Genomic DNA, 57671 nt, shown 5'->3' with positions numbered 1-57671 from the left:
GGGATGCGGGTACAGCCCGCGTTTGGCGATGTACTGGACGATACCGTCCGGCACCAGGTACCAGATCGGCTCGGACCGCTGCACCCGGGCACGGCAGTCCGTGGAGGAGATGGCCAACGCCGGCACCTCCAGCAGGGTCACCGCCCCCTCCGGGAGATGGGCGAGATCGTCCTCGGTCATGGGGACCCCGGGCCGGGTCACCCCGACGAAGTGTGCCAGATCGAACAGCTCATCCGCACCGTGCCAGGTGAGGATCTGCCGAACCGCGTCCGCGCCGGTGATGAAGAACAGGTCGACGTCCTCGCCCCGTTCCCGACGCAGATCCTTCAACGTGTCGACGGTGTAGGTGTTCCCCGGCCGGTCGATGTCGACGCGACTGACCGAGAACCGCGGGTTGGAGGCGGTCGCGATGACCGTCATGAGGTAGCGGTCCTCCGCCTGCGAGACCTGCCGATCCGCCTTCTGCCACGGCATGCCGGTGGGGACGAACACCACCTCGTCCAGATCGAACTTCGCCGCGACCTCACTGGCCGCCACCAGGTGGCCGTGGTGGATCGGATCGAAGGTGCCGCCCATCACCCCGAGCCGGTAGCGACGCTCTCTACCCACCCGGGCCGCCGCGAGTTCCGTCGTCGTCATCTGCGTCTCCCCCTCCCGCTGGAGACCCCGAGCCACCACCCGAAGGCGGCCAGCCCCAGCATCAGCGCCATGATGACCACGGCCAGCACCGGGGCGGCGCTGCCGATGGCGGTTTCCAGCACGTTCATGCCGAGCATGCTAGCCGGTCCCGCCCGGACCCACGTCTCAGCAGCCGCCAACCACTTCTTGGTGCCAATCCCTCACCACCATCTGCGTCACCACGTCGGAATCTGAAACGCGTCCCCCGCTCTCGGTGAGGAACAGCAGCTCCCGCTCTCCGGAACGCACGACCGCCACGTCGGCAGCACCGTCGACCAAGGTCTTCCTCTCCACCCGAAGATCGGGATGCAGCGTCCTGACCTCCCCCAAGGTCATGCCGATCCGGGCCCCGGCGTAGGTCACGACTGGGCTCTTCTCGTTGCTGTCCCATGGTTCCTTCACCCAGATCTCAAAAGCGGTGGACGCATCGGGGCGTTCCGTCTGGAAGTCAAGACGCTGGAACGAGATCCCTTTACCCTCATGGCCGGGCGCCTTCAACCATCCCGGACAGAGCTCGGACTCAGGAACCAGTTTTCCCTGCGGGATGAGGTCCTTGTCGCCGATCTTCCACGGCCCCAGACCGTCGAAGGACAACACCAGGGCATCCGACGGCGCGCACCGGCACAGGACGATGGAGCGGATGACGTCGCCGGTGGTGAACACCCGCCAGTACAACCCGACCTGGTTGGCCGGGTACACGTGGATCCGGTACTCCCCCTCGGTGAGCACGGCGATGGCCTGGCCGAGATGCTCCTCGACCTGACTGATCTGCTGCCCGTCCTGGAGCCCGTCGATGGTCGGGGTACCGCTGTCCTCCACCGTCCCGATGCCCACCAGGACGCCGTCCTTGAAGAACCAGTCGCAGTTCAGGAACACCACGACGGTGACCGTCTCACCGTTGATCTGCCGTGTGGTCCCGGTCTCCAGAGCCGGGAAGCCCAACACCTCGGCCTGGATCTCGGCATGGGTGGCGCCCATGACGAGGCCGTCCACCCCCGACGGGGACAGCGTGAACCTCGCCGCGCCCTCATCCAACGCCGCGATGGCTCGCGTGGCGAGCTGCTTCCCGGTGTCCGCCGTCGTGTAGTACCCGTCCGTCACATCCGCGACGCATCTCACATCGTCCTGGTCGGTGCGCAGGCTGACCACGGAGATCGTCAGCTCCGGGTTCTGCTCCTTCAGCTCCTTGGCCACATCGCAGGGCGGCACCTCCGCGCAGGTGTTCCTGCCGTCGGAGACCAGCAGCACCCGACCCGGCCTCCCGCCCAACTGGGCGGCCGCCTCCTTCAGCGCCGGACCGATCGGGGTCCACCCGCCCGCGACGACCCCGTCCACCTTCGCCTGCAACGCCGTCCGGTCGAGCGGAGCCATCGGCGAGAGCACCTCCACGTCGGCGCAGCCCTGCTCCGCGGTGACGTCCTCCCCGTGCATCGTGGTGCCGTACCCGACGAAGGCCGTCGGGGTCCCCTCCGGAAGCGCGGCGAGGACACCCGTCACCGCCTGCTGGGCCGCCACGATCCGGGTCACCCCGGCACCGGCGTCATCGTGCTTCATCGACCCCGAGGCATCCAGGACCACCACCAGCGGCAGGACTGTCCGGTCCTGGAAGGTCAGGGTCGACGACGGCTCGGGTTCCGTGGCCAGGGAGGACGCTGTCACCGACGGTGTCGAGCCGCCCTCGCTCACCTGTGGCGACTGTGTTCCAGCCGAGCACCCCATGAGCACCACCGCCAGAACGGCGCCCAGTCCAGCACGTATCCTCATCGTCGCCCTCCTCAGGGGGTGACCCCATGCCGTCACCCCTACCAGCGACAAGGTAGCGTCACACCACCGCGCTGGGAAAGGTCACGGCCGAATCTGCCCATCGCCTTGCACGATGTACTTCGACGACGTGAGTTCCTGCAGCCCCATGGGGCCCCGAGCATGCAGTTTCTGCGTGGAGATGCCGATCTCCGCCCCGAAACCGAACTGCCCCCCGTCGACGAACCGGCTGGAGGCGTTCACCAGCACGGCAGCGGCGTCCACCTCGGCGACGAAGCGGTCCGCGCTCGCCCTCGACTCGGTCACGATGGTCTCCGAATGTCCCGTGGTGTGACGGCGGATGTGGTCGATGGCCTCGTCCAGATCCGCGACGATCGCCACCGCGAGGTCGAGGGACAGGTACTCGGCGTCGAACTCGTCCTCCCCGGCCGGCACGACCGTGGACGAGAACTGCTGCACCTCCGGGGTGCCGTGGAGGGTCACCCCGGCCGCGGTCAGGGCGTCGATGGCCTTCGGCAGGAACTCAGCAGCTGAGTCCCGGTGTACCAGCAGCGTCTCGACGGCGTTGCACACACTGGGGCGCTGCGCCTTCGCGTTGACCAGGATGGCGAGCGCCTTGTCGTGGTCGGCACTCGCGTCGACGAACAGGTGGCAGTTGCCGGTCCCCGTCTCGATGACCGGGACCTTCGCCTCCTCCACCACCGCATTGATGAGCCCGGCACCGCCTCGCGGGATGAGCACGTCGACGAGTCCGCGCGCCGCCATGAGCTCCGCCGTCACCTCGCGCCCGCCCTCGACCAGGGCCAGCGCGTTCGGGTCGATTCCCACCCGCTCCAGCCCGGAACGCAACGCGCGGATCGTGACCCGGTTCGACTCGATGGCGGTGCTGGATCCCCTGAGCAGGGCGGCGTTGCCCGACTTCAGGCAGAGCCCGGCCGCGTCGGCGGTGACGTTGGGACGGCTCTCGTAGATGATCCCCACCACGCCGAACGGGACCCGCACCTGCCGCACCTCGACCCCGTTGCCGAGTCGCCATCCCCGCTCCACGTCGCCGACGGGGTCGGCCAGGGCCGCGACGTCACGCAGCCCCTGCACCATCCCGGCAACGCGGTCGGCGTCGAGCCGCAACCGGTCGATCATGGCCTCCGACAGACCTGCTGCCCGAGCGGCGGCCACATCCTGCTGGTTGGCGGCCACGAGTTCCGGCTCCACGGCGGCCAGGGCATCGGCCATGGCGTGCAGGGCGCGGTCCTTGGCCTCACGGGTGAGCACGGCGAGCTGACGGCTGGCCTCGCGAGCGGCACGGGCCTGATCGTGGAACTCCATGCCGGGAGTCTAGACGGGTTCGGCCTCCGCAACGGGGCGTCCCACCCGCCACAGGTAGAGGACCAGGTTCGCCCCGGTGAGCAGGGTCATCACAGTCGACGCAGCCGTCACGGCGTACTCACCCATGAGCACCGCCCACACCAACCACAGCGCCTGGACCAGCATGTTGACCGCGAGGAACCCGCCGGAGACCCCGGAGATGTCGACGGAACGACGCAGATCGAGGAACTGGGTGACCTGCCCCACCGCCAACGGCAGCACCGCCACGAGCCCGTAGACCAGCGGACCCAGCAGCAGGTCGATCACCCCGAAGAGGAAGGCGCTCAACAGGAACGCCGGCACCAGCTTCCCCCAGATCGACTGGTTGCGGTCCCGGCAGATCATGACCACGACCGCCGTCGACGTCACCGCCAGCAGCAGGTTGGAGATGAGGAGACTGAACTGGCCGATGTGGAAGCCGTGGCAGCTCCAGGCGTAGAGGGCGGCAACGTTGAGCTGCCACATCGGCAGCGACACGCCCGCGCTGGTTCGTTCCCGCAGCAGCCGCACCAGCTGGGGCAGACCCGAGAGCATCCCCGTGCAGGCCGCGACCCAGCCCAGGACATCGAGCAACATCATGACACCATCTCGATCAACAAATCACGATGCACTGCCAGACCGCCGTCATGCACGCGTCGCCTCAGGACGTCAGCAGCGCAATCCGCCAGCCCGCGGGCCAGCAGATCACCGGACGCAGTGATGATATCGACCGGGTCCCCGGCCTCAAACTCCCCTGTCACCTCCACGACGCCTGCGGCCAGCAGCGACGCCCGCCCCAGCCCCAGGGCCCGGTGCGCGCCGTCGTCGATGCGCAGCACGCCCCGCACCTCCGCGGCGTGGGCCAACCACAGCATCCGGCGGGGTCGACGACGTCCCGTCGCCTCGAAGAAGGTGCCGGTCTCCTCCCCCCTGAGGGCGGCCTCGAGACGGTCGGCGTGGGCCAGCACGACCCCCACCCCACCGGAGGTCGCGATCCGCGCCGCCTCCACCTTGCTGCGCATGCCGCCGGTGCCGACCCTGGAGCCAATGCGTGACGTGTCCGCCCTCAGCTCAGTCACGTCCCGAACCCTGCGGATCAGTTCGGCCCCGGGCTCCTCGGGATGGGTGGTGTACAGACCCTCGACGTCGCTCAGGATGACCAGGGCATCCGCGCGGATGAGGTGCGCGGTGAGGGCGGCGAGCCTGTCGTTGTCGCCGAAGCGGATCTCGTGGGTCGCGACGGTGTCGTTCTCGTTGATGATCGGGACCACCCCGAGCCTGAGCAGTCGCGAGACGGTGTTGAGGGCGTTTCGGTAACTCCGGACGTCCTGCAGGTCGGCTGCCGTGAAGAGCACCTGGGCCACCAGCACACCGTGCCGGGCGAAGGCCTCGGCGTAGCGTTCGATGAGCAGCCCCTGCCCCACCGCGGCCGCCGCCTGCTGGGTCTCGAGGTCCCTGGGTCGCCGGTCCAGCCCGAGCGGCCCCAGCGCCGCGGCGATGGCTCCCGAGGAGACGAGCACCACCTTCCTGCCATCGGCCCGGAGCGCCGACAGGTGGGCGGCGAGGTCGGCGATGCGGTCAGGGCGCAGGTGCCCCGTCGCATCCGTCAACGACGAGGAGCCGATCTTGACGACGATGCGGTCCGCCCGGGCCACCTCATCCCTCATGGTCGCCTCGGCCCTCCTGCTCGGCGCGCCACGCGTGGTACTCGGCGTCGATCCGGCGACGACGGGTCGCGGCGGGACGCTCCGTCTCGAGCCGCTGATCCTCACCCCGTCGGGCAAGGATCTCGGCCCCCGCCTCGATCTGCGGCCGGAAGTCGAAGATGACGGCGTCCTCGCCGCCGATCGCGACGGCATCCCCCTCCTGGGCGCCGAGCCGCAGCAGCTCCTCCTCGACGCCGAGCCGGTTGAGCCGATCCGCGAGATAGCCGACGGCCTCGGCGTTGTTGAAGTCGGTCTGCCGGATCCAGCGCTCCGGCTTGGCGCCACGGACCCGCCACAGGAACCCGCCCTCGCCGTCGCCCTTCTTCGCGATGGTGAACGAATCATCGCTGGCAGCGGCACGTCCCACCGGCTTGGGCCGGAGGACGGGACGGGGTTCGTCGCTCTCCTCCTCGGCGATGAGGGCCCGCCGGGCGGTGACGATGTCGGCCATGGCGAACTTCAGCTCGTTCAGCCCCTCCCCGGTCTTCGTGGAGATCTCGAACACCCTGAGGCCACGCTCCTCCAGGTCGGGGCGGACCATCGCCGCCAGCTCCGGCGCGTCGGGCAGATCCATCTTGTTGAGGGCCACGAGTCGCACCCGATCCTCCAGCCCACCGTGCGCGGCGAGCTCTCCCTCGATCACGTCAAGGTCGCCGAGCGGTTCCCTGCCCGGCTCCCACGTGCCGAGATCGATGACGTGCACGATCGCCTGGCATCGTTCGATGTGGCGCAGGAAGTCGAACCCCAGCCCCTTGCCCTGCGAGGCCCCCTCGATGAGCCCGGGCACGTCGGCGACGGTGTAGGTCACGTCCCCCGCGACGACGACGCCGAGGTTCGGCACCAGCGTGGTGAAGGGGTAGTCGGCGATCTTCGGCCTGGCCCGGGAGATCGCGGCGATGAGCGAGGACTTCCCCGCGGAGGGGAAACCGACCAGCCCCACGTCGGCCAGGACCTTCAGCTCCATCTGGATGAGGCGGGACTCCCCCTCCTCGCCGAGCAGGGCGAAGCCGGGCGCCTTCCTCGCCGCGGAGGCGAGGGCCTCGTTGCCGAGGCCGCCCTTGCCTCCGACGGCGGCGACGAACTCGTCCCCCACCGCCACGAGGTCGGCGAGGTGTTCCCCCGTCGTCGCGTCGGAGACCACCGTCCCGGCCGGGACGGCGAGCACGACGTCCTCCCCCTTCGCGCCGTGCTGATGGTCGCCCCGCCCCGGCTGACCGTTGGTCGCCCTGCGCACGGACTGCCGGTGGTACTCGACCAGCGAGTTGAGGTTCTCGGTGACCCGGAGGATCACCGATCCCCCGTCACCCCCGTTGCCGCCGTCCGGGCCGCCCAGCGGCTTGAACTTCTCGCGGTGGACGGAGGCGCAGCCGTGGCCGCCGTTGCCCGCCTGGACCGTCAGTTTCACACGGTCGACGAAGGAAGGGATGGCCATGGGGTTCTCCTGTCAGGGGTGGATAGACGAAACGACGGGCCCAACCGTCCGGTGGGCCCGTCGCGCGTTCCTGGGGTCGAGGATCAGGCCTCGACCGGGGCAACGCTGACGACTCGACGTCCGCGCTTGACCCCGAAGGTCACGTGACCGGGGGCCAGGGCGAACAGGGTGTCGTCGCCACCGCGACCCACGTTGTCACCGGGGTGGAAGTGGGTGCCGTGCTGGCGGACGATGATCTCACCCGCACCGACGAGCTGCCCGCCGAAGCGCTTCACACCGAGACGCTGGGCGTTCGAGTCACGACCGTTGCGCGTCGAGGACGCGCCCTTCTTGTGTGCCATCTGGTGCTACCTCAGTTCTTGATTCCGGTGACCTTGACCTGGGTGTACCGCTGACGGTGTCCCTGGCGCTTCTTGTAGCCGGTCTTGTTCTTGTACTTGAGGATCCGGATCTTCGGACCCTTGGACAGACCGAGGACCTCGGCCGTCACGGACACCTTGCCGAGAGCCTTGGCGTCAGAGGTCACGGTGTCGCCATCGACCAGCAGCAGCGGCTGCAGGTTGACAGTCTCGCCGACGCCTTCAGACACCAGGTCGATGTCGAGGATGTCGCCAACAGCCACCTTGTGCTGGCGTCCGCCACTGCGCACGATCGCGTACACGCCTGACCTACCTTCTTGGTTTCTCACGTCGATCCCTGAACCTGTCAGGTCAGGGGCTGGCACCTGGCCGCGCGCACAGGCGCAGCCCAAAAGTACCGGGGAGCAACTTTACGTTGCCCATGACCGTCGGTCAAACCAACGGCGTGCGTGTCGATGCCGTCATCCCTTCTTCCTCCGACGGCCACCCGACTTGCGCTCCCCACCGTCCGCGGGGGCCTGCGAGTCGACCGGATCCTCGGACTTGAGGTAGCCGGCACCGTGGCAGTGTGTGCACTCCTCGGTGAAGGCCTCGGCCAGCCCGGTGCCGATCCGCTTGCGGGTCAGCTGGACCAGGCCCAGGCTCGTCACCTCGGCCACCTGGTGACGGGTCCGGTCACGTCCGAGGCACTCCACGAGGCGACGCAGCAGCAGTTCGCGGTTGCTCGGCAGGACCATGTCGATGAAGTCGATGACGATGATGCCGCCCAGGTCCCGCAGCCGCAGCTGCCGGACGATCTCCTCGGCCGCCTCCAGGTTGTTGCTGGTGACGGTGGCCTCGAGGTTGCCCCCCGAACCGGTGAACCGGCCCGTGTTGACGTCGATGACGGTCATCGCCTCGGTCCGGTCGATGACGAGCGAACCACCCGAGGGAAGGAACACCTTGCGTTCCAGCGCCTTCGCGATCTGCTCGTCGATACGGTGCTGGGCGAAGATGTCACGTCCGTCCTCGCCCGGCTCGAAGCGCTGCACGCGGTCGGCCAGGTGCGGGGCGACGTGGCTGACGTAGGCGGTGATCGCCTCGTGCGCGTCGTCGCCCTGGACCGTGAGCTGCCGGAAGTCCTCGGTGTAGAGGTCGCGGACGATCCGCAGGGTCAGGTCCGGTTCGGAGTACAGCGCCTCGGGGGCCTTCCCGGCCGCGACCTTCTTCTCGATGACCTCCCACTGCGCCTTGAGGCGGTTGACGTCGCGGATGAGTTCCTCCGAGGAGACGCCCTCCGCGGCGGTGCGCACGATCACGGACTCCTCGTCGGTGATGAGTTCACCGAGGATCTGCCGCAGCCTCGCCCGCTCGTTGTCGGGGAGCTTGCGGGAGATCCCGGAGAGGTGACCGCCCGGCGAGTAGACGATGTAGCGGCCGGGGAGCGAGATGTGGCCGGTGAGCCTCGCACCCTTGGCGCCGACGGGGTCCTTCGTCACCTGGACGAGGACGGTCTGGCCGGACTTGAAGACCTTCTCCACCTTGCGGTCCTCGGCGGTGACGCCGAAGGAGTCCCAGTCCACCTCGCCGGCGTAGAGCACGGCGTTGCGGCCCCGGCCGATGTCGATGAAGGCCGCCTCCATGCTGGGCAGCACGTTCTGGACCCGGCCGAGGTAGACGTTGCCGATGAGGGAGGTCGCGGAGGCGCGGTCGACGTAGTGCTCGACCAGCACACCGTCCTCCAGGACCGCCAGCTGGGTGTAATCCTCCCGCTGGCGGATCACCATCTGCCGGTCCACCGACTCCCGGCGCGCGAGGAACTCCGCCTCGCTCAGGATCGGGGCGCGACGACGACCGGCGGCACGGTTCTCCTTGCGGCGCTGGCGCTTGGCCTCCATCCGGGTGGAGCCCTCGATGCCGGTCACCTCGTCGTCGGTGCTGGTCTTGCTCTCCGAGGAGCGACGGCGGCGACGGCGACGACGACGGGTGCCGGTCTCCTCCTCCTGCTCGCCGTTCTCCTCCGGATCGGCCTCGGACTCGTCGTTCTCCTCGGTGGTGGTGTCGCCGGACTCCTCCGGTTCCTCGCCCTCCTCGGTGGCCTCGTCCTCGGCGTCACGCCCGGCACCGCGGCGGCGACGGCGGCCCCCACGGCGACGGCGACGCCTCCCGGGACGCTCCTCCTCGCCCGAGTCACCGTCCTCGGCCTCCGCGTCGTCGCTCTCCTCCGTCGGCTCGGCCTCGTCCGGGTCACGGTCGTCGGCGATCGCGTCGGCGAGCTTGGCGAGGGTCTCGGTGCGCCCCTCGGCGGTCACCGCGAACGGGTCCTGCATGGTGGGACGACGGTTCCTGGCGGCCTCCTCGGCCATCCGGAGCGCGGCCGCGATCCCGTCCTCCTCGACCTCACTCGCCTCCTCGGACCGCTCGCCCGCCTCGGCGGGTGCGGTCTGCTCGGCGGCGACCTCGTCGCTCCGGCCGCGACCGCGACCGGAACGTCGGCGGCGGCCCCGTGCGGGCTTCTCCTCCTCGGACCCGGCCTCGACCTTCACCTCGGCAACGGGTGCGGGGCTTTCCTCGACAGCGGGTTCCCCGACGGGGCGCTGCCCCTCCTTGGGGCCACCGGCCGCCCGGGTGGCGCGACGGCGACGCTGCCTGGGCGCCGGCTTCGACTGCTCCTCCTCGGCGGGGGTCGACTCGACCTCAGCGGCGGGGGCGGCGATCGTGGTCACCGGCACCTCGGCGGCGGGTGCCGCAACCTCGACCGGCGGGCCGGCTGGGCGCGAGGCGGCGCGACGACGACGCGGCTTCGCCTCGGGCGCGGGCTCGGGAGTCACCTCCTGCTCGGGGAGCTCCCGGGGCGGCTCCACAGCGGCCTCCTCGGTACCGACCGTCTCGGGTTCGGGGGCGTGCTGGGCGAGGACGAGGGTCACCGCCTCGGCGGGCACCGAGGACGAGGGGCTGCCGACCTGGTGGCCGAGCGCCGCGAGCTCGCCGATGAGTTCCTTGCTGGTGATTCCGAGGTGCTTGGCCAACTGATGGACGCGGGGGCGTTCCGGCAGGGCGGCATCGGTGTGGGTGGGTTCAGTCATCCTGACTCCTTCAGGCGCGGTGCGCCGGGATCGGGCGCAGCGAACTGCGCCACTCAAGCCTTCAGGTCAACCGGGGAGTCCCGGAGTCGCCGCGGTCGATTCATCTCGTCGCGGTTGCCAACTCCTGGGCCCCTCTCGGGAGCACCGGCGGTGCGAGACCTGCGCCTATTGTTCCACAGGTTTGTCCCGGAGCGGGTCCCCGATGCCCGTGTCGGTCAACGGACCCTGTCGCAGCCGGGTGAGCAGGGCCGGGGAATCGGGGATGGCGGGCTCGATCCTCCGCAGCACCGTCATGACGTCGTCGGGGCGCACGAGCGGGGTCAGATGACGCAGCCTCATGGTGATCCGGTACCCGTCGGCGGCCTCGATCCCCAGGACCGCCGCGCGGACGTCGAAGGTGCGTTTCCCGTTCTTGGTCATCCGCTCCACCACCTCACTGTCCGAGGCGAGCAGGGCGGCGCAGGCCCGTTCCAGCACCCCTTCGGGGCACTCGGCGAGCTGCGCCTCCCAGTCGGAGACCTGGAGGAGATCGCTCAGCGACTCCGGCAGCGCATCGGCGGACTCCAACAGGACGAAGCCCTGCGGCATGACGGCATTGAGGGCGGCCAGGATCTTCAACGGATCGCATTCCGCCGACAGCGCGAGCTCGACGTACTCCGCCTCGCTCGCCGCCGAGGTCGGCGCCGAGTTGGCATACGAGATGCGCGGGTGCGGGGAGAACCCGGAGGAATAGGCCATCGGGATCGACGCGCGGCGCAGGGCCCGTTCCAGGATGCGCCCGAAGTCACGGTGCGAGGTGAACCGCGCCGCGCCCCGTCGGGCATAGCGCAGCCGCACCCGCTGCACGGGTGGGGCCTGCTGGATCGGAGGTTGCCGCTTCGCCACGGGTCACGATCGTACGCTGCGGACGTGGACTCCTGAGCCGGGACGCGCAAGGATGAGCCCATGTCGAACTGGCTCTCCTCCCCCGATCATCTCCTCTGGCTGCGCACCCGGACCCGACAGCTCCTCGACTTCGGGCGACGGTGCCCGATCCCTGGGGAGGGCGCCGCGTGGCTGGATGCCGCAGGGGCCCCCGAGCCCGGCCGTCCGACCGCGACGTGGATCACCTGCCGCATGATCCACTGCTACGCCCTGGGGCACCTGCTGGGCATCCCCGGCTCCCGCCCCGTCGCGGAGACCGCCATGACCGGGTTGTCCGGGGCGTTGCGCGACGACGAGCACGGCGGCTGGTTCAACGACTCGTCGGCGGATCCGGAGGCCGGGAAGCAGGCCTATGCCCACGCGTTCGTGGTCCTGGCGGCCAGTTCCGCGGTGGCGGCGGGCCTCGACGGGGCCACGGAGCTGCTCGAGGAGGCCCTGACCGTCTTCGAGTCCCGGTTCCTCGACGACCACGGCCTGGTCATCGACTCCTGGGATCTCGCCTTCACCGAACCGCGGGACTATCGCGGCATCAACTCGACGATGCACAGCGTCGAGGCGCTGCTCGCCGCCGCCGACGCCACCGGCGACCCGCACTGGCTGCGTCGCGCGGCCCGCCTCGCCGCCTTCGCCGCCCACCAGGCCGCCGGGAACGGGTGGCGCATGCCCGAGCACTTCTCCTCCGCCTGGGAGTTCCTCCCCGACTACAACGAGGACCGCAAGGACGACCAGTTCCGCCCCTACGGCGCCACCGTCGGGCACGGCCTCGAATGGGCCCGGCTCCTCCTCCATGTCGAGGCGGCCCTCGATGCCGCCGGACTGACTGACGTCCCCGCACCCGCGAAGGGCTGGGCGAAGGCCGCCCGTCGCCTGTACAAGCGGGCCGTGGCCGATGGTTGGGCGCGCAACGGCCGTCCCGGATTCCTCTACACCACCGACTGGGACGGCTCCCCGGTCACGGAGGACCGCCTCCACTGGGTCACCGCCGAGGCGATCGGCGCCGCCGCGGCGCTGTGGCAGCGCACCGGAAAGCAGCGCTACCTGAGGGACTGCACCCTGTGGTGGGACTTCGCCGCCACCCATCTCATCGACGCGGAGGACGGTTCGTGGCGTCACGAGCTCGACCCCGACAACCAGCCCGGCGGGAAGGTGTGGCCCGGCAAACCCGACCTCTACCACGCCCTCCAGGCCACCTTGATCCCCCGGCTGCCCCTCACTCCCGTGATGGCCTTCGCCCTGCGCGACAACGAGGCAGCCCTTTGAGTCCCGAGGCGGCACGGCGGGTCTCCCCCACCCTGACCCTGATCGGCATCCTGCTGCTCGCCTTCAACCTACGTCCCGTCGCGGTGGCCGTGGGGCCCGCGATGGCCCAGATCCAGGCCGACCTCGGGCTCGGCCCCACCCTGGCCGGGGTCCTGACGGCCCTGCCCTCACTGTGCTTCGCGGTCATCGGCGCGGCCGCCCCGTGGTTGGCGCACCGCATCGGGGCGCACCGCGCCATCGGCGCCGCCTACGCGCTGCTCATCGGCGGCCAGCTGGGGCGCGCCTGGGTGGACGGCCCCTGGCTGTTCCTCGGCGGCTCCGTCGTCGCCCTGGCCGGGATGGCGCTGGCCAACGTGCTGTTGCCCTCGCTGGTCAGGCTGCACTTCCCGCACCGGATCGGACTGGTGACGAGCCTCTACTCGCTGTCCCTGTCGATCGGCCTCACGCTGGCCAGCGCCGCGACGGTGCCGCTCGCCGCAGCACTCGGCGGGTGGCGGGCCGCCTTCACCGCGGGAACCCTGCTCGCGGTGGCCGCCGCCGTCGTGTGGCTTCCGATGCTCCGGCTCGGCCGCCCCCACCTCCACTCCGGCCACGGCCCCGTCTCGGTGCGGATGGTCGCCCAGAGCCGGTCGGCCTGGGCAATGGCACTGTTCTTCGCACTCCAGTCCGCCGTCGCCTACACCATCTTCGGGTGGATGCCGAGCATCTACCGGGCAGCCGGGATGGGTGAGACGGAAGCGGGTTTCATGCTGGCCATCACCACCGGCGCCGGTATCATCCCCGCCTTCATCATCCCCGCCTACGTGGCACGTCGTCCGCAACCCATCGGCATGATGCTCGCCCTGTCCGCAGCGATGGCCCTGTCCTTCGTGGGCCTCCTTCTCGCTCCACTGACGGTGCCCTGGCTGTGGGCGCTGCTGGCTGCAGCGGGGCTGTCGACCTTCCCCCTCTTCTTGGCGCTGCTCGGTATGCGTGCCACGACGGCGACAGGCACTGCGGCACTGTCCGGGTTCGTGCAGAGCATCGGATACCTGCTCGCCTCCGTCGCCCCGTTCGCGTTCGGCGTCCTGCAGGAGGTGACCGGGGGCTGGACGTGGCCGCTGGTGATGCTGCTGGTGCTCACCGTGCCCATGACGATCACGGGTGTCATCACCTGCCGGGACTGGATCATCGAGGACCAGCTCGTCATGACCTCCCGAGATCCGGCCTGAGGGTGGGCAGCGGCAGCAGCGTGCCCCCCGTCGGACCGATCTGGATGTCGGTGTTCATCTGGGGGCACACCCCGCAGTCGAAGCACGGCGTCCAGCGGCAGTCCTCCACGGGCACCTCGTCGAGGGCGTCCTGCCAGTCCTCCCACAGCCAGTCACGGTCGAGCCCCGCGTCGAGGTGATCCCAGGGAAGCACCTCCTCGTAGTCACGCTCCCGCGTCGTGTACCACGCCAGATCGACGCCGAAACGAGCCAACTCCTCGTTGGCGACCCGCTCCCAGCGGTCGAAGTCGAAGTACTCGCTCCATCCGTCGAAACGACCGCCCTCACGCCAGACCCGCTCGATGACGGCGCCGACACGGCGGTCGCCACGGCTCAGCAGCCCCTCGACGACCCCGGGTTTGCCGTCGTGGTAGCGCAGCCCAATGGCCCTTCCGTAGTTCTTGTCCTGACGGATCCTGTCCCGCAGCAGTTGCAGCCGGTGGTCGATCGTCTCGTGGCTGGCCTGCGCCGCCCACTGGAACGGGGTGTGCGGCTTGGGGATGAATCCACCGATCGAGACGGTGCAGCGGATGTCCTTCGTCCCGGAGGCCTTGCGACCGGTCTCGATGACCCGTGAGGCCAGTTCGGCGATCTGGAGGACATCCTCGTCCGTCTCCGTGGGCAGTCCGCACATGAAGTACAACTTCACCTGACGCCAGCCGTTGCTGAACGCGGTGGCGACCGTGGTGATGAGGTCCTCCTCGCTCACCAGTTTGTTGATGACCTTGCGCATCCGCTCGGAGCCGCCCTCCGGGGCGAAGGTGAGCCCGGAGCGCCGTCCGTTGCGGGACAGCTCGTTGGCGAGATCGATGTTGAACGCATCGACACGGGTGCTCGGCAGGGACAACGAGACGTTGCTGCCCTCGTAGCGATCGGCCAGCTGCTTGGTCACCTCGGCGATCTCCGAGTGGTCCGCTGAGCTGAGGGACAACAGTCCGATCTCCTCCAGCCCGGTGGCCTCGAGTCCCTGCTGCACCATCGACCCGATGGTGGTGAGGCTGCGTTCCCTGACCGGTCGGGTGATCATGCCGGCCTGGCAGAACCGGCAGCCACGGGTGCAGCCGCGGAAGATCTCCACCGAGTAGCGCTCGTGCACCGTCTCCGCCACCGGCACGATCGGGCGTGCCGGGTAGGGCCATTCGTCGAGGTCCATGAGGGTGTGCTTGCGGACCTGGAACGGCACGCCCTCCCGGTTCGGGGCCACCCGCTGGATCCTGCCGTCATCGAGGTAGTCGACGTCGTAGAACGCCGGGACGTAGAAGGCCCCCGTCGAGGCGAGCCGCATGAGCAGCCCCTCCCGGCCACCGTCGCGACCCTCGGCCTTCCACTCACGGATGATCTCGCTGATGAGCAGGCTCGCCTCCTCACCGTCGCCGAGGACCGCCACGTCGATGAAGTCGGCGATCGGTTCGGGGTTGAAGGCGGCATGGCCACCCGCCAGCACGATGGGATGCTCCAGGGTGCGCTCCGCCGCCCGGACGGGGATCCCGGCGAGGTCCAGGATGCACAGCAGATTCGTGTACCCCAGTTCGGTGGAGAAGCTGAAACCGAGCACGTCGAAGGCCGCGACGGGGCGGTGGGCGTCGAGGGTGAACTGCGGCACGCCCGCCGCACGCATGGCCGCATCCATGTCGGGCCAGACGGTGTAGGTGCGTTCGGCCAGGATCCAGTCCCGCTCGTTGAGCACCTCGTAGAGGATCGCGATGCCCTGGTTCGGCTGCCCCACCTCGTAGGCGTCCGGGTAGGACAGGCACCAGCGCACGTCAACGGAGTCCCATGCCTTGCGAACGCTGTTGTGCTCCCCGCCCACGTACTGGACGGGTTTCGAGACGGTGGCCAGCAACGGCTCGAGCTTCGGGTAGAGGGACAGCTCCGGCAAGGTGTCGGTCATGCGGAGAAGGATAATCAGGGTACGCCGGGAGGCGGAATCACCGCGGCCACCGGCATGGCGGATCCGTCGAGGATCAGGGCTCCTCGTCGAACCACAGGGCGAGTTCGCGCGCCGCGCTCTCCGGGGAGTCCGAGGCATGGACGGCATTGCGACGGATGCTGCTGCCGTAATCCGCACGGATCGTCCCGGGATCAGCGTTGGCCGGGTTCTTCGCCCCGTTGAGGGCCCGAACCCGCTCGATGGCGCCCTCACCCACCAGCTCGCAGGCCACCAGAGGCCCGGAGGTGATGAACTCCCTCAAATCCGCGTAGTAGTCCCGGCCCAGATGTTCGGCGTAGTGTCGGTCAGCCAGCTCAGCCGGGACGTGCCACACCTCGAGCCGTGTCGGCACCAGTCCGGCCTCCTCGTAGCGGCTGAGGATGTGCCCCACGTGACCGGCGGCGTAGGCATCGGGCTTGATGATGACGAAGGTTGACTGTCGCGCCATTGCGATACTCCTGATCGGGGAAGTGCTGGCCAGAATGATAGCTACCCCGTGAGCAGGTCGCGAGCCTCCCCAGCCGCGATGAGCGACCCGGCCACCAGCACACCGGCCGCCGGGCCCGCCGCGTCGGCCAGAAGGGTGGCCAAATCCAACGCGTCCGCCATCGTCGGGGCCTGGTGCACGGCGCCTGCCTGCCAGATCTCCTCCGCCACCTGGGCCAGTTCAGCGACGGGAAGGGCGCGGGGGCTCCCGGCCGCACGGGTGATGACCACCTGGTCCATGACCTCCGCGAAGATCTCCAGCACGCCGGCCGTGTCCTTGTCGGCCATCATCGCCACCACACCGATCGTCGGGGCGAAGGAGTAGGCCTCGCGGCAGGCCTCCACCGTCACCCGGGCGGCCTGCGGGTTGTGGGCGGTGTCCACCACCACGGCCGGTGAGGATCGGACGAGTTCGAGCCGGGCCGGGGCCTTGACCTCCGCAAGCCCCTCCTCGATGATCTCCGGGGCCAGCGCCTTCCCCCCGAGGAAGGACTCGACGGCCGCGACGGCGAGGGCCGCGTTGCGGGCCATGTGGGCCCCGTGCAGCGGCAGGAAGAGGTCACCGACGGTGCCACCCAGCGTCTGGATGCGGATGACCTGCCCGCCGACAGCCGGGCGACGCTCCAGCAGCCCGAAGTCGGGCCCCTCGGCCCGCACCACGGCTCCCACCTCCACGGCCCGGCTGAGGAGCGGCTGCACAGCCGCGGGCTCCTGCCCGGCCAGCACCGCCGTCGATCCCGGCTTGATGATCCCGGCCTTCTCGGTCGCGATCTCTGCCAGTCGTTCCCCCAGGATGTGGGTGTGATCGGCGCCGATCGGGGTCACCACCGCCACCTCGGGGCGGGCGACGGAGGTGGCATCCCAGCCACCACCGAGTCCCACCTCGACGACCGCCACGTCGACAGGGGCGTCAGCGAAGGCGGCGTAGGCCATGCCGGTGATGACCTCGAAGAAGGTCATGGCGATGCCGTCGAGCTGCTGCTCGTCGACCAGCTCCACGAAGGGCTCGACCTCCTTCCAGACCTCGTGGAACCGCTCCCGGGAGATGGGCTCACCGTCGAGACAGATGCGCTCGGTGACATCGCTCAGGTGAGGGCTGGCGAACCGTCCCGTCCGCAGCCCCGCGGCCCGCAGCAGGGAATCGATCATGATGCAGGTCGATCCCTTGCCGTTGGTCCCCGCGACCTGGATCACGGGGGCGCTGTCCTGAGGGCTGCCCAGCAGGTCCATGAGGGCGGAGACACGACTGAGGCTGCGGCCGATCCGATGCTCGGGCCAGCGGGAGGTCAGATGGGAGACAAGGGCGACGTGGTCCATGATGCACTTCAGTTTAGAGGGCGCGCGGATAGGCGAAATCTACTGCGGCCGCCCCGGTGACCCCCTGGCTGCGTTGTCCTCCTCGAACGCACGCTCCAGTGCGCTCTTCGTCGTCCGCCTTGCCAAGAGGCCACCATGACGATCCTCGTCACGATCCCCCTGTCCGCGCACCCTCTCAGGGCTCACCGTTAGGATGTCCGCGTGACTGATTCGTACGCCCCGGCATCCATGTGTTCATGGAAGGACTGGGTTGGCCTCGTTGCCCGCATCATCCCCGGCATCGTCTTCATCTTCGCGGGAGCGGTGAAGGTCGTCGACATGCCGGGCTTCCGCACCAACATCCTCGCGTACCAATTGGTCGGATGGGACGTCGCCGACGTCCTGTCCATGGTCCTGCCGATCGTGGAGATCGTGGCGGGACTTTTCCTCCTGGGGGGCCTGTTCACCCGGTGGTCCGCAGCCGCGATCTTCCTCATGCTGCTCATGTTCATGGGCGGCATCGCATGGGTGTGGAGCCAGGGCATCAACATCGACTGCGGCTGCTTCGGCACCGGTGGCGAGGTGGATGCCTCGCAGACCCAGTACCCGCAGAAGATGCTGGAGAACCTCGGTATGGCCGGCCTCTGCGGCTGGCTGATGCTGCGCCCCAGGTCACTGTTCAGCCTGGATCGGGCACTTTTCGGACTCCCCGCCCGTTCACAGAGTGACGACAACGAACCCGCCGACCTGGCGGCCGAGCAGGAATGAGAATCACACCGAGATGGCCAACAACTCGAATCTGAGCAAGCGCGCCGCCCTGCGCCAGCAGCAGGAGCTGGAGGAACGCCAGCAGCGCAACCGTCGCATGCTGGTGATGGGGCTCAGCGCCCTCACCGTCGTCCTGGTCGCGGTGGTGACGATCGTCGTCGTCTCCGTGTGGAAGAAGCAGTCCGACACCACGGCACCCCCGAATGCCACCGCGGGCCACGGCATCCAGCTCCACTCCAAGGGCACCCAGCCCGCAGCGGACGCGCCGCACGTGGTCATCTACGAGGACTACCAGTGCCCCGCCTGCAAGGTTCGTGAGCACGAGTTCGGTGACGTCGTCACCCAGCTCATCGACGAGGGACGCATCACCGCCGAGATCCGCACCGCCTACTTCCTCGACGACGTGAACCGACAGGACAACTTCAAGTCATCCTCCCGTGCGGCCCTGGCCGCGGCCGCCGCGGACTCCGTGGGCAAGTACCGCGAGTACCACAAGGTGATCTTCGACAACCAGCCCCAAGAGGGTCGGGGATTCACCGACGAGCAGCTCCGGGTGGACTTCGCCGCCCAGGCCGGGATCACGGGCGAGGACCTCACCGCGTTCCAGAAGGCCTACGACGAGAAGACCTACCAGGCCTTCGCCGAGCGCTCCTACCGGGCGATGACCGACAACAAGATCACCGGCACCCCCACCTTCACAGTCGACGGGAAGACGTTGGTCTTCATCGACGAGAAGACCAAGCAGGTCCTCATCGAACCGAACGCCGAGTCCTTCATGGCGGCGATCGAGAGGCTGAAGACCACCTGACCGTCGTGCCTGCGGAACCGCCGGTGCCCACCTCGGGCCCGGCGGTTCTTCATGTCCTGCCGAGTGCATTCGACTGCCGTCGTCGCCCCCAACTACGATGCGGGACCATGACGAACTATGCCTGCGGCCTGCCCACGAAGCCAGCTCTCGAAGGTCTGGAGGACAAGTGGGCGACGGTGTGGCGACAGGACGGCACCTACGCCTTCCAGCGTCCGGAGTCGCGGGAGCAGGTGTTCTCCATCGACACGCCCCCACCGACCGTGTCCGGGTCGCTCCACGTCGGTCACGTGTTCTCCTACACCCACACCGACACCATCGCGCGATACCAGCGGATGCGCGGCAAGCAGGTGTTCTACCCGATGGGCTGGGACGACAACGGTCTGCCGACCGAACGCCGCGTCCAGAACTACTACGGCGTTCGCTGCGACCCGTCGTTGCCGTACGACGAGGACTTCACGCCCCCGGCCAAGCCGGACCCCAAGCGGCAGGTGGCGATCTCGCGCCGCAACTTCGTGGAACTGTGTGAGGAACTCACCGCCATCGACGAGCAGGTCTTCGAGGAACTGTGGCGTCACCTGGGACTCTCCATCGACTGGGACACCCTCTACACCACCATCTCCCCCGCGACGCAGGCCGTCGCCCAGCGGGCATTCCTGCGCAACCTCGCCCGCGGCGAGGCCTACCTGAGCCACGCCCCCACCATGTGGGACGTCACCTTCCAGACCGCGGTCGCGCAGGCGGAGCTGGAGTCCCGGGAGCACCCGGGCGCCTACCACCGGGTCGCCTTCCACGGCGCCGACGGGCCCGTGCACATCGAGACCACCCGACCGGAGCTGCTGCCGAGCGTGTGTGCGCTCATCGCCCATCCCGATGACGAGCGCTATCAGGGTCTGTTCGGCTCCACCGTCACCTCCCCCGTCTTCGGGGTGGAGATCCCCGTGCTCTCCCATCCCGCCGCGGAACCCGACAAGGGTGCCGGCATCGCCATGTGCTGCACCTTCGGCGACCTCACGGACGTCCAGTGGTGGCGGGAACTCGATCTGCCCACCCGCACCGTCATCGGCCGGGATGGTCGGCTGCAGCGGGAGACCCCGGAGTGGCTCGTCAACGCGGAGCCGTACGAGGAGCTCGCCGGGAAGACCGCCTTCTCCGCCCGGGCCGCCATGGTGGAGCTGTTGCGCGCCTCCGGGGATCTCGACGGCGAGCCGAAGCCCATCTCCCGTCCCGTGAACTTCTACGAGAAGGGCGACAAGCCGCTGGAGATCGTCGCGACGCGGCAGTGGTACATCTCCAACGGCGGTCGCGACGAGCAGCTGAAGCAGACGCTGCTGGAGCGGGGTCGGGAACTGGAGTGGACCCCCGACCACATGCGTCACCGTTACGAGAACTGGGTGACGGGTCTCAACGGTGACTGGCTCATCTCGCGGCAGCGCTTCTTCGGCGTGCCGTTCCCGGTGTGGTACCCGCTGGACGCCGACGGCGAGCCCGACCACGAGGCGATGATCGTGGCCGACGAGGCCAGCCTGCCCGTCGACCCCGTCGTCTCCTGCCCTCCCGGCTACGACGAGTCCCAGCGCGGGGTCCCGGGTGGTTTCATCGCCGACCCGGATGTCATGGACACCTGGGCGACGTCGTCGCTCACCCCGCAGATCGCGTGCGGTTGGGAGCGGGACCCGGAGCTGTTCGCGCTCACCTTCCCGATGGACATCGCACCGCAGGCCCACGACATCATCCGGACCTGGTTGTTCTCGCGTGTGGTGCGGGCGAACTCCGAGCACGGGACGCTGCCGTGGCGGCGCGCAACGATCTCTGGCTTCGTCGTGGATCCGGATCGGAAGAAGATGTCGAAGTCGAAGGGCAACGTCGTCGTGCCCTCCGACATCCTCGAGAAATACGGATCCGACGCGGTCAGGTGGCGTGCCGCGATGGCCCGCCCCGGCATGGACTCCCCCTTCGACGAGTCCCAGATGAAGGTGGGACGTCGGTTGGCCATGAAGATCCTCAACGCGGGTAAGTTCGTGCTGTCCATGGCCCCGGAGCCGGGCGAACTGGCCCGGGTGACGAACCCCGTCGACAAGGCGATGCTTGCAGGCCTGGCGGAGGTCGTCACCGCCGCGACGAAGGCCTTCGAGGAGTTCGACTACACAACGGCCCTCGAGGCGGCCGAGACGTTCTTCTGGGCGTTCTGCGACGACTACCTGGAGCTGGTCAAGGAGCGCGCCTACGGCACCCACTCCCCCGACGAGCAGGCCTCGGCCCAGAACGCCTTGGCGCTGGCCCTCGACGTCCAGCTGCGGCTGTTCGCGCCGTTCCTGCCGTTCGTGACGGAGGAGACCTGGGCGTGGACCCACGACTCCTCGATCCACCGTTCCGCCTGGCCCACCCCGCAGGAGGTCGCGACCGACGGTGACACCCGGCTCATCGCAGACGTCGCAGCCGTGCTCGTCGCGGTGCGTGGCGCCAAGTCGAGTGCGAAGGCCTCCATGAAGACCCGGGTGACGGCCATCACCTTCCGAGGCGAGCAGTCCGCCCTGGAGCGTCTGCGGACCATCGAGGCCGACCTGCGTGCGGTCTGCCGGATCACCGGGGACATCGCCTGGGAGGTCGCCGACGGCGAACTCAAGGCCGAGGCAGAGCTGGAACAATGAGCAGGATGTCCGCCGAGCAGCGTCGGCACCAGGTGCTGACGGCGGCCACCCATGAGTTCGCTCGTTCCGGTTACCACGGCGCATCGACCCAGGCCATCGCCGCAAGAGTGGGAGTTTCCCAGCCCTACCTGTTCCAGCTCTTCGGCTCCAAACTGCAACTGTTCATCGCGACATGGCAGCTGTGTTGTGACCGCATCGAGACCGTGCTGCAGGAGGCTGTGGAGAACAGTCCCACCGATGAGCGAGGGCAGGCCTTGGCCACGGCCTACGATGCCCTGCTGTCGAAGGAGAAGGAACTGCTGACCCTCCAGCTGCAGGCCTGGGCGGCCAGCTGCACCGACGAGGAGATCCGCGAGGTCGTGGCGCAACGCTTCGAGCGCATCTGGCACCTGGTCGGATCCCTCTCCGGGGCCTCGACGGAGGTGGTCGGGGACATGATGGGGGGCTGGGTCCTCCACAATGTCGCCGCCGCGCTCCAGGTCGACCAGATCAGTCAGTGCACGGTGACCCGGGCCTGGGAGCGTTCCTCACGCAGTCGGTGAGTCAGCTGGTTCCGGGGTCAGCAGACTCACCACCACGGCCAAGGTGAGCACTGCCGCCCCGACCCACAGACTAACGACAAGTCCCACGGTGAACCGCGTGGCATCGGCCTGATCACCGGTGGCCATGAAAACGGCGGTGAGCATCGCAACACCGATGAGCACGCCCAGCTCTCGGACGAAGTTGTTGATTCCCGAGGCGATCCCCTCATCCTTCGTGGCGACGAAACGAAGAGCTTGGGTGGCGAGCACGGCGAAGAAGGCTCCCATACCCAGCCCGGCCAGCAGCAGACCCGGCAGCAGGAGCAGGTAGGGCACGTCAGGCCGTAGCACCAGGCCGAACAGGACCAGTGAGGTTGCCTGCAGCAGGGCACCGAACGTCAGGATGGCCTTTGTCCCGACCTTGGTCACGAGCTGCCCGGCCACAGGAGCCGCGAGCACCGGGAGCAGGGTCCAGGGCAGGGTGAGCAACCCGGCCTGCAGTGGCCCGTACCCGAGGACCTTCTGGAGGTACTGGGTGAGCAGGAAGACCACCCCGAACATGCCCGCGGTCACCAGCAACGCGGTGAGATTGGTCAGCCCGAAACCCTTTGAGCGCAGCACCCTTGGATCGATGACAGGGTTACGGGACCGCTGGATGTGACGCAGGAACCAGGCCAACGACACCAGGCCCCAGGCCCCAGCCCCAATGGCCAGCGGCGAACCGCCTGCTGTCAGAGCGATCACCAGGGTCAGCACCCCCGTCGTGAGTCCGACGAGACCAGCGAGGTCGAAGGCGCCCGTGCCGGTGGTGTGATCGCGAACCAGACGTGGCGCGGTCAGCAGCAGCACCAGGCCGATGGGCACGTTGATCCAGAAGGCCCACTGCCAGCCGACGAACTCCACGATCGCCCCACCGATCAGGGGGCCGATCGCGGTTGCCAGCCCCTGGGCCGCCGACCAGATGGCGATGGCCACGGGGCGCCTCTCCTCGACCGTCTCCTGGACCAGCAGGGTCAAGGAGAGCGGGACGAGGATCGCCGCTCCGATTCCCTGCACGGCCCGGGCCATCACGAGTACCTCGATGCCGGGCGCCAGGGCCACCGCGACGGAGGCGGCAGTGAAGACGCCCACCCCGACCTGGAAGGCCGTCCTCCTGCCGATGCGCTCCCCGACGGCGGCGGCGGCCAGCATGACCACCGCGAAGGTCAAGGTGTAGGCGTTCACGGTCCAACTCAGCCCTGCAACGCCCAGCCCGAAGTCCCGCTGGATCGCGGGCAACGCCAGGGTGACAACGAGGTTGTCGAGCCCTGCGATGAACGCGGCACCAGCAGTGAGGGCCATGACGCCCGTGGAGAGTCCTGGCTTCATCCCAGCTCCTTACTTAGCACTCACTAAGTACTGTAGTCAGGAATCCCCCACTGTCAAACCGCGACGGCACAGGTCGACCACGACCTGTGCCGTTGGTGGAGCCACCGCTGTCAGCGCTGGGCGGTCCCCGCCTGGATCGCGGTGATGAGAACCGTGTTGACGATGTCCTCCACCAGTGCGCCCCGGGACAGGTCGTTGACCGGCTTGTTGAGACCCTGCAGCACCGGACCGATGGCCAGCGCCTTCGCGGTGCGCTGGACCGCCTTGTAGGCGATGTTGCCCGATGCGAGGTCCGGGAAGATCAGCACCGTGGCCCGGCCCGCCACGGGCGAGTCCGGGGCCTTGCCGCGCGCCACCGTCGGGTCCACCGCCGCGTCGAACTGCAGCGGGCCGTCGCAGGCCAGGTCGGGCACCGCGCTGCGCAGCAGCTCCGTCGCCTCGGCGACGGCGTCCACGTCCGGACCCGAGCCGGAGGTTCCCGTGGAGTACGACAGCAACGCCACCCTCGGTTCGATGCCGAAACTGCGGGCCGTCACGGCCGAGGCCGCGGCGATGTCGGCCAGCTCGGCAGGACCCGGATTGGGGTTGACGGCGCAGTCACCGAACACCAGCACCCGGTCGGCCAGACACATGAAGAAGGCCGAGGAGACCACCTTCACACCCGGGCGGGTGCGGATCACCTCGAAGGCGGGCCGGATGGTGTGCGCGGTGGTGTGGACGGCGCCGGAGACCATCCCGTCCGCGAATCCCGCCCGCACCATCATCGTGCCGAAGTAGGACACGTCCGCCATCCGCTCGAAGGCCTGGTCCCGCGTGACCCCCTTCTTCGCCCGCAGCTCCGCGTACTCGTCGGCGAACCGGTCGCGCCACTCGTGGGTGAGTGGGTCGACGACGGCGGCGTCCCCCAGGTCGAGACCCTCGGCGGCCGCCAGCTGTCGCACCTCCGGCTCCGGCCCGAGCAGCGTCAGCCGCACCGCGCCGTCACGGACGAGTTCGGCCGCGGCCCGCAGGATCCTCGGTTCGGTGCCCTCCGGTAGCACGATGTGCGCGTCCGCGGCCCTCGCGTCCCGCAGCAACTGCCGCTGGAACAGCAGCGGCGAGAGCGTCTGCTGCTCAGGACCGCGCTCCAGGCACGCCAGGAACTGCGCCTTGGTGGGCGGAGGCGCCGAGACGTCACCGCGTCGACGCAGCGGCACATCCGGCAGGGTGCTGCGCCACAACTGCTCGAGTCCCTCCCGCGGGGTGCCGTCCACGAGGACGGATGCGGGCAGGGGGAACTGGCCCGTGGCGAGGCCGATGAGCAGCCCCAGCAGGAGATCCTCCCGGTCGGCCGGGACGACGGGTCGGCTGCCCGCAGTGAGTTCCCGCAGCATCCGCCCAACGGTGAGGTTGCCCTGCCCGGGCAGGTCCGGGGTCTCGGGCAGCCGCAGGCTCTGGCCATCGAATCGGGCGACGAGCCGGGCGCCACGAGCCGTCACGACGGCCGTGGCCACCTCGGCGAGCGCCGAATCCTCCCAGTCCTGGGCCAGCAGCACACCCGCGCCGAGGGTCGCCGCCAGCTGCGCCCCCAACTCAAGCGCGACCGGTTCAAGCGCGACCGGGAAGGACACGTGGGTGATGACGTCACCATCAAGGGACTCGACCATGTCCAGCGCCTGCCCCAGAGCTTCCGAGGGATCACGCACCACATCGACGGCCCCGCCCGAGAACACGCACCCGAGATCCAGCACCGTCGCGTCAGGCAACACCTGGGTGAGCACCCGGATGGCCGCCGCACAGTCCCCGCTCGGCGAGGCGGGGATCACATGAACCCGAACCCCCATCTCAGGCCCTCATCACTCGATCGAGGACCGCATCCAACTGTTCCGGTTCACTGCCCAGGGCCGCGATGACCGCGCGCCGCACCTCGTCACGTGCCACCGGTTCCCCCAGCACCGGGCCCGGCTCCCGGTCCCGTACGAGGCGGAGTCCCCGGTCCTGCGCCATCTCGGCGGCGACGTCGGTGACGATGGCCCCGGCCTCGAGGCGCAGTTCCGTCGCGCCTTCGGCCAGGAGCCTCACGATCTGGTCCTGGGTGACGATCTGGCGTGCCATGTCGGCCTCCTGTCGGTTCAATCGGTGATGGGCTCGGCCCAGCTGGCGACGCCGAGCGGGGTGACGAGCATGGGGGCTGGGGCGGCGGATGCGGGGACCCCCGTGACCCGGGACATGATGTCCTCGATGCCCGTGAAGGAGCTGGTTCCGCCGACGAGGTGGATGTGCCCGACATCGTGGCCGTCGATGGCGCGGGCGACGATGGTGGCCATCTTCTCCAGCACCGGCGTGACCATCGGGGCCAAGCGGGCATGCTGGCCGGGTTTGCGCTTGAGCTTCTCGGCCTCCTCGAACGAGATACCGAGCCCCCCGGCCAGCACCAGGGACATGTGGGTGCCCCCGCTCGGCTCGTCGACGACCTTGACGACCCGGCCATCCTTGATGACCGCGATGCCGGTGGTCCCACCGCCGATGTCGACAACCGCGCCGTCGCTCACCTTGAGCACCGCGTTCGCAGCCGTCACCTCGTCGATGACCTGGGTACAGTCGATCCCCGCCCCCTCGACGACGTAGCGGTGGGCGCGGTGGTCGCTTTCGTGCACGGCAGGCGGGACGGTCACCGTCGCGGAGGTCAGTGACCTCCCGATCCGGCGTTCCAGGTCTGCCTTGAGCCCGGCGACGACCTCGCGCGCCCCGGCGAAGTTCCACACCACGCCGTCGCGCACGACATCTGCGAAGACGCTGGCCCCGGCCAGCGGCTGGTCAGCCTCGTCAGTGACCATGATGACGGTGAACGCCGTCCCGAGGTCGACCCCCACCTTGATCGGGGTGGCCGAGGGGATGGGTGTCGACGACTTCATTGACGCCTTCGCGGCGGACATGAGCTTCTTCAGCCCTCTCACTTCTCCCCCTTCCCGAGCCTCAGCTGCAACAGGTAGAAGGCGCTGGAAAGGCGGTTGAGGGCGTGGTTGAGGGAGGGGCCGAAGGGATGCTCCGGATCGGGGAAGGTCGCCAGCGCCGTCAACTCCAGCTCCCTCGCATGGGTGCGGCACAGGTTGAGCCAGTGCATGACGATCGGCGAGGTCCCGTCGATCGTGGCGTGGGGCACCCCGAGCACCTCGTCGGGATGGTGGGTGGCGCGATGGATCGACTTCTCGTCCCACCCGGGAAGCTCCAGCGCCGCCACGGGACGCTCGTTGTACTCGGCGCTGGTGAGTTCCCTGCAGTAGGCGGCGAGGATGCCGAGCGCCTCCACCAGCCAGGCCGGCCCACCGGCGACGCTCTGGGCCTGGGCCATGAGGACCAGCGCGTGCAGACTGTCGACCTGACCACGCAGCCGGATCCTCGGATGGGTCTTGTGGGCGAACTGGGTGTCGTTGAGCTGGGTCAGTGCATCCGGTTTGCGGGTGATCTCCCCCTGGCAGGTGCCGCAGCGAGGCGGCTGCTCGGGTTTGACCACGGGGAACACCGACTCGTGCTGCCAGGAGGGCACCTGGTCGGCGGGTTCGTCGTCGACCACGACCTCGCGGACCTGCAACTCCCACTCCTTGATGAAGTCCCGTGCGGACGGGGTGAGGCTGGCACCGGGCGGCAGCCCGACGACGGCGCCTCGCTTCGGGGGGCGGAGTTGGGCGCGCAGGTCCGCCTCTGAGATCACGGTCACAGTCCGGCCTCCCAGTCGGCGGGGAACGTCACGTAGACGAACCGCGCCCAGCTCGGGGTGCCGAAGGTGACATCGGAGCCCTTGGGGACGTAGAGCACGTCGCCGGGGCGACCGATGCGGACGCCGTCCGGGGTTCCGAGGTGCAGCTCACCCTCGAGAACGATCTGGACCTCGTCATAGCTGAAGTGCCAGGGGAAGGACCCTGCGGTCAGGGACATGTAGCCCGCTGCCATGGGTGCTCCGTCCTCCCCCGTGACGACATCACCGGTGCGGACCTGCTGCCCGGGCGGTGGCCCCGGGTAGGGGAAGGGCTCGGTCACCACCTCGTCACCGCGACACAGCTTGACCGGGTGGGCCGGGGCCGGGGCGAGCGCCCCGGTCCCGACCCCGGTTCCAGCCAGCAGTTTCGTCACGATGTCCCGGACCCGGTGTACCAGGTCCGGGTCCTCGGGCGAGGTGGGCGTCGAGGGCTTCCCGCGGCCCCCCTCGACGAGAGTGACCCCGAGGTCCGCCGCCACGTCACGCGCGAGCGGCGTGATGACCGCCCCCACCGGGACCTCGAGGCAGCCCGCGGAGGCGGCATCGCGGACCCGGTCCGCTGTGATGACGACGCGACCGGCCATGGGGATCAGCCCTTGGCGCTCGGCAGGATCATCTCGACGTCACCGTGGGGACGCGGGATGACGTGGACGCTGATGAGCTCGCCGACGCGACCCGCGGCGGCAGCACCGGCGTCGGTGGCGGCCTTGACCGCGCCGACATCGCCACGGACCATGACGGTGACGTATCCGGCACCGATCTGCTCCTTGCCGATGAGGCGGACGTTGGCGGCCTTGACCATCGCGTCGGCCGCTTCGACGGCGCCGACGAGGCCCTTGGTCTCGACCATGCCGAGAGCGATCATCTGGACATCAGCCATGGGAGTACTCCTTCTGGTGTTGGTTGCTGGCTTTTCCTTGGTTGATTCCGTCGCCGCGGGTGCGGCTGCGGGTTTGGTGGGTGGAGCTCCTTTGGCTGGCGCCCCACCGGGCTCCACCTGGGCGGTGGCGGCGCGTTCCTTGGTCTGCCCCTTCGCCGCCTGCGTGCGAGGCTTCGTCGTCGGGACCGTCATTGCATCTCCTTCCCTTCTCAGCTCTCACCCCGGCCACGCATCTCTGCGAGCACCTTGGCGACGATGCGTTCGATGACATCCGCGGAGTCGCCGGACGTCGCTGCCGTCCCGGCCCTCCCCACGGGTGCCGACGAATCCGGTTCCCCACCACCGTGGGCGCGGGCCACCGCGGGGGCGTCGTGCAGCGAGTACGCCACCCGCTTGGTGTTGAGGACGTGGTGAACGGTGATGTTGTCGGAGACGACCGCCCCTCCGATCCCGCCGGGCGCGAGGGTCAGCGACGGGGCGAGGCCGGTGGTGCATCCCACGGCCCCGAGCGATCCCCAGGTGTTGACCAGCACCCGGAAGGCCGGCTTCTCGATCCCGAAGGCGAGGATGGACTCCTCGTCCCGGGAGTGGATGACCACGGTGTGTCCGTCGCCCCCGAAGGTGAGCATCTCCATCGCGCGGGCGCAACCGTCACGCCACCCGTCGGCGACCATCCAGCCGAGCACCGTCGTCAGCTTCTCGCGGGACAGTGGATGGGCGGGGCCGATGCCCGCCAGATCGGCGACGAGGATCCGGGCGTCGGATGGGACGGGGATGCCCACCTTCTCGCCGATGTACTGGGGGGTGCGTCCCACCAGGTCGGCCACCATCATCCCGTTGGGCCGGAACATCCGGGAGGCCAGCTTGTCGGCCTCCTCCTTGGTCAGCCAGTGGGCGCCGCGGGCCTGCATCTCCGACTTGAGCCGATCGGCGATCGGGGCGTCGGCGATGACTGCCTGTTCCGTGGCGCAGATGGTGGAGCAGTCGAAAGACTTCGACTCCACGATCATCTGGGCCGCCTTGACGATGTGGGCGGAGCGGTCCACGTAGGCCGGGACGTTGCCGGGGCCCACCCCGAGGGCGGGCTTGCCGCGGCTGTGGGCCGCCTTGACCATGCCCGGCCCGCCCGTCGCCAGGATCATGGCGGTGGCGTGGTGGTCCATGAGGGTGTTGGTGCCCTCGAGGGTGATGTCGGTGAGGCAGCTCACCAGCCCGGGGGGCATCCCGGCCCGCTCCCCCGCCTCCACCATGATCCTCACGGCCTCGGCGGTGCACTTGGCGGCCGAGGGATGAGGGGCGACGACGACGGCGTTGCGTGCCTTGACCCCGATGAGGATCTTGAAGATCGCCGTCGAGGTGGGGTTCGTCGACGGGGTGAGGGCGATCACCACGCCGACGGGCCAGCCGATCTCGACGACCTTGCGTTCCTCGTCGCGGCGCAGCACCCCGCAGGTGGGGACATCCTTGATGGACTCCCACACGTTCCTCGCGGCGAACTCATTCTTGAGTTTCTTGTGCAGCGGGTAGCCGAAGCCGGTCTCGTCGTGGGCCATCTGACCGAGACGTCCGGCCTCGGCGAGCGCGGCCTCCACCATGGCCTCACAGATCCGGTCCACCTCCTCCTGGGAGGCGAACTGGAACTGCTTCATGGCGGCCTTTGCATTCGTGCACAGGTCACGGGCCTGTTGCACGGACAGCAGATCAGCGTCATGGAGCATCGTCGGCACCTCAGTACTTCCGGGGGCTCGCCGCGATGTCCAGCACCGCGTCCTGGAAGGCGGAGCACGCGGCACGGCAGGCGCTCTGCGAACCGGTGAGGAGACCGCCCGCGAAGTTGGTCTCGGACGGCGGCTCGAAGAACACCTTCATCTCGACCTCCGCCGCCTTCATCGCCGCGTCGAGGGCGTAGGTGGCCTCGAGCGGGGGCGCGATGAGGTAGGCCAGCGGATCACCGGTGCGGATCCCCGCCTCCTTGGACAGATAGGTCCCGGTGCTGCTGATGAGGTGCGGGAAGAAGGTGAGATCCCCCGCCTCGTTGGCCGAGTAGAAGAAGGCCTCCTCCTCGCAGTGCGCGATGCAGGCGTCGAGCCCTGAACGGACCTCGGCCGGGGTCGGACCGGCCAGGATGCCGATGATCTCACCGGACAGCGGACCCGAGGGGTAGCCGGAGCCGGCGTAGAAGCTCTTGGCGTAGACGACGTCGACCTCGGCGAACTTGGTCGCCTCGTCCAGGGACACGTAGAGCGCATCGTCGATGTCGCAGGTGACCAGGGCGAGGGCGCGCTGGTCGTCGTTGAGGTCGAGGTGCTTCGCGTATCCCCGGTCGACGTTGGAGATGATGCGTGCCGCGAGGATCGTTGGCTTGACGGGTTCCAGAATGGGCATGGTTTCCTCCTCAGGCTCCGGTGGCGAGTTCGCGGAGCTTCACTCCTGAAGCACCGTGCTGGATCATCTTCTTGACCACCTCGACGACGTACGCCCCTGCCTCGAGCGGGTTGGTGCCGCCGTGGGTGGTGATCATGCAGATCAGGTCCCGATCCGCGTCGTTCTTCCCGGGCTGCGGGTCGAAGCCCATGTAGACGCTCATGGCGTCGGCGATGCCGAGCCCCGGGCGCTCGCCGATGAGCAGGAGCACGACCTTGGCCTGGATGATGGTGTTGACGTCATTCATGACGCCGACCCGGCAGTTCTGGATGAAGAACGGCGTTCCCAGGGTGAGACCGGCCGATGAGAGTCCCTGCTCGATGACGGGATAGATGTTGGCGAGGTTGTTGGTGATCGCCGCGGCCGACAGGCCGTCCCCGATGCAGATCTGGACGTCGGGTTTCTTGGTGCACCGCTCGTTGATGAGGGCCTTCGCCTCGTCGGTGAGGAGACGTCCGAGGTCAGGACGCAGCAGGTACTCGGCCCGGTCCCCAGCCTTGCTGGAGACGGTGAAGAGGTTGAGGGCCTCCTTCGTCTCCTCCGAGACCACACCGTAGATGGCGTCCTGGGTGACGCCGTGGTCGGCCTGGAAGAGCAGCAGGCACGGGGTCTTCGGCCGCGCCCCGGCCCGGCCCACACCGATCCGAGCGTTGGTGGTGGCGCAGAGGTTGCGCAGGCCGTCGGGATCGTAGGGGTTGTCCACGCGGAGCTTGTAGCGCTCCTCCTCCACCGTCGGATCCGGCAGGTCGATGACCAGCCCGTGGCCGGGGGCGGGGTGGGCCGCCGTCGGGGAGTCCACGCTCGGGGTGGACGCGGACTCGGGGGCCGTGATCCCTTCGCGCTTCAACTCCGCGATGACGCGGGCGACGATCTGCTCAAGGTTCTCTGTCATGTCAATCACCTCTTGAGGAAGAAGGACGGGTCACCGGCGAGTTCGGTGAGCTGACCGTTGCGCCACAGACCGATGTCCTCGAGCCAGGCCTCGAACTCCGGAAGCGGTCGCAGGCCCAGGGCCTGGCGCAGCGCCGGGGCGTCGTGGTAGCTCGTCGACTGGTAGGACAGCATGGCGTCGTCGCCCTGGGGGACGCCCATGATGAAGCTGCCCCCGGCAGCGGCGAACAGCACGGCGAGGTTCTCCAGGTCGTTCTGGGTGGCCTTGGCGTGGTTGGTGTAGCACACGTCGCAGCCCATCGAGATGCCGGTGAGCTTGCCCATGAAGTGGTCCTCGAGACCGGCCCGTGTGATCTGCGTGGCGTCGTAGAGGTACTCGGGGCCGATGAAGCCGACGACGGTGTTGACCTGGTAGGGGTCCCAGCGCTTGGCCATCGAGTAGATGCGGGCCTCGAGGCAGAGCTGGTCGGCGCCGTGGTGGGCGTCGGCCGACAGGGCCGAGCCCTGCCCCGTCTCGAAGTACATGTAGTTGGGTCCCTGGCTCCACGAGTACTTCTTCGCGGTCTCGTAGGCGTCATCGATGAGTCCCACACTGACGCCGAAGCTCTCCATGGCCTTCTGGGAGCCGGCGAGGCTCTGGAACAGCAGGCCAACGGGGGCGCCGCGCTTCATGCACTCGACCTGGGTGGTGACGTGGGCGAGCACGCAGTTCTGGGTGGGGATCTCCCAGCGGTCGATGATCTCCTTCGTCATCTCCAGCAGGCGGCTGACGCTGCTCACGGAGTCGTCCGACGGGTTGATGCCGATGACCGAGTCGCCGGAGCCGTAGGACAGGCCCTCGTAGGCGGTGGCCCGGATGCCGTCGACCGAGTCGGTGGGATGGTTCGGCTGGTTGCGGGAGGCGAGGTGCCCCGGAAGACCGATGGTGTTGTTGCAGTGCTTGACGACGGTGATCTTGCGGCCGCCCAGCACGAGGTCGAGGTTGCTCATGAGCTTGGTGACGCCGGCCACCATCTCGCCCGTGAGCGCGTTGCTGACCCGCTTGATCATGTCGCTGGTGGTGGTGTTGCTGAGGATCCACTCGCGGAACTCCCCGACGGTCCAGCCCTTGATCTCGTCGTAGATGGTCTCGTTGACGGCGTCGTCGATGACGCGCGTCACCTCGTCCTCGTCGTAGGGGACGACGGGGTTCTCACGCAGGGCCGACAGGGGAACCTCCGCCAGCACGAGGCGGGCCGCCACACGCTCCGCGGACGAACGGGCCGCGATCCCGGCCTGCTGGTCACCGGACTTCTCCTCATTGGCCTTGGCGAGCAGGTCCTTGAGATCCTTGAACTCATAGGTCTCGCCGAACAGCTTGGTGCGCAGCAGCATCAGGCCACCTCCTCAATCTCGGCTTGCATGGTGTTCCTTCCTTCGTTCGTCATTGATAGAAGACGAGGGTCTTGACTGACACGGGGACGACTCGGCCGTCGAACAGCGGCTCACCGATGTCGATGAAGTCGCCCTCTCCCAGGCCGATCTGGTCGACGACGATCACCGGCAGGGCGGGCGCCTTCGACTTGATGGTCTGTCCCAGGACCTGTGCGTAGTCCTGCTCGGTCACGAGGACGAGCGGCCGGTCCTGCGGCAGGTAGTCGGTGGCGAAGGCCACCAGACCGGCGGCCAGGTCGATGACCTGGGGGTAGACCATGAGCGCTGGCAGATCCAACGCGATGACGAAGTTGCCGGGGTCGCTCTCGCCGCGGTCCCAGCGTTTGACGGCCTGGGCGACGGCGCGGCGCACCGCCTCGGGGTCCCGGTAGGCCGGGACGTGTTCGAGGATGCGTGGCTCGATCACCGGCAGGTTCTTCAGGGGCAGGTGGGAGCGTTCCGCCCAGATGGTGGAGCCGGACAGCGTCACCTGCTGGCTGGCAGCCCCGAGCACGGTGGCCCGCAGCGTCTGGGCCGGGCGTTCCACCCGGAGCTGCTGCCAGCGTGGGTTCTCCCGCAGCGAGGCCGCCAGGAGCGGGCCGACGTCGCCGTAGCGGGCCAGCTCGGCGAGGGTGTCGCAGGGCACCTCGTCGTAGTACGCGGCACCCACGCCACCGGAGATGAAATAGGCGGCGACGGAGCCGTCCACGGCGAGGGGTGGGGTGAGGGCGAGTTTCTCGCCCAGTGGTGAGGTCCTGCCCAGCACGAGGTCCACCACGACCTCCGCCATGGCGTCGGTGAACTGCCGCAGCACCGGGATCGGGGCGGGCTGACCGATCCGCAGGGGCAACCCGAGGTGCTCGACGATGACCTCGCCGGCGGGTTTGAGGTGGACGAGGTTCCCGGTCGCCGGATCCACGATGGCCTGCCGCCCGCCCACCATGACGGCGGCGGAGGCGACGTGCTTGCCCGCCCGGAAGATCGCGGCGTTGGCCGATCCGCCACCGATGTCGACGTTGACGATCGTGGCGTAGTGGTCGGCAGCCCAGTCGGAGGCCCCTGAGCCGCGGCCGGCGATCTGGGACTCGAGGCTCGGTCCGGCCACCGTCACGACGAAGTCCCCCGCCAGATCCGAGAGTCCCTGGAGGATCGCCTCGGCGTTGCGGGTCCGGGCGGTCTCTCCGGTGATGATGACCGCCCCGGTCTCCACCTGTGAGGAGTCGATGCCGGCCTTGGCGTACTCCTCGTGGATCATCCCCAGCAGGGCCCCGACGTTGATCTCGTCGGGGGCGGACAGTGGCGTGAGGTGGGGTTCACTCTGGTACAGCACGGTGCGCTCGTCCACGTCGAGCCGGGGGACGAGTCCCACCCGCGCCTGGTTGGACACGGTGAGTCGGGACAACACGAGCTGGCTCGTCGTGGTCCCGATGTCGATGCCCACACTGAGCATCTCCCGTGTCCCCTTGGCCATGGTCACTGCTTCCTGAAGGTGATCTCGCCCTCGACCTCCAAGGAGTCGAGGATCGCCATGACGACGCAGTCCACGGGGGACTCACCGGTCAGTTCCGTCTGTCTGCTGGCACTGCCATCGGCCACCAGGACGAGTTCGCCCGTCCCCGCGCCGACGGCGTCCACGGCCACGAAGACGTCCCCGTGGGGCTCGTCGGTGGGGGTGGCGGGGCGGAGCAGCAAGAGCTTGCTGCCCCGCAGGGTCTCAGCCTTGGCGGTGGACACCGCCACTCCAACGACCCGGGCGATCCGCATCGATCAGGCCCCTTCCGCCCCGGCCGGGGTCGTCCCCCCGGCGTCCGCAGCCTGCTCCTCGGGACCGGCCTTCGGGAGGGAACGACCGAACAGCAGCAGGGCGAGGGCCACAGCGGCGAACCCGGCGACGAGCTTGCCGGCGATGACCGGGACGATCATGTCGCGAGAGGCGCCGGCGACGAAGCCGAGGTGGTCGCCCAGGGCGAAGGCGGCGCTCACGGCGAACGCCGAGTTGACGACCTTGCCCCGGGCATCCATGTTCTTCATGATCTGGAACATCGGGATGTTGTTCGCGAGGGTGGCGATCATGCCACCCGCGGCGGAGTCGTTGATCCCGAGCAGGGAGCCGGCCTTGGTCAGGGGCTTGCTGGCGAACTTGATGATGAGGTGGACCGCGGGGAAAGCACCGAGCAGCATCATTGCGATGATGCCGACGGTCTGAATGGCGTCGGGTCCCTCCACCTCGCCCTTTTCGTCGATGATCGGGGCCAACTCCCAGCCCGCGGGCATGATCTTGAGCTCTGTCATGTGTTCGAGGACACCGATCATGAGCGCGATGCTGATGAGAGCGACGAGGAACTTGCCGAACCACTCGAAGCCGGTGGTCATGGCGTCGGGGAGCCGCCACAGACCCAGTGCGATGAGCAGGGCCGCGACGACGATGGGGATGAGGTTGACCAGCACCATGACCAGCGGGAATCCGGCCACGATGCCGGAGACCAGCACGCCGACGGGCACCGTGCAGATGCCGGCGAGGACGCCCTTGGCGAGGAAGCCGCGGTCGCTCTTGTCGATGATGCCCAGAGCGACGGGGATGGTGAAGACGATCGTGGCACCCATCATGGAGCCGAGCACCAAGCCGGAGAGCTGCGCGGCCTGCTGGTTCTCGGTCAAGGCCTGCGCCAAGGGCCAGCCACCCATGTCACAGGCGAGCAGGGTGCCCGCGAACATGGCGGGATCGGCCCCGACGAGCGAATAGATCGGTCCGATGACCGGGTTGAGCAGCTTGGCCAGGACCGGGGCCAGACACATGACGCCGACCATGGCAAGCGCCAAGGGGCCCATGGCATTGAACCCCTCCTCGAACTGCTCGCCGAGTCCGAACCTGTTGCCGATGGCCCTGTCGAGGGCACCGAGCACCATGAAGGCCATGAGGATCCAGATGATGATCTCGTTGATTTCGGGCACGCCGACTCCCCTTCCCGTTGCCAGTCCACGTGGGAGCCGCCTTGCTCCCGGACCGCTGGCCTCGCAACCCCAGTCTTTCGTAACCGATCCGTGACCTGACAGACCACTTAGGGTCATCGTCGGTGACCACCTGGCGGACGCCTGGCCCGCAGGAATCCCCTTGATGACGCCCACCAGCCGTTAGGCTTGCTGCATGGTGAGGAGAGCACGGGAGCTGCACCCGAGGGTGGTCCTCGACCCTGCCGTGACGCCGGTGTCACAGCGGGTGGTCTCCGCCGTCCTCGCCGCCATCAGCGACGGCAGCCTCCTGGACGACGATCCCCTGCCCTCGTCGAGGAGCTTCGCCGAGGAGCATTGCATCTCACGCTCCTCGGTCGTGCAGGCCTACGAGACCCTCGTCGGCCTCGGGGTCGTGCGCTCCGTGCATGGCAGCGGCACCCGGGTGAGCCCCGGCGCCCGCGCCCTGCTCGACCACAAGAACTCCACTCCCTCCCCCGCACCGCATCGCCCCGAGCCGAGCAAAGCACTCCTCGACCTGACGGTGCCCGCCAACATGCACGAGGCGGTGCTCGACCCCCGGGAGTGGAACCGGGCCTGGCGCGAGGCCATCAGCCCGGAGGCGTCCGGCAGCGGACCCGGTGAGCTGGTGCGGGCCCTGCATGATCACCTCCGCTCGTTCCGCGGCATGTCCTTCGCCCCCGAACAGGTCGTGCTGCGTCCCAGCGTCGGCAGCGTCGTCGCCGACATCGTGCACAGCGCTGAGCTGCGGGGGCAGGCAGTGGTGGTGGAGGATCCGGGCAATCCCAGGATCCAGCGCCACTTCATCGACCACGGTTGCCGGGTCCGGTGCGTCCCCGTCGACGACCACGGCCTGCGTATCGACATGCTGTCCGGCGCCGACCGGGCGGTGCACGTCACCCCGGCCCGCCAGTGGCCGACCGGGGTGAGCATGGCGGAGGAACGACGGCAGGAGCTGCTGGACTGGTCGGTGAGAACCGGCGGCATCATCATCGAGAACGATCTCGACGCGGAGTTCGTCTTCGGTCGGGCCCCCGAGCCCACCCTCTTCGCCATGGCCCCGCCGGGCGCCCGGGTCCTGTACCTGGGGTCCCCCGCCAAGCTCCTCAGCCCGGAGCTGGCGGTGGTGTGGCTCATCGTCGACCCGAGCTTCCGGCGACGTGCCTCCGATCTGGCGCCCGTGTCCGACTTCCCGGCCCGGGCCTTGGCCCACTTCATCACCTCGGGCGCCCTCTACCGGCACCGGAACCGGGCCCTGTCGCTGTGCCGGGAGCGCCGCGACGCCCTCATCAAGGCCCTCGCCAGGACGGTGCCAGCGGTCCGGACCCTCGGGGACCCCAGCGGCACCGAGATCCTCCTCCAGCTCCCCGACGGTGCCGACGAGCTGTCGGTGCAGATGCGTCTGGAGCAGGACGGCTTCCAGGTCTCCGCGCTGGGAGACTTCGCCATCCGCCCTCGCCACCACGCACTGCTGCTGCACTACGGGGCCCTCACCCCCAGCGCGGCCAGGGGGTTCGCGCGCTGCCTGCACCAGGCCCTGCTCGCCGACCACCCGAGGCAGTCAGCGAGCTGAGCCCGTCACCGGATCAGCCGAAGGCGGGCGGCGGCAGCACCGGGGGCTTGGCGGCCGCCTGCTTCCCCAGCCGGGCCAGCGCCTCCGCGATGGCGACATCGAGCTGCTTGTCGACGCCGCTCTCCCAGTCCGCCGGGGACAGTTCCACCGGGATGTCGGGGTCGGTGCCGTGGTTCTCCACCCCAAAGCCCTGCTTGTCGAAGGAGAAACCGTAGCGGGGCTGGGTGACGGCGGTGCCGTCGACGAGTTCGAACCTGCCGTCGATGCCGACCACCCCGCCCCAGGAGCGCTCCCCCACGACCGGGCCGAGCTTCAGGTTCTGGGCGGCCGCCGTGATGATGTCGCCGTCGGACCCGGCGTAGGGGTTCGTGACGAAGACCACCGGGCCCCGCATCCCCTGGAACGGGTAGGCCTGGGCCTCCCGGAAGTGCCGCCCGATCGTCCAGCCGATGACCTTTCGGGTCAGGCGTTCCAGCACCAGCGCAGAGGTGTGCCCGCCCCCGTTGTAGCGGACGTCGACGATGACCGCCTCCTTGGCGCAGGCCTCGTCGATGAGCCGATGGAACTCCGCCCATCCCTGTGCCATCATGTTCGGCACGTGCAGGTATCCGACCCTGCCGTTTGAGCGTTTCTCCACCCGGGCGGCTCGCGAGGCCACCCATTCGTGGTACCGCAACGGCCCTTCGCACTCCACCGGGACGACGGCGACCCGTCGCTTCATGCGTCCCCGCACCAGGGTGAGCTCCACCGGCTTGCCCGCCGCCCCGACCAGCAGGGCGTTCATGTCGGGCGCCTCGGCGGTCAGCCGGCCATCCACCGCGAGGATCACATCCCCGGGTCGGGCCGCAACCCCCGCCGCGCGCAGTGGAGATCGCGCAGCCGGGTCGGAGGACTCACCGTCGAGGATCCGAGAGATGACGATCTCCCCCTTGCTGTTGCGCCGGAACTCGGCCCCCAGCCACGCGACCTTCTGGTCCCCACCCCCGGAGGCAGGGATGACGTAGGCGTGCGAGGTGTTGAGCTCCGCGACAACCTCCCCGAGCACGTCGACGAGGTCGTCGTGGGTGGCGATCCGTTCGATGAGGGGCCGGTAGGAGGCACACACCCTGGCCCAGTCCACCCCGTCCATGTCCTCGCGCCAGAAGTGGTCCCTCATGAGCCGCGCGTTCTCGTCGAACATCTGACGCCACTCGTCGCGGGGCTGCTGGGTGCGACGCAACCTGCTGAGGTCCACCGTGATCCTGGCGTCGTCGTCATCGGGTTTGGCATCGGCGGCCTGCACCCACAGATCCTCGCCGTTGCGCACGACCAACTGCTTGCCATCCCCACTCATCGCCACGTCATCACAGGACTCGACGACGGTGCTGACCTTGCGCTGCGTGAGGTCGAACAGCTCCACACTGTCCTTGAGCTCCGAGCCGGGTAGCCAACCGCTGCCGAGAACCCCGGAGTAGGGATGGAGTTTGCGCCAGGCCACCCCGTTCGCGGTGGCCATGAGCTGGTCGTAACGACCGGCCGCCACCGGGAGCGGAACCATGCGGTCCTCGGCGCCGTCAAGGTCGAGGACCGGGGTCTCCTGCTTCGTCTCATCGCCCTCGGGGCGGTGATGCTCCGCCCCCTTCTTGTCACCCTCATCCCCGTCACTGATGGCCCAGCCGTCGGCGGACGGCCCGAACGGGGCGGGGTCCTCCGCGCGCAGTGGAATGACGAACGGGCGCACCGTGTTGGTGAAGTTCAGGTCGAAACCAAGCTCGTCATAGGTCGGGTCGATGTTCCTGCTGGACAGGAACCACAGGTACTTGCCGTCGAGGCTGAACGTCGGGCTGAAGTCGTTGAACCGGCCCCGCGTGAGCGTGAAGGACTTGCCCTCGGTGAGGTCGTAACCGACGAGACGCCCCACGTGTCCCTCACCCCGCAGCCCCTCGCGCCAGACGAGGTAGCGCCCACACGGGCTGAAGGTGAGGCCCGTTGCCTCGCCGGAGGCCGACACCCCGACCCGACGGGAGCTGCCCGCGGTGACGTCGACGGCGTGAACGGAGCCGTCGTGGGAGGCGACGGCGACGCGGTTGCCGTCCCGGCTCGCCGCCAACGCGAGCACCCGGCCGAGGGCACCGTGGCAGATGCGTCTGGGATCCCCGTCGCCGTCGAGCTGAACGATCTCCAAGCAGTCCTCGCCCTCCGCATCGGTGGCCCAGATCCCCTTGCCGGAGTTCCCGAGCGGGATCGCCTCACGGATCCGCACCCCGGGCAGATCGGACAGCGCCCGGGCCGGGCCGGAGCGGTGGGTCAGGAACCAGGCCTGCCCCCGCCAGGCCAGCAGGGAACCGTCGCCGCCGTGATCGGGGGCCACGCTCTCCAGGTGCTCGACCCCCTCGATCGTCTGCACGTCCGGGGCGCCGAGGGCGAGCTTGACCTGCAGCTCACGCGGTTTCGAGTCCAGGTTGGCCAGCCAGTAGATGCGGCCGCGGGCGTGGTAGATGACGCGTTGCCCATCGGTGGTGGCGTCGCGGCAGTAGCCCTGCTCGAAGGTGTGGTGGGTGTGGTTGCGCAGATCGGTGCCATCGGGACGCACGCTCCAGACCTGCGCCTGCTCCCCCGCCCGCTTCGGCAGCTTCGCCCCGAGATCGGAGGTGAAGATCAGCCGGTCGCGCCACCACGTGGCCCCCGTGAGGCTGGCGGTCTCCTGCCCCAGCACGCGGCTCCAGTCCTTGCCGTCGGCGATGGACACCCAGACCCGGTTGACCATCCCACCGCGGTAGCGCTTCCAGGCCTCCGGACCGCGGAAGTTCGGCGACACGACGGCCACGCGCCCGTCCGCATGCACCGCGGCACTCATGGCAGGCCCCCAGGGCTTGCGCTCCATGGCGCCGGTCAGGGACACCGAGTACATCCACGACAGGGCGCGCAGCGCCTCGTTGTGCATGGATGCGAGGAGGATGTGGTCGTCATCGGCCCAGCCGGAGACCTGCATGTTCCGGGCGCTCAGCCAGGTGAGGCGTCGCCGGCCACCGTCGAGGTCGAGGACCCACAGGTCCTGGTTGCCCCTCTCACCCAACACGTAGGCGATCTTGGTGCCGTCCGGGGAGAACCTCGGGGAACGGACGGGGGTCCGTTCCGAGGTCAGGCGATAGGCCCGGCCACCTGCCACCGTCGTGAGCCACAGGTCGTCGTCAGCGACGAAGACCACCTGATCCCCGTGGATGTGGGGGTAACGCAGATAGCCGGAAGTCATGCCCCCAAACCTACCGGACCTTGGCGGCCCGGGGACACTCAGGAGAGTCGGGTGCCGACACCGGCCCCACTGGGCATGACGCTGCCCGCCCCGCCTCAGGCCGACAGGTCGCGGCGACGGGCGACGAGCTCAGCGGGAACCCGCTCCGGGGAGCCCTCCCCCAGCACCGCCTCGCGGGTCACGACGACCTGCGCGACGTCCTCGGCCGAGGGCACCTCGAACATGACGTCGAGCAACAACTCCTCAAGGATCGCGCGGAGCCCCCGGGCCCCGGTGCCCCGCTCCAGGGCGAGGTCGGCGATGGCCTCGACGGCGTCATCGGTGAAGTCCAACTGGACACCATCGAGCTCGAACAGGCGGGCGAACTGCTTGGTCAGCGCGTTGCGGGGCTCCACGAGGATCCGCACGAGGGCCTCCCGGTCCAGGGGGCTGACGGTGGTGATCATGGGGAGACGACCGATGAACTCGGGGATCAACCCGAACTTGTGGAGGTCCTCCGGCCGCACGGCGGCGAACGGATCGGTGAGTTCCTCGCGGCCCTTCGAGTCGGTGCTGAAGCCGAGGGGACGCTTCCCGACCCGGCTGTGGATGATGTCCTCGAGCCCGGCGAAGGCCCCGCCGACGATGAAGAGCACCTTCGTGGTGTCGATCTGGAGGAACTCCTGGTGCGGGTGCTTGCGACCACCCTGGGGAGGGACCGAGGCGACGGTGCCCTCGAGGATCTTCAGCAGCGCCTGCTGGACGCCCTCACCGGAGACGTCACGCGTGATCGACGGGTTCTCGGACTTCCGGGCCACCTTGTCGATCTCGTCGATGTAGATGATGCCGGTCTCGGCCTTCTTGATGTCGAAGTCCGCGGCCTGGATGAGCTTGAGCAGGATGTTCTCGACGTCCTCGCCCACGTACCCTGCCTCGGTGAGCGCCGTGGCATCGGCCATGGCGAACGGCACGTTGAGCATCCTGGCGAGAGTCTGCGCCAGATAGGTCTTGCCGCAGCCCGTCGGGCCGATGAGCAGGATGTTCGACTTGCCGACGTCGACGACCTCCCCGCCACGATGGCGGGCCGGCTTCGTGGACTCGGCGAGGATCCGCTTGTAGTGGTTGTACACCGCCACCGCGAGGGCCTTCTTCGCGGCGTCCTGACCGACGACGTACTGGTCGAGGAAGTCGCGGATCTCCCGGGGCTTGGGGAGGTCCTCCTCCAGCAACGACGGCGTGGACTCGGGGAACTCCTCCTCGATGATCTCGTTGCACAGTCCGATGCACTCGTCGCAGATGTAGACACCCGCGCCAGCGATGAGACGCTTCACCTGCTTCTGCGACTTGCCGCAGAAGTTGCATTTGAAGATCTCGCTGGATTCGCCAATTCGAGGCACAGCGCCCACTCCTTCCGACCGTGCTGCGGTCCCCACCACAGTACCGGTCCGGGTGGCGCCGCGGGGGCACAACACCCAGACCGGTCACTGCGATCAGGCGTTCATGTCCTTGAGGGAGGGAAGGATGTCGTCGACGATCCCGTACTCCACGGCCTCCTGGGCGGTGAGGTACTTGTCGCGCTCGATGTCGCGGCTGACCTTGGCGACGTCCTGTCCGGTGTCGGAGGCCAGCATGTGCTCCATGAGCTCACGGATTCGCATGATCTCCTTGGCCTGGATCTCCAGGTCGGAGGACTGCCCGTAGCCGCCCTCGGTGGCGGGCTGGTGGATGAGGATGCGGCTGTTCGGCAGCGCGAGCCGCTTGCCCTTCGTCCCCGCGGCCAGCAGGACCGCGGCTGCGGAGGCGGCCTGTCCGAGGCACACCGTCTGGATGTCCGGCTTGATGTAGCGCATCGTGTCGTAGATCGCGGTCAACGCCGTGAACGAGCCACCGGGCGAGTTGATGTAGATCGAGATCTGCCGCTCCGAGTCCATCGACTGGAGACACAGCAGCTGGGCCATGACGGCGTTGGCGATCTCGTCGTTGATGGGGGTGCCGAGGAAGATGATGCGATCCTCGAAGAGCTTGGTGTAGGGGTCGACGCGACGCAGACCGTAGCTGGTGCGCTCCTCCCACTGCGGGATGTAGTAGTTCATGTTCACTGGTTCGGAGCCTTCTCGTTGATCTGGGACGCACGCTCGTAGACGTGGTCGATGAAGCCGTACTCGAGCGCCTGATCGGCGGTGAACCAGCGGTCCCGGTCCGAGTCGGCCTCGATCTGCTCGACGGTCTGGCCCGTGTGCTGCGCGATGAGCTTGGCCATGGTCTTCTTGATGTGGAGCGACTGCTCGGCCTGGATGCGGATGTCGGAGGCCGTACCGCCGAGGCCACCCGAGGGCTGGTGCATCATGATCCGGCTGTGGGGCAGGGCGTAACGCTTGCCCGGGGTGCCCGCCGACAGCAGGAACTGCCCCATCGAGGCCGCCAGGCCCATCGCGACGGTGGCCACGTCGTTGCTGATCCACTGCATCGTGTCGAAGATGGCCATCCCCGAGTCGACGGAGCCGCCCGGGCTGTTGATGTAGAGGTAGATGTCCGAGTGCGGGTCCTCGGCGTTGAGCAGCAGCATCTGGGCGCAGATGGCGTTGGCGTTCTCGTCGCGGACCTCGGAGCCCAGGAAGATGATGCGGTTGGCCAGCAGGGAGGCGTAGACGTTGTCGGTCAACCCCAGGCCCGGCCCCTGGGCCGCGGCCATGGAGATGTGGTTTCGCTTGTCGGTCACAGGACAAAGTTACCGACTCTGACCGACAAACCAAGTTCGCCCCGCCCAAGCGGTCATCGCAAGGGCGTGACGGGATCATCCGCGAGGGATCGGGCGGCAACAGTCGGGGTCGCCGGGACCGTCGCAGTCGCTGGTGTCGACGGTGTCAGGGTTGGACGCCAGGAAGGTGCCGACCCACCGGGCCCTGGGGTCGTTGTCGATGAGGAGGGCCTTGACCGTGAGCGTGAGCGGGATCGCGAGCAGGGCCCCCAGCGCACCGAACGCCGCGGTCCACAGCAGCAGGGACAGGAAGGAGACGACCGGGGAGATGCCGACCGCGTCACCGGTGATCTTCGGCTGGATGATGGACTGGATGACGAAGTTGATGACGCTGTAGGCCACGACGACGACGAGGGCGGCCCACGGCCCCTTCTCGAACAGCGCCAGCAGCGCCGGGGGCAGCAGACCGATGATGAACCCGATGTTCGGGATGTAGTTGGTGACGAAGCTGAGGATCACCCAGACCAGCGGCAACGGCACCCCGACGGCGATGAGCACCACCCCGTCGGCCAGGGCCACGATGATGCCGAAGACGGTGGTGACCAGCCAGTACCGCCGGATGCCGTGGGTGAGCGCTTCCAGCGCATCGGTGAACTCGGGGTGGAGCCGGTCGGTGACCGCGAACCGTCGCGCCACCGAGGGCAGGTCCAGCACCATGAACACCATGGCGATGAGGACGACGAGCACAAGTCCGGTGGCGCTCGAGATCTCGGACACGACGTTGCCGACCAACCCGATGACGCTCGTCGGGGAGATCGACTTGAGCTGGTTGAGCAGGGTGGCCTGGTCGAATCCGAGGCTGGCCAGCCAGTCGATGAACTGGAAGTACAGCTTCGTGAACTGGGGCCCGTATGAGGTCAGGGACTGCACCATCGCGGTGCCCGACCAGACGATCGCCGTGAGGGAGGCGACGAACAACAGCAGCACCGCCAGCCCCGTGGCCAGTGACGCCAACGCGGCCGGAACCCGGCGGTCGACCAGCCACGTGTAGACCGGGTAGGCGGCGATCAGGAGGTTGACCGCCAGGAAGGTGGGGGCGAGGACCGGACTCAGCTCCTGGAACAGCCCGAAGCTCAGCGCGATGGCACCCAGGACGAGGGCCGCCATCGCCAGCTTGGGCAGGCCGAGGGAGCGGGTCGGTTCACTCGCCCCCATCGGTCACTCCTCGCCCTCGGCCTCGGCCGCCTTCTCAGCGACCTCGTCGGACTCGGCGGCCTCCTCGGCCGTCTCCTCCTGGGCCTCCGGGGCCTTCATCTCGACGGCGTCGCCGTTGGAGTCCACGACCTTCGCCGCCTCGCAGATGGCGGCCAGGGCCTTGCCGCGGCGGATCTCCTGCATCCACTCGGGCATGTGGTTGTGCTCCATCATGTGGTTCATGACGTCCTGCGGCGAGGTGCGGGTCTCCGCGGCGCGGCGGAAGATCAGCTCGGTGAGGTCCTGCTGGGACACCGGCAGCTCGTGCTCGTCGGCGTACTTGTCGAGGAGCAGCTGGGCCCTGAGCGCCTGGGTGGAGCGCTCGTCCACCTGGCCCCAGAACTCCTCGGCGTCCTTCGCGTCCTCGTCCTCGGCCTGCTCGAGGTAGGTCTCGACGTCCAGGCCCGCGCGGGCGAGCTGGTCGTTGACCTGGCCACGACGCGCCTCCAGCTCCCGGGCGAGCACACCCTCGGGCAGCTCGATCTCCACCTTCTCGAGGGCCGCCTCGAGCACCTTGTCCCGGGCCTCGGCCAGCTGCTCGGCCTTCGCCTGGGCCTCGACGGCCTTGGCGAGGTCGGCACGCATCTCCTCGACGGTGTCGAACTCGGAGATCATCTGGGCGAACTCGTCGTCGAGGGCGGGCAGCTCCTGCTCCGCAACCTTCGTGACGGTGACGGTGATCTCCGCCTCCTCACCGCGCTGCGGCCCGCCGACCAGGGTGGAGGTGAAGGTCGCGGACTCGCCGGCCTTGAGGCCACGAACCGCCTTGTCGAGGCCCTCGAGCATCCCCGAGTCCTCGCCGACGGTGATCGTGAGGCCGTTCGCGGCGGCGTCCTCGAGCTCCTTGCCGTCCTGGGCGGCGGTGAGGTCGATGGTGAGGACGTCACCCTTCTTGGCCTTGCGGTCCACCTCGGTGGTGGTCGCGAAGCGCTTGCGGAGCAGCTCGATGCGCTCCTCCACCTGATCGTCCTGGTCGGCGATCGCGTCGACGGTGGCCTCGATCTTGCCGAAGTCCGGCAGGTCGAAGTCGGGACGGATGTCCACCTCGGCGACGAACTCGACGAGCTCACCGTCCTCGAGCCTGGTCACGTCCACCTCGGGCTGGGCCAGGGGAACGATCCTGGCCTCGGCGAGGGCCGCCTCGTAGGCGGGCGGCAGGGCCTCGTTGATGGCCTCCTGGAGCACCACCCCGCGTCCGAAACGCTGGTCGATGACGGCCGCCGGCACCTTGCCCTTGCGGAAACCGGGGATGTTGACGCTCTGCGCGATCTCCTTGTAGGCCTTGTCGAGGTGGGGCTTCAGATCGGCGAACGGGATCTCGACGGTGAGCTTGGCCCGCGTGGGGCTGAGCTTCTCAAAGGTGCTGGGCACGTGAGGACTCCTGGAAGTTGAAACGGTCGCGCGACAGTCTAACGGCGACGGCGCGCCCCACCAACCGGCACGGGACCCGCATGTCCCGGTTGCGTGGTCGGCCGACACCGCTGCCGAGTGGGAAGGCGGCGTCGTTGCTGCTAGACTTCGTCGGGTTGCGCGGATGTAGCTCAATGGTAGAGCCCTAGTCTTCCAAACTAGCTACGCGGGTTCGATTCCCGTCATCCGCTCCACACCGGGCCCCCACCTGCAGGTGGGGGCCCTTGTCATCGCGCTACCGTTGAGGACATGAATCTGGTCTCGAGAATCATCGCGGGTGCCGTCGCCACGGCCGTCGCCGTCTGGCTCGTGCCCGGGCTCCAGATCGTCGCGCAGTCCGAACAGCAGTACGTGCTGACGCTCCTCGTGGTGAGCGGCATCCTGGGCCTGGTCAACGCCGTGGTGCGTCCCATCACCACCGTGTTGTCGTTCTGCCTGGTGGTCCTGACCCTCGGGTTGTTCCTCCTCGTCATCAACGCCGCCATGCTCACCCTCACGGCGTGGATCGGGCAGCAGCTGGGCATGCCGTTCCACGTCAACGACTTCTTCTCGGCGCTGCTCGGCAGCATCATCATCAGCCTCACCAGTTCGGTCATGCACGGCCTCATCGGCGACCGTCGCCACTGAACCGAGGGGCCCCCTGCGTCGACCACATTGGTCGCGCAAGGGGCCGTGCACTAGACTCGACGAGCCCCCGCCGGGGGAGCCGGGATGTAGCGTAGTGGCTAGCGCGCCTGCTTTGGGAGCAGGAGATCGCAGGTTCGAGTCCTGTCATCCCGACCGATCAACGACAGGTGTATCCCCCGTCGATGGGGAGATGGGCGCCGGTGATCATCGCCGCCCGGTCACTGAGGAGGAAGACCACGGGGGCCGCCACCTCCGCCTGGGTCGCCCAACGACCGAGCGGCATCTGCTCGATGAACGGGTCCCCGATCTCCGGCCGCCCCCAGTAGAACTCCGACATCTCCGTCATGACCACGGTGGGATGAACGCTGTTCACCCGGATCCCGTGCCGCCCCAGTTCGAGCGCGCTCACGCGGGTGATGTTGTCCACGGCCGCCTTCGACGACCCGTAGGAGATGTGGTTCTGCAGGGCCACGAGGGAGGCCTGGCTCGACACGTTGACGATGGATCCCCCCTTGCCCAGGCGGATCATCGAGCGCGACGTGTACTTCGTCACCAGCAGGGTGCCCCTCGCGTTGACCGCCATGACGCGGTCGAACACCGAGATGTCGGTCTCCATGGGGCTGGCGATCTCCCCGCCGAATCCGCCGCAGTTCACCACGCCCCACACGTCGAGGTCGGCGAGGGCCTGCTCCACCTGCTCCTCCGACGTGAGGTCGAACGCCAGCGTCCGGCACCCCGTCTCCGCCGCCAGTGCCGCGAGCCCCTCCTCGTTGCGACCCGCCCCGATCACCGTCGCATCCGAGGCGACGAGCTGCCGCACGATCTCCGCGCCGATGCCCCCCGTGGCTCCGGTGACCAGGACCGGCCTGCCGTCGAATGTGATCTCCATCTCCCTGCTCCTTCCCGTCCGGACGCACCGTTGCATCCGTCGACGTGTCGATGATGTGACCGTTGTACCCGTCGAACCTGACTCTTGACAACGATGTCATGCCATTCTACGGTTTCACCAAGCGAGCGCAACGAGGCGCTCCCGAACCGCCAGGAGGCACCCGTGACTCCGCCCACCATCGACATCCCCGAGCTGGCGGAGCGTGCCCGTCGGCTCCGCGGCGATGACGGCGGACGCGCGCTGCTGGGGATCGTCGGCTGTCCCGGCGCGGGCAAGTCGACGCTCAGCGCGCGGCTCGGCCGACTCCTCGGCGATCGGGCGGTCATCGTCCCCATGGACGGCTTCCACCTCGACAACCCGGTGCTCGAGACCCTGGGGCGGCGGGGCCGCAAGGGCGCCATCGACACCTTCGACGTCGCCGGATTCGTCTCGCTCCTCGTCCGCCTCGCAGCGGCCGAGGAGGCCGTCACCTACGCACCTCGCTTCGACCGGTCCCTGGAGACCTCCGTCGGCAGCGCCATCGCCGTCCCCCGCGAGGTCCCGCTCGTCATCGTGGAGGGGCTGTACCTGCTGGCCCGGGAGCACGGTTGGGAACGCGTCCGGCCCCTGCTCGACGAGGTCTGGTACCTCGAGGTGCCGACCGAGGAACGCATCCGCCGCCTGGTGGCCCGGCGGATGCGCTCCGGCGAGGACGAGGCCACCGCCACCGACTGGGTCCTGGGGGTGGACCAGAACAACGCGGCCCGTGTGGAGGGGACACGGGAGCACGCCGATCTCATCGTCGAACTGCCCTGACCGACCCGAGGAGTTCCCATGAAGCTCTCCACCGCCGCCCTGTCCGCCCTCGACATCCCCACCCCGGCCTACGACCGCACCCGGGTCACCCCCGGGATCGTCCACATCGGCGTGGGCGCCTTCCACCGGGCCCACCAGGCCGTCCATGTCGATGACGTCCTCGCCATCGACGGCGTCAGCGACTGGGGCATCGTCGGGGTGGGTCTGCTCCCCGGGGACGCCGATGCGGTGGCGCGTTCCCGCTCCCAGGACCACCTCTACTGCCTCACCACCGTCGACCCCGACGGCACCGACCACACGCGGGTCGTCGGCAGCATCATCGACCACCTCCACTCCCCCGCCGATGCGGGACGCATCATGGACCTGCTGTCCTCGCCGGAGATCCGGATCGTCAGCCTCACCATCACCGAGGGGGGCTACAACCTCGACGAGGCCCTCCCCCACGTCGGCGAACAGCCACCCGGCACCGCCTGGGGGGTGCTGACGGAGGCGCTGCGGCGACGTCGCGATGCCGGGGTGCCGCCGTTCACCGTGCTGTCCTGCGACAACATCCAGCACAACGGCGACGTCGCCCGCGCCGTCCTGACCGGGTTCGCCCGCGCCGTCGACGAGCAGCTCGGCGACTGGATCGAGGCCAACGTCGCCTTCCCCAACTCGATGGTGGACCGCATCACCCCACAGCTGACCCCCGATGTCGCCCTGGACCTTCGGCAGCGGTACGGGATCGACGACGCCTGGCCCGTCCGGTCGGAGTCGTTCACCCAGTGGGTGATCGAGGATCGGTTCCCGGCCGGACGGCCGCCGCTGGAGAGGGTCGGTGCGCAACTCGTGGCCGACGTCGCACCGTTCGAGAAGATGAAGCTGCGGCTGCTCAACGCCTCCCACCAGGTGATGAGCCACCTGGGTCTCCTGGCGGGGTTCACGATGGTCCACGAGGCCTGCCACGACGAGACCTTCGCCCGGTACATCCGCCGCTACATGACCCGGGAGGCCATCCCCACCCTCGATCCCGTCCCGGGCATCGACCTGGCCGCCTACTGCGACCGGCTCATGGCCCGCTTCGGGGGGTCCAGACTCGCCGACACGCTGGCCCGCCAGGTCGTCGACTCGTCGGACCGGATCACGAAGTTCCTGGTCCCCGTCATCGCCGACCAGCTACGCGCCGGGCGCGACATCGAGTGCGCGTGCCTGGTGCTGGCCGCGTGGCGACGCCGCATCCTCGCAGGCGGCGACCTCACTGATCGCCGCGCCGACGAGCTGAGGGAGTGGGCCATGCGCGACGAGGCCGACCCCGGCGCCTTCCTGCGCTTCGCCCCCGTCTTCGGGGAGCTGGGGGACGACGATCGACTGCGGACGAGCTGGCGCGACGCCGTCGCCCTCCTCGACGAGCACGGTGCCGCCGCAGCGGTGGCACGGCTGGCGGCATGACCGACCGAGGCCCCCTCGCCCTGCTCATCTCGGGCCCTGCGGGGGCGGGCAAGACGACGACGGGGCGAGCCGTGGCCCGCCACCTCCGGGCGGCGCTGCTCGACCTGGACACACTCACCAACCCGCTCGTCGATCTCCTCGCCGAGGATGCCGGGGTCGTCGGGGACTACGCCGACCCCGCCTTGGCCTCGCGGGTCCGACATCCCCGCTACGAGGCGCTCATCGCGACCGCCGTGGACTGCCTGAGCGCCGGTTGCCCGGTGGTGGTCGTCGCCCCGTTCACGAGGGAACGTACCGATCCGGGGCTTCGGGACAGGTTGGAGGCCCGACTCCGGGCGGCGGGGGGTGACCCCGTCATGGCGTGGCTGAACGCCCCGGTCGAGGTACGACGCCAGAGGATGGGGCGGCGCAGCGCGGCCAGGGATGCCGCCTTCGTCGCCCGCCCCGATGACGGACACCCGGCTGCTGACACTGCCGCCCCCGTCGGCGAGCACCTCGTCGTCGACGCCACCGCTGCGACATCCGCCCAGGTGGCCGACATTCTCAGCCACCTCGTGGCCCCACCGACCGGAGGTCAGGAGGTGAGGCGCCGATGATCCTGCCCAGCACCGCCACCCTCAAGGACGTCGCCGCCCGGGCCGGGGTGAGCCTCAAGACCGCGTCCCGGGTCCTCAACGAGCACCCGAGCGTGGCACCGGAGACCCGTGCCGCGGTCCTGGCGGCCATCGATGCCCTTCGCTACACGCCGGACCAGGCCGCGCGGTCCCTGCGGGCCGGGGTGGACCGCTGTGTGGGTGTTCTCGTCGACTCCATCGGCGATGTCTTCTTCGCCGAGTTGGCCGCCGCCGTCGAGCGGCGTCTCGACGAGCACGGATACACCTGCCTCGTCGTCTCCAGCAACCGCGACCGTGACCGTGAGGTGGCGGTCGCGCAGAGTTTCGTGGCCCGACGGTGCGCGGGGATGATCGTCGCCCCGCTCGACGAGAACTCCCTGGCCACCGCCGCCCTCCGGGGAACCCCGGTCGTCTTCGTCGACCGGCCGGGAGGGGTGGCCGGGGCGGTCTCCGTCGTCGTCGACGATGTCGCGCTCAGCCGCCGGGCCACCGAACATCTCATCGACCACGGCCACAGCCGCATCGCCCTGCTGAGCGACACCCCCGCCATGGGGACCACCCGGCTGCGTCATGAGGGCTACCGGCAGGCCATGGCCGCACGGGGCCTGCCGGTGGACGAGGAACTCGTGTGCTCGGACGTGCCCCAGGCCGCCGACGTCCCGCCCGCCGTCACCCGGATGCTGGCCCTGGCCGATCCCCCCACCGCGATCATCTCCACCAACTCGCGGCTGTCGTTGGGGCTCATCCCGGTGCTGCACCAGTTCCGACGCACCGACATCGCCGTCATCTCCTACGGCGACTTCCAGCTGGCGGGGAGCCTCTCCCCCGCCATCACGGTCATCGACCACTCGGCCGCCGCCATCGGCGAGGCCGCCGTGGCTGCACTGCTCCCGCTCATGCGGGGCGGGACCCCACCAGCGGGCGGGGTCCTTCACGTCCCATGCCGTCTCATCCCGCGGGGATCGGGCGAGCTCTCCCCCGTCTCGTCCACGTCGATCGGAGAATCATGACCACAGCACCACCTGACCCCGTCTATGAGGCCCGGGGCATCGTCAGAACCTTCGGCAATGTCCTCGCCCTGCAGGGCACCGACTTCGACGTGCGTCCCGGGGAGGTCTCGGCGCTCATCGGTGACAACGGGGCCGGAAAGTCGACGCTGGTGAGGATCCTCGCCGGTGCGGACACCGCCAACGCCGGGGAGATCCTGTTCGAGGGCTCCCCCATCACCCTCGACAACCCGACCCAGGCCCGCGATCTCGGCATCGAGACGGTCTTCCAGGACCTCGCCCTCGCCAACCACCTCGACCCGATCCAGAACATGTTCCTCGGCCGGGAGGTCATGAAGCCCGGGTTCCTCGGGTGGCTGGGCTTCATGCAACGAGCCACCATGAGGCGGCAGGGTATCGAGGCCTTCCAGGACCTGGGGGCCACCGTCACCGACTTCGAGAAGCCCGTGGCCGGGATGTCAGGCGGCCAGCGCCAGGCGATCGCCGTCGCCAGGGCCGCGGCATGGGCGAGCAAGGTGATCTTCCTCGACGAGCCGACGGCCGCCCTCGGCGTGGTCCAGACGAAGGGGGTCCTCGACCTCATCCGACGGATCCGGGACAAGGGCGTGGGCGTGGTCCTCATCAGCCACTCCATGCCGGAGGTGCTGGAGGTCGCCGACCGGGTGCACGTGCTGCGGCACGGACGCCGCGTCGCCGTGTACCGGGCGGCCGAGACGAGCGTCGAGGAGCTCGTCGGCGCCATGACGGGAAGCCTCGACGGGAAGGACGCAGCATGAGCACCCAGCAGCATGAGGACTCCGTCTGGCGCAGGCTGGGCCGCCGAATCCTGCGCGCCCAGGCCCTGCAGATCGTGTTCGTGTGGCTGGTCATCGTGGCCGGGTTCAGCGCTCTCGCGCCCCAGGCCTTCTTCCAGACCAGCAACTTCCTCAACATCGCCGTCAGCGTCTCGATCCTCGCGATTCTCGGCGTCGGCACCACCTTCATCATCATCACGGCCGGGATCGACCTGTCGATGGGCGCGGTCCTGGTGTTCAGCGGGGTGGTCGCCTCGCTGGTCATGCAGGCCATCGGCGACGGTGAGGGCTGGGGGGTCGCCGTCCTCGGCGCGTTCGCCGCACTCGCCTCGGGCACGCTGTGGGGGCTGGTCAACGGGTCCCTGGTCGCCAAGGCCAAGGTTCCACCCATGATCGTCACCCTCGGCACCTTCGGTGCCGCGCTCGGGCTGTCCCAAGTCCTCACCGGCGGCATCGACCAGCACGCCACCCCGAAGGTGCTGGAGGACACCATCGGCTTCGGCAAGGTGCTCGGCATCCCCGTGCTCGTCCTCATCGCCGCCATCGTGGTGACGATCGGGATCGTCGTGCTGCGACGCACCCGGTTCGGCCTCCACACCGAGGCCATCGGTTCCAACCCGGAGGCCGGGCGTCGGGTCGGCATCAAGGTCGACCGGCAGCTCATCAAGGTCTACACGCTGGCCGGGTTCCTGGCCGGCCTCGCCGGGCTGCTCAACCTGAGTTTCTTCCGTTCCACGACCATCGCTGGTCACAGCCTCACCAACCTCGATGTCATCGCGGGCGTGGTGATCGGCGGGACCAGCCTCTTCGGCGGATTCGGGACCGTGTTCGGAACCGTGATCGGCCTGCTCATCCCCGCCACCCTCCGCAACGGCTTCGTCATCCTGGGCGTCCAGCCGTACTGGCAGCAGGTGGTGGTCGGCGCCTTCCTGATCGCAGCCGTCTACTTCGACCAGCAGCGACGCGCCGCCGCCAATCGCGGACAGGACCACGGGGGCCTGATCTCGAGGCTCCTGAAAAACCATCGAAAGGAAAAGTGACATGCGCAAGAACAGAGTGGTTCTGGCCAGTGCGGCGATGGTGGTCGCCGCGTCGTTGGCGGCCTGTTCCTCCGGCAACCAGGGCGGCACCCAGCCGTCGGGGGGCGGCAACGCCGGCGGCGGGAAACCGACCATCGCCTTCGTCCAGGGCGTCATCGGGGACAACTTCTACATCTCGATGGAGTGCGGGGTCAGGGACGCCGCGAAGGCGCTCGGCGCCGAGGTGACGGTGCAGGGGCCGCAGAAGTGGGATCCCGCCCTCCAGCAACCGATCGTGACCTCCGTGCTCGCGACGAAGCCGAGTGCCATCCTCATCGCCCCCAACGACGTGAGCGCGCTGCAGCGTCCCTTGGAGGAGGCGGCGAAGGACTCGAAGGTCGTGCTCGTGGACACCACCGTCGAGGATCCCGCCTTCGCCGTGTCCGAGATCGCCTCCGACAACGTCGGTGGCGGTGCCGCCGCCTTCGAGGCCATCCAGCAGCTCGTGCCGGACGGCGGCAAGGTGCTCGTCATCGACAACCAGCCGGGCATCTCCACCAGCGATGACCGGGTGAAGGGATTCGAGGAGGCCGCCAACAAGGACTCGAAGTTCGAGTACGTCGGCGTCCAGTACGCGAAGAATCAGCCTGCGGAGGCAGCGAACATCGTCACGGCGACGCTCCAGAAGCACCCGGACCTCAAGGCGGTCTTCGCGACGAACCTGTTCAGCGCGGAGGGAGCGGCCACCGGGATCGAGCAGGCCGGGGTGAAGGGGCAGGTCCAGGTGATCGGCTTCGACGCCGGGCCGGCGCAGGTGGACGCCCTCAAGGAGGGCACCCTGCAGGCGATCATCGCCCAACAGCCCTACGACATCGGTTACAAGGGTGTCGAGCAGGCACTGGCCGCCATCGAGGGCAAGCCCACCGAGAAGAAGATCCAGACCGGGTTCACGATCGTGACGATGGAGAACCTGGAGACCGACGAGGGACAGAAGGCGCTCTACGCGTCCGAGTGTTCCTGACGAATCGTGCTGGTGGGGCGGCAGGTACGGGCCGGCCCCACCAGCCACACGACAAGGAGAATGATGAGCTCCCTGGTTGCAGGCCTCGACCTCGGCAGCACCTGCCTCAAGGTCGTGGTGGAGGATGACGCGGGCCGGCTGCGGACCGAGGCCCGGGTGCCGACCCCGTGGCGCTCCGCAGTCGCGGGCGGGGCGGAGCTGGACGCCGAGGCCCTGGATGCGGCCGTCATGCAACTGTTCCACCGCGTCGCCCGGGATCTGGCACCGGAGGAGCGCATCGCCGGGGTGGCGGTGACCGGCATGGGTGAGACCGGATTCGTCGTCCGGGAGGGGCGCGCCCACTCCCCCGGGATCGCCTGGTTCGACCCCCGCGGCGACGAGGAGGTCGCGTCGCTGCCCACGATGCTCCGCAAGGAGTTCCCCGGCCGGACCGGGCTCCCGTGGGGCGTCCAGGTGACCGCGGCCAAGATCGCATGGCTGCGCGGTCATGGTTGGGATCCGGCGGGTGGCCAGTGGTCGAGTCTCCCGGAGTGGGTGACCACCCGCCTTGGCTGCGCACTCCGGGCCGAGCCCTCCCTCATCGCCCGAACCGGTCTCATCGACCAGGACAGCGGCGAGCCGTGGCCGGAGCTGCTGGAATGGCTCGGCCTGGACGACGCCTTCGTGCCGCCACGCCTGATCGCCGGATCCTCCTTCGGGACGGTGACGGCAGCATGGGTTCCGGACGCATTCCGGGACGCCGCCGTCACCGTCGCCGGTCACGACCACCTGGTGGCTGCCTCCTTGTCGGGGCTGCAACCGGACACGTGGTATGTCTCCTTCGGCACCGCGGAGGTGCTGCTCCGACTCCTGCCGACGCCGCTCGACTTCGAGGCCCGTACCCGGCTGGGAGCGGCCCTCATCAACTGCGTCCCCCACGTGATCCCCGGCCAGACGGTGCTCGTCGCCGGGGTGAAGACCGGCCTGCAGCTGCGTCGCATCCTCCAGCTGTGCGGGATCCACGACGCGGCAGGCCGGGAGCAGCTGGACCGGATGGTCGTCGCCCTCGACGACTCACCACCCCTCGCCGACGCCGTCATGGTCACCGGGGCGCGCAACGACGACGGCGAACTGCGCATCACGGTGCGCTCCGACGAGGTGACCCCGGCTGCGCTGTTCCGCGCCGCCCTCGCGCACGGCAACGACGAGATCGAGCGTCTCATCGCCATCGTGGACCGCGAACTACCCGAGGCCACCGCCACCACCATGTCGGGGGGCTGGACCGGCATGGCCTCGGTCGTCCGGGCACGTGCCACGGTGCTGCCGAACCTGACCGTCTCCCACCACCCCCAGGAAACCGCCAGCGGCGCCGCAGCCTGCGCCCGCCGCCTCATCGAACCCGAGGACGTCACATGCACCACCTGACCACCATCGAACGTCGCGCGCTGAAGCGGATCAGCACACCCCATGGGGGCGTCATGATCGTCGCCGCGGATCAACGCAACAGCATGAAGGCCGTCATGGGATCCCCCGACGTCACCCGGGAGCAGCTACGTGACGCGAAGGGGGATCTGGCGAGGCTGCTGGCCGCGCACGGACCAGCGATCCTCCTCGACGCGGAGGTGGCGCTGCCCTGGGTGATCGACGAGGACGTCCTGCCGCGGGACACGGCTCTCGTCGTCGGCATGGATGCCTCGGGGTACGAGATGGTGGAGGGACTGCGTCACACCCGATACGTCCCGGCCGTCACCCCGGGGCGGGTGCGGCGCCTCGGTGGTGACGCCGCGAAGATGCTGTTCTACCTGCGCCCCGACCTGCAGGACCTCGACTCGAGGGTGGCCGGGGAGATCCGTGGTCTGGTGGAGCTGTGTGACGCGGAGGGGCTGCTGCTCATCGTCGAGATCCTCACGTACCACCTCGACTCGGAGTCCCCCGAGGAGTACGAGGCCGTGTTCCCGAGCCTCATCAGCCGCTCCGCCGAGTTCGCGGTGGCCTGCGGCGCGAGGATGTTGAAGCTGCCCTACCCGGGGTCGGCGGCGGCCTGCGCCGAGGTGACCTCGGCCGCGGCCGGGGTGCCGTGGGCGGTGCTCTCGGCCGGTGTGGACCACGGCACCTTCGTGGGCCAGGTCGACACCGCGGTGCGTCACGGAGCGGCGGGGGCGATGGCGGGCCGGTCCCTGTGGAAGGACTCCCTATCCGTGGATCCGGACGTCCGGGCCGAACTGCTCACGACGAGGGCGGTCCCCCGGTTGGCCGAACTGCAGAGCACCATCGACGGAGCGCTCGCCGCGCGATAGTTTTTCCAATCGGTGACCTGCAGGCATCATGGGGGGGCGCCGAAGAAAGGAAACGAGCGTGCTTCTGGAGACCGGGACCCAGCAGTTGACGGGTATCGCGGCATGGGCCGTCAGCATCATGGAGGCCCTGGGTGGTTTCGGTGCGGCCCTCCTCATCGCCCTGGAGAACCTGTTCCCGCCGCTACCCTCGGAGATCATCCTGCCGCTCGCGGGATTCTCGGCGGGCACCGGGACGGCCGGGCTCACCCTGTGGAGCGCCATCCTCTGGTGCACGGGCGGTTCCCTGGTCGGTGCCTGGGCGCTCTACGGCCTCGGCTGGTGGCTCGGCCCCGAACGCACCCGCGCCATCCTCGGCAAGCTTCCCCTGGTCAACACCAAGGACATCGACAAGACGGAGGCCTTCTTCCACCGTCGGGGCGGTCTGACGGTGTTCTTCGGCCGCATGGTGCCGATCTTCCGGTCCCTGATCTCCATCCCCGCGGGCGTGACACACATGAACTTCCTGCGCTTCACCCTGCTGACGACTGCCGGGGCCGCGATCTGGAACACGGTCCTCATCTCGGCCGGCTACGTGATGGGCGCCAACTGGCACGTGGTGGAGGACTACGTCAACGTCTTCTCGAAGATCGTCATCGTGGTCTGCGCCATCGCCGCGATCGTGTGGATCGTCCTGCGCCTGCGGGCCCGTCGCCGGGCCGCCGACGCGGTCTGAAGGGCCCGCCGACAACCGCTCCCAAGCCGCGCGGAACCTCCACAGTTCGCGCCGTGACTCCTGCGGCCAACGAGGCAGCGCCAAGCAGCAAGTGCGGACCCGGGGCCTCCTTCTCCGATGGGCGAGCCGTCCGTGTCGAGACCTCCAACGCCACGTGTGGGGCTCGGGTCGCCTTCTCTCCGCTGGTCGAGCCGAGGCCGGAGGCCTCGTGTCGAGACCTCCGCAACCATCCCAGCGAACCCACACCGGGTCTCAACACGGCCCCCGCCACTGCGTTCCGGGAACCGGCTCGACCAACGGAAACTGAGGGAAAAGTTCTCACCAACCCCTTGCACTAGAACACTCATTCGATTACAATGGGGTCATGAACCCACTCCCCGCCACCCTCACCGAGGCCTACCAGGCCATCCACGAGGCCGACGCCC

Annotated in this window: 53 protein-coding genes and 2 tRNA genes (1 of these 55 running past the window's edge); 20 read left to right on the top strand and 35 right to left on the bottom strand. The window is 68.9% G+C overall.

Annotated features, from left to right (window positions below; all coding sequences use genetic code 11):
* From nadD to EII35_RS07730, 11 genes are all read right to left on the bottom strand, one after another.
* Window positions 1-639 carry the 5' portion of a nicotinate-nucleotide adenylyltransferase gene (gene nadD / locus EII35_RS07775; RefSeq protein WP_125227896.1) on the bottom strand. 30 nt of this gene lie to the left of the window's left edge, so 639 of the gene's 669 nt are visible here — the first part of the coding sequence; it begins with the start codon at window positions 637-639; the stop codon falls past the left edge of the window.
* Window positions 636-767: a hypothetical protein gene (locus EII35_RS16505; protein ID WP_260465061.1), complete on the bottom strand. Its 132-nt coding sequence runs from the start codon at window positions 765-767 to the stop codon at window positions 636-638. The genes nadD and EII35_RS16505 overlap by 4 nt, the downstream gene beginning before the upstream one ends.
* Before the next feature lie 37 nt (window positions 768-804).
* Entirely contained in the window at window positions 805-2442 is a 1638-nt protein-coding gene (locus tag EII35_RS07770) for a vWA domain-containing protein (RefSeq protein ID WP_125227895.1), read from the bottom strand.
* An 81-nt stretch (window positions 2443-2523) separates the two neighbouring features.
* Window positions 2524-3765, bottom strand: coding sequence for a glutamate-5-semialdehyde dehydrogenase (locus EII35_RS07765; RefSeq protein ID WP_125227894.1), 1242 nt, complete (start codon window positions 3763-3765; stop codon window positions 2524-2526).
* 9 nt (window positions 3766-3774) lie between these two features.
* Complete coding sequence (locus tag EII35_RS07760) at window positions 3775-4383, bottom strand: SemiSWEET family sugar transporter (protein WP_125227893.1); 609 nt, start codon at window positions 4381-4383, stop codon at window positions 3775-3777.
* Complete coding sequence (gene proB / locus EII35_RS07755) at window positions 4380-5450, bottom strand: glutamate 5-kinase (protein ID WP_125227892.1); 1071 nt, start codon at window positions 5448-5450, stop codon at window positions 4380-4382. The genes EII35_RS07760 and proB overlap by 4 nt, the downstream gene beginning before the upstream one ends.
* Window positions 5440-6921 carry a GTPase ObgE gene (obgE, locus tag EII35_RS07750; protein WP_125227891.1) on the bottom strand — a complete coding sequence of 494 codons (1482 nt, stop codon included), beginning with the start codon at window positions 6919-6921 and terminating at the stop codon, window positions 5440-5442. Before obgE ends, proB begins: the two co-directional genes overlap by 11 nt.
* Window positions 6922-7004: 83 nt before the next feature.
* Window positions 7005-7262, bottom strand: coding sequence for a 50S ribosomal protein L27 (gene rpmA / locus EII35_RS07745; RefSeq protein WP_125227890.1), 258 nt, complete (start codon window positions 7260-7262; stop codon window positions 7005-7007).
* Between the two features lie 11 nt (window positions 7263-7273).
* Complete coding sequence (gene rplU / locus EII35_RS07740) at window positions 7274-7582, bottom strand: 50S ribosomal protein L21 (protein ID WP_125227889.1); 309 nt, start codon at window positions 7580-7582, stop codon at window positions 7274-7276.
* Between the two features lie 159 nt (window positions 7583-7741).
* Window positions 7742-10345, bottom strand: coding sequence for a translation initiation factor IF-2 N-terminal domain-containing protein (locus EII35_RS07735; RefSeq protein ID WP_125227888.1), 2604 nt, complete (start codon window positions 10343-10345; stop codon window positions 7742-7744).
* Window positions 10346-10510: 165 nt separating this feature from the next.
* Window positions 10511-11230 carry a TIGR03936 family radical SAM-associated protein gene (locus tag EII35_RS07730; protein ID WP_125227887.1) on the bottom strand — a complete coding sequence of 240 codons (720 nt, stop codon included), beginning with the start codon at window positions 11228-11230 and terminating at the stop codon, window positions 10511-10513.
* A gap of 60 nt (window positions 11231-11290) precedes the next feature.
* On the opposite strand from EII35_RS07730, the gene EII35_RS07725 reads away from it, so the two are divergent.
* Window positions 11291-12529, top strand: coding sequence for an AGE family epimerase/isomerase (locus EII35_RS07725; RefSeq protein ID WP_125227886.1), 1239 nt, complete (start codon window positions 11291-11293; stop codon window positions 12527-12529).
* Entirely contained in the window at window positions 12526-13740 is a 1215-nt protein-coding gene (locus EII35_RS07720) for an MFS transporter (protein WP_125227885.1), read from the top strand. The genes EII35_RS07725 and EII35_RS07720 overlap by 4 nt, the downstream gene beginning before the upstream one ends.
* Here the strand turns inward: EII35_RS07720 and EII35_RS07715 are convergent.
* From EII35_RS07715 to EII35_RS07705, 3 genes are all read right to left on the bottom strand, one after another.
* Window positions 13715-15670 (bottom strand): TIGR03960 family B12-binding radical SAM protein, encoded by a 1956-nt coding sequence (locus tag EII35_RS07715; protein ID WP_185744230.1) that lies wholly within the window; start codon window positions 15668-15670, stop codon window positions 13715-13717. The two genes, EII35_RS07720 and EII35_RS07715, sit on opposite strands and share 26 nt — an antisense overlap.
* Before the next feature lie 73 nt (window positions 15671-15743).
* The gene (ndk, locus tag EII35_RS07710) at window positions 15744-16157 is read right to left on the bottom strand and encodes a nucleoside-diphosphate kinase (RefSeq protein ID WP_125227884.1); all 414 of its coding nucleotides are present in this window, start codon (window positions 16155-16157) and stop codon (window positions 15744-15746) included.
* Between the two features lie 41 nt (window positions 16158-16198).
* On the bottom strand, window positions 16199-17512 hold the full coding sequence (locus EII35_RS07705) for a bifunctional folylpolyglutamate synthase/dihydrofolate synthase (protein WP_125227883.1): 1314 nt from the start codon (window positions 17510-17512) through the stop codon (window positions 16199-16201).
* A 201-nt stretch (window positions 17513-17713) separates the two neighbouring features.
* Between EII35_RS07705 and EII35_RS07700 the strand changes: the two genes are divergently transcribed.
* The 4 genes from EII35_RS07700 to EII35_RS07685 all read left to right on the top strand — a co-directional run bounded on the left by EII35_RS07700 (window position 17714) and on the right by EII35_RS07685 (window position 22257).
* Window positions 17714-18259 (top strand): DoxX family protein, encoded by a 546-nt coding sequence (locus EII35_RS07700; protein ID WP_260465060.1) that lies wholly within the window; start codon window positions 17714-17716, stop codon window positions 18257-18259.
* Between the two features lie 13 nt (window positions 18260-18272).
* Entirely contained in the window at window positions 18273-19067 is a 795-nt protein-coding gene (locus EII35_RS07695; RefSeq protein WP_125227882.1) for a DsbA family protein, read from the top strand.
* Between the two features lie 107 nt (window positions 19068-19174).
* On the top strand, window positions 19175-21715 hold the full coding sequence (gene valS, locus EII35_RS07690) for a valine--tRNA ligase (protein ID WP_125227881.1): 2541 nt from the start codon (window positions 19175-19177) through the stop codon (window positions 21713-21715).
* Between the two features lie 5 nt (window positions 21716-21720).
* Window positions 21721-22257, top strand: a complete 537-nt coding sequence (locus tag EII35_RS07685; RefSeq protein ID WP_185744229.1) for a TetR/AcrR family transcriptional regulator — start codon at window positions 21721-21723, stop codon at window positions 22255-22257.
* Here the strand turns inward: EII35_RS07685 and EII35_RS07680 are convergent.
* From EII35_RS07680 to EII35_RS07615, 14 genes are all read right to left on the bottom strand, one after another.
* The gene (locus EII35_RS07680) at window positions 22243-23604 is read right to left on the bottom strand and encodes a DHA2 family efflux MFS transporter permease subunit (RefSeq protein ID WP_125227879.1); all 1362 of its coding nucleotides are present in this window, start codon (window positions 23602-23604) and stop codon (window positions 22243-22245) included. The two genes, EII35_RS07685 and EII35_RS07680, sit on opposite strands and share 15 nt — an antisense overlap.
* Before the next feature lie 110 nt (window positions 23605-23714).
* Window positions 23715-25427 (bottom strand): phosphate acetyltransferase, encoded by a 1713-nt coding sequence (pta, locus tag EII35_RS07675; protein ID WP_125227878.1) that lies wholly within the window; start codon window positions 25425-25427, stop codon window positions 23715-23717.
* 1 nt (window position 25428) lies between these two features.
* Window positions 25429-25698, bottom strand: a complete 270-nt coding sequence (locus EII35_RS07670; RefSeq protein WP_125227877.1) for a hypothetical protein — start codon at window positions 25696-25698, stop codon at window positions 25429-25431.
* Window positions 25699-25715: 17 nt separating this feature from the next.
* Window positions 25716-26540 (bottom strand): ethanolamine utilization protein EutJ, encoded by an 825-nt coding sequence (gene eutJ, locus EII35_RS07665; protein WP_221739705.1) that lies wholly within the window; start codon window positions 26538-26540, stop codon window positions 25716-25718.
* Window positions 26537-27301, bottom strand: coding sequence for a hypothetical protein (locus EII35_RS07660; protein ID WP_185744228.1), 765 nt, complete (start codon window positions 27299-27301; stop codon window positions 26537-26539). The genes eutJ and EII35_RS07660 overlap by 4 nt, the downstream gene beginning before the upstream one ends.
* Entirely contained in the window at window positions 27298-27924 is a 627-nt protein-coding gene (locus EII35_RS07655) for a cupin domain-containing protein (RefSeq protein WP_125227875.1), read from the bottom strand. Before EII35_RS07655 ends, EII35_RS07660 begins: the two co-directional genes overlap by 4 nt.
* Before the next feature lie 5 nt (window positions 27925-27929).
* Window positions 27930-28220: a BMC domain-containing protein gene (locus tag EII35_RS07650; protein ID WP_125227874.1), complete on the bottom strand. Its 291-nt coding sequence runs from the start codon at window positions 28218-28220 to the stop codon at window positions 27930-27932.
* A gap of 209 nt (window positions 28221-28429) precedes the next feature.
* Window positions 28430-29938, bottom strand: coding sequence for an aldehyde dehydrogenase family protein (locus tag EII35_RS07645; RefSeq protein WP_125227873.1), 1509 nt, complete (start codon window positions 29936-29938; stop codon window positions 28430-28432).
* A gap of 10 nt (window positions 29939-29948) precedes the next feature.
* Window positions 29949-30605 (bottom strand): ethanolamine utilization microcompartment protein EutL, encoded by a 657-nt coding sequence (gene eutL / locus EII35_RS07640; protein ID WP_185744227.1) that lies wholly within the window; start codon window positions 30603-30605, stop codon window positions 29949-29951.
* Between the two features lie 10 nt (window positions 30606-30615).
* The gene (eutC, locus tag EII35_RS07635) at window positions 30616-31536 is read right to left on the bottom strand and encodes an ethanolamine ammonia-lyase subunit EutC (RefSeq protein ID WP_125227872.1); all 921 of its coding nucleotides are present in this window, start codon (window positions 31534-31536) and stop codon (window positions 30616-30618) included.
* 5 nt (window positions 31537-31541) lie between these two features.
* Entirely contained in the window at window positions 31542-32909 is a 1368-nt protein-coding gene (locus tag EII35_RS07630; protein ID WP_125227871.1) for an ethanolamine ammonia-lyase subunit EutB, read from the bottom strand.
* Window positions 32910-32958: 49 nt separating this feature from the next.
* A complete protein-coding gene (locus tag EII35_RS07625) occupies window positions 32959-34419 on the bottom strand; it encodes an ethanolamine ammonia-lyase reactivating factor EutA (RefSeq protein WP_125227870.1) in 1461 nt (486 codons plus the stop codon).
* A gap of 2 nt (window positions 34420-34421) precedes the next feature.
* On the bottom strand, window positions 34422-34712 hold the full coding sequence (locus EII35_RS07620; RefSeq protein ID WP_125227869.1) for a EutN/CcmL family microcompartment protein: 291 nt from the start codon (window positions 34710-34712) through the stop codon (window positions 34422-34424).
* 3 nt (window positions 34713-34715) lie between these two features.
* On the bottom strand, window positions 34716-35900 hold the full coding sequence (locus EII35_RS07615; protein WP_260465059.1) for an ethanolamine utilization protein EutH: 1185 nt from the start codon (window positions 35898-35900) through the stop codon (window positions 34716-34718).
* Between the two features lie 193 nt (window positions 35901-36093).
* On the opposite strand from EII35_RS07615, the gene EII35_RS07610 reads away from it, so the two are divergent.
* A complete protein-coding gene (locus EII35_RS07610; protein ID WP_125227867.1) occupies window positions 36094-37491 on the top strand; it encodes an aminotransferase-like domain-containing protein in 1398 nt (465 codons plus the stop codon).
* A gap of 13 nt (window positions 37492-37504) precedes the next feature.
* Here EII35_RS07610 and EII35_RS07605 read toward each other — a convergent pair whose 3' ends face one another.
* The 6 genes from EII35_RS07605 to tig form a co-directional block, all read right to left on the bottom strand.
* Window positions 37505-40723: a S41 family peptidase gene (locus tag EII35_RS07605; RefSeq protein ID WP_125227866.1), complete on the bottom strand. Its 3219-nt coding sequence runs from the start codon at window positions 40721-40723 to the stop codon at window positions 37505-37507.
* A 95-nt stretch (window positions 40724-40818) separates the two neighbouring features.
* On the bottom strand, window positions 40819-42099 hold the full coding sequence (clpX, locus tag EII35_RS07600) for an ATP-dependent Clp protease ATP-binding subunit ClpX (protein WP_125227865.1): 1281 nt from the start codon (window positions 42097-42099) through the stop codon (window positions 40819-40821).
* A 93-nt stretch (window positions 42100-42192) separates the two neighbouring features.
* On the bottom strand, window positions 42193-42795 hold the full coding sequence (locus tag EII35_RS07595; RefSeq protein ID WP_125227864.1) for an ATP-dependent Clp protease proteolytic subunit: 603 nt from the start codon (window positions 42793-42795) through the stop codon (window positions 42193-42195).
* A gap of 2 nt (window positions 42796-42797) precedes the next feature.
* Window positions 42798-43394, bottom strand: coding sequence for a ClpP family protease (locus EII35_RS07590; protein WP_125227900.1), 597 nt, complete (start codon window positions 43392-43394; stop codon window positions 42798-42800).
* Between the two features lie 102 nt (window positions 43395-43496).
* On the bottom strand, window positions 43497-44615 hold the full coding sequence (locus tag EII35_RS07585; protein ID WP_125227863.1) for an AI-2E family transporter: 1119 nt from the start codon (window positions 44613-44615) through the stop codon (window positions 43497-43499).
* 3 nt (window positions 44616-44618) lie between these two features.
* Window positions 44619-46025, bottom strand: a complete 1407-nt coding sequence (gene tig, locus EII35_RS07580) for a trigger factor (protein ID WP_125227862.1) — start codon at window positions 46023-46025, stop codon at window positions 44619-44621.
* 159 nt (window positions 46026-46184) lie between these two features.
* On the opposite strand from tig, the gene EII35_RS07575 reads away from it, so the two are divergent.
* The 3 genes from EII35_RS07575 to EII35_RS07565 all read left to right on the top strand — a co-directional run bounded on the left by EII35_RS07575 (window position 46185) and on the right by EII35_RS07565 (window position 46844).
* Window positions 46185-46258, top strand: a tRNA-Gly gene (locus tag EII35_RS07575).
* Window positions 46259-46313: 55 nt separating this feature from the next.
* Window positions 46314-46691, top strand: coding sequence for a phage holin family protein (locus EII35_RS07570; protein WP_125227861.1), 378 nt, complete (start codon window positions 46314-46316; stop codon window positions 46689-46691).
* 80 nt (window positions 46692-46771) lie between these two features.
* Window positions 46772-46844, top strand: a tRNA-Pro gene (locus tag EII35_RS07565).
* A 4-nt stretch (window positions 46845-46848) separates the two neighbouring features.
* Here EII35_RS07565 and EII35_RS07560 read toward each other — a convergent pair.
* Entirely contained in the window at window positions 46849-47580 is a 732-nt protein-coding gene (locus EII35_RS07560; protein WP_125227860.1) for an SDR family oxidoreductase, read from the bottom strand.
* Window positions 47581-47742: 162 nt separating this feature from the next.
* On the opposite strand from EII35_RS07560, the gene EII35_RS07555 reads away from it, so the two are divergent.
* The 10 genes from EII35_RS07555 (at window position 47743) to EII35_RS07510 (ending at window position 57246) form a co-directional block, all read left to right on the top strand.
* Complete coding sequence (locus EII35_RS07555) at window positions 47743-48375, top strand: nucleoside/nucleotide kinase family protein (protein ID WP_260465058.1); 633 nt, start codon at window positions 47743-47745, stop codon at window positions 48373-48375.
* A gap of 18 nt (window positions 48376-48393) precedes the next feature.
* Window positions 48394-49803, top strand: coding sequence for a mannitol dehydrogenase family protein (locus EII35_RS07550; RefSeq protein WP_125227859.1), 1410 nt, complete (start codon window positions 48394-48396; stop codon window positions 49801-49803).
* Complete coding sequence (locus EII35_RS07545) at window positions 49800-50399, top strand: P-loop nucleotide/nucleoside kinase family protein (protein WP_125227858.1); 600 nt, start codon at window positions 49800-49802, stop codon at window positions 50397-50399. Before EII35_RS07550 ends, EII35_RS07545 begins: the two co-directional genes overlap by 4 nt.
* Window positions 50396-51427 (top strand): LacI family DNA-binding transcriptional regulator, encoded by a 1032-nt coding sequence (locus EII35_RS07540; RefSeq protein WP_125227857.1) that lies wholly within the window; start codon window positions 50396-50398, stop codon window positions 51425-51427. The genes EII35_RS07545 and EII35_RS07540 overlap by 4 nt, the downstream gene beginning before the upstream one ends.
* Complete coding sequence (locus EII35_RS07535) at window positions 51424-52200, top strand: ATP-binding cassette domain-containing protein (protein ID WP_125227856.1); 777 nt, start codon at window positions 51424-51426, stop codon at window positions 52198-52200. The genes EII35_RS07540 and EII35_RS07535 overlap by 4 nt, the downstream gene beginning before the upstream one ends.
* Entirely contained in the window at window positions 52197-53258 is a 1062-nt protein-coding gene (locus EII35_RS07530) for an ABC transporter permease (RefSeq protein ID WP_125227855.1), read from the top strand. Before EII35_RS07535 ends, EII35_RS07530 begins: the two co-directional genes overlap by 4 nt.
* Before the next feature lies 1 nt (window position 53259).
* Window positions 53260-54258, top strand: a complete 999-nt coding sequence (locus EII35_RS07525) for an ABC transporter substrate-binding protein (protein WP_125227854.1) — start codon at window positions 53260-53262, stop codon at window positions 54256-54258.
* A 63-nt stretch (window positions 54259-54321) separates the two neighbouring features.
* Window positions 54322-55662: an FGGY family carbohydrate kinase gene (locus EII35_RS07520; RefSeq protein ID WP_221739704.1), complete on the top strand. Its 1341-nt coding sequence runs from the start codon at window positions 54322-54324 to the stop codon at window positions 55660-55662.
* Window positions 55650-56534, top strand: a complete 885-nt coding sequence (locus tag EII35_RS07515) for a tagatose-bisphosphate aldolase (protein WP_125227852.1) — start codon at window positions 55650-55652, stop codon at window positions 56532-56534. The genes EII35_RS07520 and EII35_RS07515 overlap by 13 nt, the downstream gene beginning before the upstream one ends.
* 58 nt (window positions 56535-56592) lie before the next feature.
* A complete protein-coding gene (locus EII35_RS07510) occupies window positions 56593-57246 on the top strand; it encodes a DedA family protein (protein WP_221739703.1) in 654 nt (217 codons plus the stop codon).
* Window positions 57247-57671 lie beyond the last annotated feature (425 nt).

This window comes from Arachnia propionica (assembly GCF_003932785.1).
Lineage (GTDB): Bacteria > Actinomycetota > Actinomycetes > Propionibacteriales > Propionibacteriaceae > Arachnia > Arachnia propionica_B.
Note: the sequence above shows the minus strand (reverse complement) of the source record. Positions and strands in the feature narration are given on the sequence as shown.

Excerpts from the sequence above, each read along its gene's own strand:
- EII35_RS07610 (WP_125227867.1), top strand. The coding sequence starts at position 36,094 with ATGGTGAGGAGAGCACGGGAGCTGCACCCGAGGGTGGTCCTCGACCCT.
- EII35_RS07680 (WP_125227879.1), bottom strand. The coding sequence starts at position 23,604 with ATGAAGCCAGGACTCTCCACGGGCGTCATGGCCCTCACTGCTGGTGCC.
- EII35_RS07695 (WP_125227882.1), top strand. The coding sequence starts at position 18,273 with ATGGCCAACAACTCGAATCTGAGCAAGCGCGCCGCCCTGCGCCAGCAG.
- EII35_RS07535 (WP_125227856.1), top strand. The coding sequence starts at position 51,424 with ATGACCACAGCACCACCTGACCCCGTCTATGAGGCCCGGGGCATCGTC.
- eutL (WP_185744227.1), bottom strand. The coding sequence starts at position 30,605 with ATGCCCATTCTGGAACCCGTCAAGCCAACGATCCTCGCGGCACGCATC.
- EII35_RS07670 (WP_125227877.1), bottom strand. The coding sequence starts at position 25,698 with ATGGCACGCCAGATCGTCACCCAGGACCAGATCGTGAGGCTCCTGGCC.
- ndk (WP_125227884.1), bottom strand. The coding sequence starts at position 16,157 with ATGGCGCGACAGTCAACCTTCGTCATCATCAAGCCCGATGCCTACGCC.
- EII35_RS07725 (WP_125227886.1), top strand. The coding sequence starts at position 11,291 with ATGTCGAACTGGCTCTCCTCCCCCGATCATCTCCTCTGGCTGCGCACC.
- EII35_RS07595 (WP_125227864.1), bottom strand. The coding sequence starts at position 42,795 with ATGAACTACTACATCCCGCAGTGGGAGGAGCGCACCAGCTACGGTCTG.
- EII35_RS07760 (WP_125227893.1), bottom strand. The coding sequence starts at position 4,383 with ATGATGTTGCTCGATGTCCTGGGCTGGGTCGCGGCCTGCACGGGGATG.
- EII35_RS07650 (WP_125227874.1), bottom strand. The coding sequence starts at position 28,220 with ATGGCTGATGTCCAGATGATCGCTCTCGGCATGGTCGAGACCAAGGGC.
- EII35_RS07520 (WP_221739704.1), top strand. The coding sequence starts at position 54,322 with ATGAGCTCCCTGGTTGCAGGCCTCGACCTCGGCAGCACCTGCCTCAAG.
- EII35_RS07770 (WP_125227895.1), bottom strand. The coding sequence starts at position 2,442 with ATGAGGATACGTGCTGGACTGGGCGCCGTTCTGGCGGTGGTGCTCATG.
- EII35_RS07530 (WP_125227855.1), top strand. The coding sequence starts at position 52,197 with ATGAGCACCCAGCAGCATGAGGACTCCGTCTGGCGCAGGCTGGGCCGC.
- valS (WP_125227881.1), top strand. The coding sequence starts at position 19,175 with ATGACGAACTATGCCTGCGGCCTGCCCACGAAGCCAGCTCTCGAAGGT.
- EII35_RS07655 (WP_125227875.1), bottom strand. The coding sequence starts at position 27,924 with ATGGCCGGTCGCGTCGTCATCACAGCGGACCGGGTCCGCGATGCCGCC.
- EII35_RS07570 (WP_125227861.1), top strand. The coding sequence starts at position 46,314 with ATGAATCTGGTCTCGAGAATCATCGCGGGTGCCGTCGCCACGGCCGTC.
- proB (WP_125227892.1), bottom strand. The coding sequence starts at position 5,450 with ATGAGGGATGAGGTGGCCCGGGCGGACCGCATCGTCGTCAAGATCGGC.
- EII35_RS16505 (WP_260465061.1), bottom strand. The coding sequence starts at position 767 with ATGAACGTGCTGGAAACCGCCATCGGCAGCGCCGCCCCGGTGCTGGCC.
- EII35_RS07585 (WP_125227863.1), bottom strand. The coding sequence starts at position 44,615 with ATGGGGGCGAGTGAACCGACCCGCTCCCTCGGCCTGCCCAAGCTGGCG.
- EII35_RS07560 (WP_125227860.1), bottom strand. The coding sequence starts at position 47,580 with ATGGAGATCACATTCGACGGCAGGCCGGTCCTGGTCACCGGAGCCACG.
- rpmA (WP_125227890.1), bottom strand. The coding sequence starts at position 7,262 with ATGGCACACAAGAAGGGCGCGTCCTCGACGCGCAACGGTCGTGACTCG.
- EII35_RS07605 (WP_125227866.1), bottom strand. The coding sequence starts at position 40,723 with ATGACTTCCGGCTATCTGCGTTACCCCCACATCCACGGGGATCAGGTG.
- obgE (WP_125227891.1), bottom strand. The coding sequence starts at position 6,921 with ATGGCCATCCCTTCCTTCGTCGACCGTGTGAAACTGACGGTCCAGGCG.
- EII35_RS07645 (WP_125227873.1), bottom strand. The coding sequence starts at position 29,938 with ATGCTCCATGACGCTGATCTGCTGTCCGTGCAACAGGCCCGTGACCTG.
- EII35_RS07765 (WP_125227894.1), bottom strand. The coding sequence starts at position 3,765 with ATGGAGTTCCACGATCAGGCCCGTGCCGCTCGCGAGGCCAGCCGTCAG.
- EII35_RS07590 (WP_125227900.1), bottom strand. The coding sequence starts at position 43,394 with ATGGCCGCGGCCCAGGGGCCGGGCCTGGGGTTGACCGACAACGTCTAC.
- pta (WP_125227878.1), bottom strand. The coding sequence starts at position 25,427 with ATGGGGGTTCGGGTTCATGTGATCCCCGCCTCGCCGAGCGGGGACTGT.
- EII35_RS07715 (WP_185744230.1), bottom strand. The coding sequence starts at position 15,670 with ATGACCGACACCTTGCCGGAGCTGTCCCTCTACCCGAAGCTCGAGCCG.
- EII35_RS07630 (WP_125227871.1), bottom strand. The coding sequence starts at position 32,909 with ATGCTGCTGCGCACCAAGCTGTTCGGCGAGACCTATGAGTTCAAGGAT.
- EII35_RS07705 (WP_125227883.1), bottom strand. The coding sequence starts at position 17,512 with ATGGACCACGTCGCCCTTGTCTCCCATCTGACCTCCCGCTGGCCCGAG.
- EII35_RS07550 (WP_125227859.1), top strand. The coding sequence starts at position 48,394 with ATGAAGCTCTCCACCGCCGCCCTGTCCGCCCTCGACATCCCCACCCCG.
- EII35_RS07625 (WP_125227870.1), bottom strand. The coding sequence starts at position 34,419 with ATGGCCAAGGGGACACGGGAGATGCTCAGTGTGGGCATCGACATCGGG.
- EII35_RS07735 (WP_125227888.1), bottom strand. The coding sequence starts at position 10,345 with ATGACTGAACCCACCCACACCGATGCCGCCCTGCCGGAACGCCCCCGC.
- EII35_RS07525 (WP_125227854.1), top strand. The coding sequence starts at position 53,260 with ATGCGCAAGAACAGAGTGGTTCTGGCCAGTGCGGCGATGGTGGTCGCC.
- EII35_RS07540 (WP_125227857.1), top strand. The coding sequence starts at position 50,396 with ATGATCCTGCCCAGCACCGCCACCCTCAAGGACGTCGCCGCCCGGGCC.
- EII35_RS07685 (WP_185744229.1), top strand. The coding sequence starts at position 21,721 with ATGTCCGCCGAGCAGCGTCGGCACCAGGTGCTGACGGCGGCCACCCAT.
- EII35_RS07545 (WP_125227858.1), top strand. The coding sequence starts at position 49,800 with ATGACCGACCGAGGCCCCCTCGCCCTGCTCATCTCGGGCCCTGCGGGG.
- eutC (WP_125227872.1), bottom strand. The coding sequence starts at position 31,536 with ATGACAGAGAACCTTGAGCAGATCGTCGCCCGCGTCATCGCGGAGTTG.
- EII35_RS07620 (WP_125227869.1), bottom strand. The coding sequence starts at position 34,712 with ATGCGGATCGCCCGGGTCGTTGGAGTGGCGGTGTCCACCGCCAAGGCT.
- EII35_RS07515 (WP_125227852.1), top strand. The coding sequence starts at position 55,650 with ATGCACCACCTGACCACCATCGAACGTCGCGCGCTGAAGCGGATCAGC.